General features: G+C 73.3%; 49 protein-coding genes (2 of these 49 running past the window's edge). 26 read left to right on the top strand and 23 right to left on the bottom strand.

What is annotated here, in order from left to right; genetic code table 11:
- The 4 genes from Saso_RS16485 to Saso_RS16470 form a co-directional block, all read right to left on the bottom strand.
- On the bottom strand, positions 1-1751 hold the 5' portion of the coding sequence (locus Saso_RS16485) for an acetate--CoA ligase family protein (protein WP_189921016.1). Its footprint begins 475 nt before the window's first position; only the first 1751 of its 2226 coding nucleotides appear in the window; the start codon lies at positions 1749-1751; the stop codon falls past the left edge of the window.
- 146 nt (positions 1752-1897) lie between these two features.
- Entirely contained in the window at positions 1898-3373 is a 1476-nt protein-coding gene (locus Saso_RS16480; RefSeq protein WP_189921439.1) for a flavin monoamine oxidase family protein, read from the bottom strand.
- 254 nt (positions 3374-3627) lie between these two features.
- Positions 3628-4818, bottom strand: coding sequence for a flavin-containing monooxygenase (locus Saso_RS16475; protein ID WP_189921014.1), 1191 nt, complete (start codon positions 4816-4818; stop codon positions 3628-3630).
- A gap of 292 nt (positions 4819-5110) precedes the next feature.
- On the bottom strand, positions 5111-6757 hold the full coding sequence (locus Saso_RS16470) for a subtype B tannase (protein WP_229901220.1): 1647 nt from the start codon (positions 6755-6757) through the stop codon (positions 5111-5113).
- Positions 6758-6980: 223 nt separating this feature from the next.
- On the opposite strand from Saso_RS16470, the gene Saso_RS16465 reads away from it, so the two are divergent.
- On the top strand, positions 6981-7391 hold the full coding sequence (locus Saso_RS16465) for a Zn-ribbon domain-containing OB-fold protein (protein ID WP_189921013.1): 411 nt from the start codon (positions 6981-6983) through the stop codon (positions 7389-7391).
- Between the two features lie 25 nt (positions 7392-7416).
- A complete protein-coding gene (locus Saso_RS16460; protein ID WP_189921011.1) occupies positions 7417-8046 on the top strand; it encodes a GNAT family N-acetyltransferase in 630 nt (209 codons plus the stop codon).
- A gap of 118 nt (positions 8047-8164) precedes the next feature.
- Here Saso_RS16460 and Saso_RS16455 read toward each other — a convergent pair whose 3' ends face one another.
- The 3 genes from Saso_RS16455 to Saso_RS16445 form a co-directional block, all read right to left on the bottom strand.
- On the bottom strand, positions 8165-8830 hold the full coding sequence (locus Saso_RS16455) for a pyridoxine/pyridoxamine 5'-phosphate oxidase (RefSeq protein WP_189921009.1): 666 nt from the start codon (positions 8828-8830) through the stop codon (positions 8165-8167).
- A gap of 14 nt (positions 8831-8844) precedes the next feature.
- Positions 8845-9855, bottom strand: coding sequence for an expansin EXLX1 family cellulose-binding protein (locus tag Saso_RS16450; protein WP_189921007.1), 1011 nt, complete (start codon positions 9853-9855; stop codon positions 8845-8847).
- Positions 9856-10122: 267 nt separating this feature from the next.
- The gene (locus Saso_RS16445; protein ID WP_189921005.1) at positions 10123-11322 is read right to left on the bottom strand and encodes a thiolase C-terminal domain-containing protein; all 1200 of its coding nucleotides are present in this window, start codon (positions 11320-11322) and stop codon (positions 10123-10125) included.
- Between the two features lie 113 nt (positions 11323-11435).
- Between Saso_RS16445 and Saso_RS16440 the strand changes: the two genes are divergently transcribed.
- Positions 11436-12671, top strand: coding sequence for an acyl-CoA dehydrogenase family protein (locus tag Saso_RS16440; protein ID WP_189921435.1), 1236 nt, complete (start codon positions 11436-11438; stop codon positions 12669-12671).
- Positions 12668-13141: a nitroreductase/quinone reductase family protein gene (locus Saso_RS16435; protein WP_189921003.1), complete on the top strand. Its 474-nt coding sequence runs from the start codon at positions 12668-12670 to the stop codon at positions 13139-13141. The genes Saso_RS16440 and Saso_RS16435 overlap by 4 nt, the downstream gene beginning before the upstream one ends.
- A gap of 43 nt (positions 13142-13184) precedes the next feature.
- Here Saso_RS16435 and Saso_RS16430 read toward each other — a convergent pair whose 3' ends face one another.
- Entirely contained in the window at positions 13185-13799 is a 615-nt protein-coding gene (locus Saso_RS16430) for a LysE family translocator (RefSeq protein WP_189921001.1), read from the bottom strand.
- Between the two features lie 82 nt (positions 13800-13881).
- Here Saso_RS16430 and Saso_RS16425 point away from each other — a divergent pair, with 82 nt between their 5' ends.
- The gene (locus Saso_RS16425; protein ID WP_189920999.1) at positions 13882-14334 is read left to right on the top strand and encodes an Lrp/AsnC family transcriptional regulator; all 453 of its coding nucleotides are present in this window, start codon (positions 13882-13884) and stop codon (positions 14332-14334) included.
- Positions 14335-14417: 83 nt separating this feature from the next.
- On the opposite strand, the gene Saso_RS16420 is transcribed toward Saso_RS16425, so the two are convergent.
- Positions 14418-15053 (bottom strand): TetR family transcriptional regulator, encoded by a 636-nt coding sequence (locus Saso_RS16420; RefSeq protein ID WP_189921433.1) that lies wholly within the window; start codon positions 15051-15053, stop codon positions 14418-14420.
- 134 nt (positions 15054-15187) lie between these two features.
- On the opposite strand from Saso_RS16420, the gene Saso_RS16415 reads away from it, so the two are divergent.
- The 3 genes from Saso_RS16415 to Saso_RS16405 all read left to right on the top strand — a co-directional run bounded on the left by Saso_RS16415 (position 15188) and on the right by Saso_RS16405 (position 19168).
- Positions 15188-15910, top strand: a complete 723-nt coding sequence (locus Saso_RS16415) for a VOC family protein (RefSeq protein WP_189920998.1) — start codon at positions 15188-15190, stop codon at positions 15908-15910.
- 178 nt (positions 15911-16088) lie between these two features.
- Positions 16089-18461: an outer membrane protein assembly factor BamB family protein gene (locus Saso_RS16410; protein WP_189920996.1), complete on the top strand. Its 2373-nt coding sequence runs from the start codon at positions 16089-16091 to the stop codon at positions 18459-18461.
- Positions 18462-18664: 203 nt separating this feature from the next.
- Positions 18665-19168 (top strand): hypothetical protein, encoded by a 504-nt coding sequence (locus Saso_RS16405; RefSeq protein ID WP_189920994.1) that lies wholly within the window; start codon positions 18665-18667, stop codon positions 19166-19168.
- Positions 19169-19173: 5 nt separating this feature from the next.
- Here Saso_RS16405 and Saso_RS16400 read toward each other — a convergent pair whose 3' ends face one another.
- From Saso_RS16400 to Saso_RS16390, 3 genes are all read right to left on the bottom strand, one after another.
- A complete protein-coding gene (locus tag Saso_RS16400) occupies positions 19174-19947 on the bottom strand; it encodes an enoyl-CoA hydratase/isomerase family protein (RefSeq protein ID WP_189920991.1) in 774 nt (257 codons plus the stop codon).
- Positions 19944-20360 (bottom strand): Zn-ribbon domain-containing OB-fold protein, encoded by a 417-nt coding sequence (locus tag Saso_RS16395; protein WP_189920989.1) that lies wholly within the window; start codon positions 20358-20360, stop codon positions 19944-19946. Before Saso_RS16395 ends, Saso_RS16400 begins: the two co-directional genes overlap by 4 nt.
- 84 nt (positions 20361-20444) lie before the next feature.
- Complete coding sequence (locus Saso_RS16390; RefSeq protein WP_189920987.1) at positions 20445-21602, bottom strand: lipid-transfer protein; 1158 nt, start codon at positions 21600-21602, stop codon at positions 20445-20447.
- A 106-nt stretch (positions 21603-21708) separates the two neighbouring features.
- Between Saso_RS16390 and Saso_RS16385 the strand changes: the two genes are divergently transcribed.
- Positions 21709-23289 (top strand): FadD3 family acyl-CoA ligase, encoded by a 1581-nt coding sequence (locus Saso_RS16385; RefSeq protein ID WP_307822242.1) that lies wholly within the window; start codon positions 21709-21711, stop codon positions 23287-23289.
- A gap of 87 nt (positions 23290-23376) precedes the next feature.
- Here Saso_RS16385 and Saso_RS16380 read toward each other — a convergent pair whose 3' ends face one another.
- Positions 23377-23583 (bottom strand): sigma-like protein, encoded by a 207-nt coding sequence (locus Saso_RS16380; RefSeq protein WP_189920985.1) that lies wholly within the window; start codon positions 23581-23583, stop codon positions 23377-23379.
- A gap of 200 nt (positions 23584-23783) precedes the next feature.
- Positions 23784-26765, bottom strand: a complete 2982-nt coding sequence (locus tag Saso_RS16375; RefSeq protein WP_189920983.1) for an AfsR/SARP family transcriptional regulator — start codon at positions 26763-26765, stop codon at positions 23784-23786.
- A 193-nt stretch (positions 26766-26958) separates the two neighbouring features.
- Between Saso_RS16375 and Saso_RS16370 the strand changes: the two genes are divergently transcribed.
- The 6 genes from Saso_RS16370 to Saso_RS16345 all read left to right on the top strand — a co-directional run bounded on the left by Saso_RS16370 (position 26959) and on the right by Saso_RS16345 (position 34580).
- On the top strand, positions 26959-28209 hold the full coding sequence (locus Saso_RS16370) for an amidohydrolase family protein (protein WP_189920981.1): 1251 nt from the start codon (positions 26959-26961) through the stop codon (positions 28207-28209).
- Positions 28206-29129 carry an LLM class F420-dependent oxidoreductase gene (locus Saso_RS16365; RefSeq protein WP_189920979.1) on the top strand — a complete coding sequence of 308 codons (924 nt, stop codon included), beginning with the start codon at positions 28206-28208 and terminating at the stop codon, positions 29127-29129. Before Saso_RS16370 ends, Saso_RS16365 begins: the two co-directional genes overlap by 4 nt.
- A 73-nt stretch (positions 29130-29202) precedes the next feature.
- Complete coding sequence (locus tag Saso_RS16360; RefSeq protein ID WP_189920977.1) at positions 29203-29973, top strand: SDR family NAD(P)-dependent oxidoreductase; 771 nt, start codon at positions 29203-29205, stop codon at positions 29971-29973.
- 123 nt (positions 29974-30096) lie between these two features.
- A complete protein-coding gene (locus tag Saso_RS16355; RefSeq protein ID WP_189920975.1) occupies positions 30097-31215 on the top strand; it encodes an LLM class flavin-dependent oxidoreductase in 1119 nt (372 codons plus the stop codon).
- Between the two features lie 141 nt (positions 31216-31356).
- Positions 31357-33087 carry an N-acyl-D-amino-acid deacylase family protein gene (locus Saso_RS16350; protein ID WP_189920973.1) on the top strand — a complete coding sequence of 577 codons (1731 nt, stop codon included), beginning with the start codon at positions 31357-31359 and terminating at the stop codon, positions 33085-33087.
- Positions 33084-34580: an aldehyde dehydrogenase family protein gene (locus tag Saso_RS16345; RefSeq protein WP_372442446.1), complete on the top strand. Its 1497-nt coding sequence runs from the start codon at positions 33084-33086 to the stop codon at positions 34578-34580. Before Saso_RS16350 ends, Saso_RS16345 begins: the two co-directional genes overlap by 4 nt.
- Before the next feature lie 116 nt (positions 34581-34696).
- Here the strand turns inward: Saso_RS16345 and Saso_RS16340 are convergent, their stop codons facing one another.
- Positions 34697-35092, bottom strand: coding sequence for a nitroreductase/quinone reductase family protein (locus Saso_RS16340; protein ID WP_189920971.1), 396 nt, complete (start codon positions 35090-35092; stop codon positions 34697-34699).
- 83 nt (positions 35093-35175) lie between these two features.
- On the opposite strand from Saso_RS16340, the gene Saso_RS16335 reads away from it, so the two are divergent.
- The 5 genes from Saso_RS16335 (at position 35176) to Saso_RS16315 (ending at position 41173) form a co-directional block, all read left to right on the top strand.
- A complete protein-coding gene (locus Saso_RS16335) occupies positions 35176-36045 on the top strand; it encodes an endonuclease/exonuclease/phosphatase family protein (RefSeq protein WP_189920969.1) in 870 nt (289 codons plus the stop codon).
- Positions 36046-36258: 213 nt separating this feature from the next.
- A complete protein-coding gene (locus Saso_RS16330) occupies positions 36259-36729 on the top strand; it encodes an ALF repeat-containing protein (protein ID WP_189920967.1) in 471 nt (156 codons plus the stop codon).
- Between the two features lie 230 nt (positions 36730-36959).
- Positions 36960-37826, top strand: coding sequence for an LLM class F420-dependent oxidoreductase (locus Saso_RS16325; RefSeq protein WP_189920965.1), 867 nt, complete (start codon positions 36960-36962; stop codon positions 37824-37826).
- 67 nt (positions 37827-37893) lie between these two features.
- Positions 37894-40488 (top strand): bifunctional FO biosynthesis protein CofGH, encoded by a 2595-nt coding sequence (locus Saso_RS16320; RefSeq protein ID WP_189920963.1) that lies wholly within the window; start codon positions 37894-37896, stop codon positions 40486-40488.
- A gap of 97 nt (positions 40489-40585) precedes the next feature.
- On the top strand, positions 40586-41173 hold the full coding sequence (locus Saso_RS16315; RefSeq protein WP_189920961.1) for a hypothetical protein: 588 nt from the start codon (positions 40586-40588) through the stop codon (positions 41171-41173).
- Here the strand turns inward: Saso_RS16315 and Saso_RS16310 are convergent.
- On the bottom strand, positions 41157-41714 hold the full coding sequence (locus Saso_RS16310; RefSeq protein ID WP_189920959.1) for a DUF2165 domain-containing protein: 558 nt from the start codon (positions 41712-41714) through the stop codon (positions 41157-41159). The two genes, Saso_RS16315 and Saso_RS16310, sit on opposite strands and share 17 nt — an antisense overlap.
- A gap of 259 nt (positions 41715-41973) precedes the next feature.
- Here Saso_RS16310 and Saso_RS16305 point away from each other — a divergent pair, with 259 nt between their 5' ends.
- Positions 41974-43098, top strand: a complete 1125-nt coding sequence (locus Saso_RS16305) for an ADP-ribosylglycohydrolase family protein (protein WP_189920957.1) — start codon at positions 41974-41976, stop codon at positions 43096-43098.
- 70 nt (positions 43099-43168) lie between these two features.
- On the opposite strand, the gene Saso_RS16300 is transcribed toward Saso_RS16305, so the two are convergent.
- Both Saso_RS16300 and Saso_RS16295 read right to left on the bottom strand, forming a co-directional pair.
- On the bottom strand, positions 43169-44755 hold the full coding sequence (locus tag Saso_RS16300) for a sodium:solute symporter family protein (protein ID WP_189920955.1): 1587 nt from the start codon (positions 44753-44755) through the stop codon (positions 43169-43171).
- 138 nt (positions 44756-44893) lie between these two features.
- Complete coding sequence (locus Saso_RS16295) at positions 44894-45679, bottom strand: SDR family oxidoreductase (RefSeq protein ID WP_189920953.1); 786 nt, start codon at positions 45677-45679, stop codon at positions 44894-44896.
- Between the two features lie 77 nt (positions 45680-45756).
- On the opposite strand from Saso_RS16295, the gene Saso_RS16290 reads away from it, so the two are divergent.
- On the top strand, positions 45757-46596 hold the full coding sequence (locus tag Saso_RS16290; RefSeq protein ID WP_189920951.1) for a hypothetical protein: 840 nt from the start codon (positions 45757-45759) through the stop codon (positions 46594-46596).
- A 39-nt stretch (positions 46597-46635) separates the two neighbouring features.
- Here the strand turns inward: Saso_RS16290 and Saso_RS16285 are convergent, their stop codons facing one another.
- Positions 46636-48315 (bottom strand): MFS transporter, encoded by a 1680-nt coding sequence (locus Saso_RS16285; RefSeq protein ID WP_189921427.1) that lies wholly within the window; start codon positions 48313-48315, stop codon positions 46636-46638.
- A 537-nt stretch (positions 48316-48852) separates the two neighbouring features.
- On the bottom strand, positions 48853-51765 hold the full coding sequence (locus Saso_RS16280; RefSeq protein ID WP_189920950.1) for a D-alanyl-D-alanine carboxypeptidase: 2913 nt from the start codon (positions 51763-51765) through the stop codon (positions 48853-48855).
- Positions 51766-51989: 224 nt separating this feature from the next.
- On the opposite strand from Saso_RS16280, the gene Saso_RS16275 reads away from it, so the two are divergent.
- The 3 genes from Saso_RS16275 (at position 51990) to Saso_RS16265 (ending at position 54375) form a co-directional block, all read left to right on the top strand.
- A complete protein-coding gene (locus Saso_RS16275; RefSeq protein WP_189920948.1) occupies positions 51990-52745 on the top strand; it encodes a GOLPH3/VPS74 family protein in 756 nt (251 codons plus the stop codon).
- A gap of 357 nt (positions 52746-53102) precedes the next feature.
- On the top strand, positions 53103-53969 hold the full coding sequence (locus Saso_RS16270; RefSeq protein ID WP_189920946.1) for a helix-turn-helix domain-containing protein: 867 nt from the start codon (positions 53103-53105) through the stop codon (positions 53967-53969).
- 214 nt (positions 53970-54183) lie between these two features.
- Entirely contained in the window at positions 54184-54375 is a 192-nt protein-coding gene (locus Saso_RS16265) for a DUF397 domain-containing protein (RefSeq protein WP_189920944.1), read from the top strand.
- Positions 54376-54516: 141 nt separating this feature from the next.
- Here Saso_RS16265 and Saso_RS16260 read toward each other — a convergent pair whose 3' ends face one another.
- The 3 genes from Saso_RS16260 to Saso_RS16250 form a co-directional block, all read right to left on the bottom strand.
- Positions 54517-55383 carry a MerR family transcriptional regulator gene (locus Saso_RS16260; RefSeq protein WP_189920942.1) on the bottom strand — a complete coding sequence of 289 codons (867 nt, stop codon included), beginning with the start codon at positions 55381-55383 and terminating at the stop codon, positions 54517-54519.
- A 107-nt stretch (positions 55384-55490) separates the two neighbouring features.
- Positions 55491-55994 carry a glutathione peroxidase gene (locus Saso_RS16255; RefSeq protein ID WP_229901217.1) on the bottom strand — a complete coding sequence of 168 codons (504 nt, stop codon included), beginning with the start codon at positions 55992-55994 and terminating at the stop codon, positions 55491-55493.
- Between the two features lie 10 nt (positions 55995-56004).
- Positions 56005-57081 carry an ArsR/SmtB family transcription factor gene (locus Saso_RS16250; RefSeq protein WP_189920940.1) on the bottom strand — a complete coding sequence of 359 codons (1077 nt, stop codon included), beginning with the start codon at positions 57079-57081 and terminating at the stop codon, positions 56005-56007.
- A gap of 313 nt (positions 57082-57394) precedes the next feature.
- On the opposite strand from Saso_RS16250, the gene Saso_RS16245 reads away from it, so the two are divergent.
- Positions 57395-57671: the beginning of an MFS transporter gene (locus Saso_RS16245; RefSeq protein WP_189920938.1), read on the top strand. It continues 920 nt past the right edge of the window; 277 of the gene's 1197 nt are visible here — the first part of the coding sequence; it begins with the start codon at positions 57395-57397; its stop codon lies off the right edge, out of view.

The raw sequence follows: 57671 nt of genomic DNA, 5'->3' as shown, positions 1-57671 counted from the left end.
AGGCCCAGCTCGGTCTTGTGGGCGATCTGCCCGCCGGACGCCTTCATCACCACCGGGTAGCCGACCAGCCCCGCCGCCCGCACGGCCGCCGCCGCGCTGGTCACCAGCTGCTCGCGCGGGACCCGGATGCCGTACGCCCGCAGCAGCTGCTTCGCCGCGTGCTCGCTCAGCTGCTGTCCGGGCCGCATCAGCAGCCGGGCCTTGCGGAAGGACGGCGACTGGGTGCGCGGGGCCTCGTCGAAGGGGGAGCGGTAGTCGCGGACGAAGCGGTGGTGCCCGAGGTAGGCGCGGACGGCCGAGAGGCAGTTGCCGAGAGTGCGGAAGGTCGCCACCCGGGAGGAGCCGAGGAGCACCTCGCGGTACGCCGGTTCGGTGCCCACCGGTGAGCCCCAGACCACGCACACCAGCTTGTCGGTCCGTTCCGCCGCGTCCACCAGGTCCCGCACCAGGCGGTCGCTCAACGGGGGGAAGGGGCCCGTGATCGGGCAGACGAGCACGCCGACGGCCGGATCGTCGAGGATCGCGTCGATGATCTTCCGGCCGCGCAGGTCGCCCACCGGGTGCCCGCCGTTGTCGACCGGGTTGGCCACGGACAGGTACGCGGGGATCCACCGGTGCAGCTCGGCCTGTTTGGCGGCGGACAGCGTCGGCAGGGTGAGCCCGGCCGCCGTCGCGAGGTCGGCCGCGTGGGCGCCGGTGCCGCCGGAGATGGAGTAGACGACGACCCCGTCGGCCTGCGGCGGCCTGGCCCGGGCCAGCAGGGCGGCGGTGTCCTGGAGTTCGTCGAGCCCGTCCACGCGCAGCACGCCGTACTGGCGCATGGCCGCGTCGACGACCTCGTCGGCGCCGGTCAGTTTGCCGGTGTGGGAGGCGGCGGTGCGGGCGCCGGTCTCGGTGCGGCCCACCTTGACCGCGACCACCGGCACCCCGCGCCGGGCCGCCCGGTCGGCGGCGAGGAGGAAGGACCGGCCGTCCTTCAGGCCTTCGACGTAGCAGGCGATCGCGCCGACCTCGGGGCGCTCGGCGAAGTAGGAGAGGAAGTCGGAGGTCTCCAGGTCGGCCTCGTTGCCGGTCGGCGCCCAGTGGGAGAGGCGGACGCCGTTCTCCTGGAGGGCGAAGACCGGGCGGCCCTGGTGGCCGGACTGGGTGATCAGCGCGATCGACGGGCCGGTGAGATCGTCCCGGAACCGCTCGAAGGCGTTGAGGTTGGTGTTGGGGCCGAGCAGACGCAGACCCGAGCGGGCCACCGCCGCCGCGAGCCTTTCCTGCGCGGCGGCGCCCTCCTCGCCCGTCTCGGCGAATCCGGACGCGAAGGCGACGGCGAACTTGACCTTGGTCTCGGAGAGTTGCTCGATGACCGGCAACGGGTCGGCGACCAGCAGGACGGCCAGGTCGACCTGTTCGGGCAGGTCCGCCACGGACGCCGAGCAGGGCAGGCCGAAGACCGTCCCGCGGGTGGGGTGCACGGGATGCAGCCGTGCCCCCACCCGCCCCGCCCAGTCCACCAGCTGCCGGGTGACACCGGTGTTCGGGCGTCCTTCGGCGTCCGAGGCGCCGATGACCGCGACCGACCCGGGCCGGAAGAACCGGTCCAGGTCGGGGACCTCCGCGTAGAGCGGACGGCCGCTGACGTCGAGGTCGTCCGCGTCGGCGGGCCGGCCGTGGACGGCGGGCCCCGGATGCTCGCCGCACGCGATGACCCGGGCCCGGCGGGAGTCGGTGGTGAGGGTGCCGTGGGTTGATCCAAGCATCGGTCCGCCCGCTCCTGTGTGACTGCCATGGGTGACCGTCAAGTAACTGACGCTCTGTCAGGTTACATACCTGACGGACCGTCAGGAATGGTCGTGCACGCAGAAAGGAGCGGGCGGACGGCCGGGCCGGGTGTGCCCGGGCGGTGCTACAGCGCCGCCAGCACCTCCTTCGCCACCCGCTCGCCCGACCGCACGGCGCCGTCCATGAAGCCCATCCAGTGGACGGAGGTCTCCGTCCCGGCCCAGTGGATCCCGCCGACCGGCTCGCGCAGGGCGGGACCGTACTGCGTCAGGACCCCCGGCGCGGCGATCGAGACCGGGCCGCCCCGGGTGTAGGCCTCGTTGTTCCAGCGTTGCAGGACGAACGACGTGGGGGAGGCGGCTTTCTCGCCGAAGTACGTCACGTAGTCCTTCAGCACCGCCGCCCTGACCTCGGCCTCGCCCGCCGCGTCGAGCTTGCGTGCCTCGTCGGCCTCGATGAACCCCATCAGCGCGCCGTAGGAGGCGTCCGGCGGGGAGTTGTCGAAGGTGGAGCTGATCACCCCGGTGTCGCTGACGACCTGGCCGTTGAGGCCGTCGGCCCGCCAGAAGGGGGTGTCGTAGATCGCGATCGCCTTGCCCACCGAGGCCATCGGCAGGCGCTGGGTGAGCTGGTCGCGGGCGGCGGGCAGCAGCGGGTCGTAGGTGATGCGGGCGGCGAGCGGCGGGGGCACGGCGACCACGACCCGCCGGGCGGTGACCGTGACGCCGTCCGCCGTGACGGCGTACCGGCCGCCGGACCGGGTGATCGTGCGCACCGGGGCGTTCAGCACCACCCGGTCGCCGAGCGTGGCGGCGAGCTTCTGCGGCACCAGCTGGGAGCCTCCGACGAAGCGCAGCTCCTGGGCGCCGCCGGCGGTCTCGGTGAGGCGTTCCAGGGTGCCGGGGGTCGACTCGTTGCCGGCGGCGGCGATGTAGAAGAGGACGAAGAGCAGCGACAGTTCGCGCGGCTCGGCGGAGAAGATCGAGGTGCAGGCCACGTCCAGCAGGAACTTCGCCGACGGGACGACCGCGTTGGCGTTGAGCCAGCTCTCGAAGGTCTGCTTGTCCCACTCCGCGGCCTTGGCGGCGGTCCAGGGCGCGTCGACGGGCACCTGCTTGGCCATGTCGTCCAGCGAGGCCTGCACGATCGCCGCGTTGGCGAGTCCCGCCACGTCGACCGGCGGGACGGAGCCGAGGAGGCCGTCGGTGGCGTACGGGGTCTTCTTCCCGTCCTTGTAGAGCAGGTTCTTGCCCGTGTTGTAGGTGGCGAAGGTGGCCACGCCCAGGGAGTCCGCGAGCGCCTTGATGCGGTCCTGGGTGGGGCCGATGAACTCGCCGCCGCCCTCGGTGACGCCGCCGCCCGCCAGGGGCAGGTTGACGACCCGGCCGCCGACCCGGCCGCGGGCCTCCAGGACGGCGACCGTCCGGCCGGCCGCCACGAGGTCGCGGGCCGCGGTCAGGCCGGCGAGCCCGCCGCCGACGATCGCGACGTCCACGTCCCGGGTCGTGGCCGCGGCGGCGGGGCCGGCGGTGGTCGCGGTCAGGGCGGTGGCGCCCGCGGCCGCGGCGGCGGTGCGGCCGAGCAGGGCGCGGCGGGACATGCCGGGGGAGTGCTGTCTTTCACTTGCCACGTGCGTCCTCCGTCGAGCTTCGGGAGCGGGAGAGCGAGAGGTGCGGAACCAAAAGATGAACAGGGCTCACATTCTGGCTCCGCGACCGGGCACGGGACAACGCCCTCGTCGCTTTCGACACAGGTGTAACGGGCAGCGAAACAGCGGAAGTTGACGGCTCGCGGTGTGTTCCGGAGCCGGGTCGGCGGGGATGGGGGCAGGGGCGGTCCGGCAGGGCCCGCCGGTCAGCGCAGGTGGCGGCGGACGGCCTTGGCGATCTTCTGCGCGTCGATCGCCAGCTCGCGGAGCGTGCCGCTGATGGGGGTCGTGAAGCCGGTGAAGTAGAGGCCGGGGGCGTCCTTCGGGGCACGGGCGCCGTGCGCCACGGGTGCGCCGCGGTCGTCCAGCACCCCGAGGTGACCGACCAGGTCCTCCAGGGCGCGCGCGTACCCGGTGGCCGCGACGACGGCGTCCGGGGCGATCCGGGAGCCGTCGGCGAGGACGACCTTCCCGTCGTCCTCGAAGCCCTCCACGGCGGCCACGATCTCCACCCGGCCCCTGCGCACGGCGTCGATCAGGCCGACGTCCTGCACCGGGATGGCGCCCTGCCGGGCCCGGGTGTAGAGCCCGGTGCCGGGGCGCGGCAGCCCCTGCGCGGACAGGTCGGGGATGCTCGCCTTCGCCAGCACCCGGCAGATCCGGTCGACGAGGCCGACCGGGAGGCGGCGGACCAGGATGCCGCTGTACTGGGCGGGCCAGCCGGCGGTCGAGCGGCGCACCAGGTGCGGGACCGTGCGCACCGCGAGCCGCACCCGCCCGGCGCCGCTCTCCACCAGGTCGACGGCGATCTCCGCGCCGGTGTTGCCCACGCCGACGACGAGGACGTCCCGGCCCGCGTACTCCTTGCCGCTGCGGTAGCCGCAGGCGTGCGCCAGGTCGCCGGTGAACGTGTCCAGGCCGGGCCACCGCGGCAGGTGCGGGGTGTGGTTGTAGCCGGTGGCGACGACCACCGCGGAGCCGACGAGTTCGCGCCCTCCGGTGGCGTGCAGCACCCAGCCGGTGCCGTCCGCGGTGCGCTCGACGCGGGACACCTCGACGCCGGTGACGATCTCCAGCTCATGGACCTCGGCGTACTTCTCGAGGTAGCGCACCATGTCGTCGCGGGAGACCCACCGTCCGAACCTGCGCGGTATCGCGAGCCCGGGCAGCGCCGACCGCCGCCGGGTGGTGTGCAGATGCAGCCGGTCGTAGTGGCGCCGCCAGGACGCGCCCACCCCGTCGGCCTTCTCCACGACGACGGCACGTACGCCCTGGGCACGCAGCGCGTACGCGGTGGCGAGCCCGCCGGGTCCGCCGCCGATGACGTACACGGGGCGGTCGGCCGGGTTCGCGGTGGTGATCGCCTGGGGGGCCGGGCGCGGTGCGGAGTCTTCCATGAGCGCGAGCGTAATCACGCACACCGTTGATGGGTCTCGGTCAAGACCGGAATTGGTTGCGGATCGATCACGCGTGGGGGAAGAGCGGGTGGGACCGGTGACGTAGGCCACTCGGTCGTGGGCGCGCGGGGCGGACCGGTGCGGATCCGGTGGTGGACCGGCGGGAGGAGAGGCGACGCCCGGCCCAGGTGCGCTCGGGCCGGGCGTCGTGTGCGGACGGCGTCGATGTCTATGACGGGAAACCGGCGCCACCGCGTCCGGGGGCCTCCCGGGCGGGCCGGGAGGCGGGGGGCTACTTGCCGCCGGCCTTGCCCCGGCGGCCCGTGACCTCGGCGATCCACGCGATGAAGTCGCCCGGGTCGGTGTTGGCGCCGTGGCCCTGGTCCCAGTAGTAGAGGTGGTCGACCCGGTCGCCGAGGCCGTCCGCGGCGGCGGCGAGGTTGGCGGAGACGGTCAGCGAGGTGTCGGAGTCCTTGGTGCCCAGGCGGATCCACCAGTGCCTGCTGCGGCCCGCGTTGGGCTTGCCGGTGAGGAAGTGCATCGGGTTCATCAGCCGCAGCAGCTCGGGGATGTCGCCGTCGAGGCGCTTGGCGGTGAGCCCGGTGGTGTCGTTGTCGAGGCCGTACTGCGTGAAGTGGCGGGCCGCGGTCGTGCCCGTGCCGAACTCGTTGTTCTCGCCCGTCGACAGGTCGAAGGCGTCGAACGCCGGGGCGGTCTTCTTGCGGGCGCCGACATGGGTGAGGAAGTCGGCCCACGAGAAGGACGCCTTGCCGTTCTCCCAGGTGATGAAGGTGTTGGCGGCGAGGTACGTCGCGCGGGCGGTGTCGGAGAGGGCCGCGAGGTAGGTGGTGGCCGACGGCTCCAGGTACTGCCGGACCAGGTAGGCGTCGTAGTTGCGGGCGTTGAGCGGGCCGAAGCCGTTCAGGCCCTTCAGCTTCAGCCCGGCCTGGTACTGCGCGAACTGCGCCGTGAGCGCCTTCGACACCGCCGCGTCGACCTGCTTGCCGGTGGTGAGGGCGTTGGCCCCCCAGTTCCACTCGTAGGCGCCGTCGGCGTGCTCGAGGTCGGTGATCGGGCACCACGCGCCGGCCGCGAAGACGGCGTCGGAGGCGTCGGCCGCGCCGAGCTCCTCCAGGTACCGGTCGTAGAGGGGGCTGTCGCCGGAGGCGCCGAGCAGGGCGGACACGGCGCCGCCCGCGCTGGTGCCGGCGGACACGATCCGGTCGGTGTCGCCCGGGATGCGGCCCTTGTTGGCCCGGATGTACCGCACGGCGGCCTTGAGGTCGACGATCACGGTGGGCGCGACGCCGTAGTACTCACCGGCGGAGTTCACCAGGGTGCGGCCGCGGGCGCCGGGCTCGACGACGACGTAGCCGGCGCCCAGGGCCAGGTACTGGTTGGTGTTCAGGGCCCCGCCGTTGGCGTTGGTGTTGCCGTTGGCGCCGGGCGCGGAGGCCGAGGCGCTCGGCGCGGGCCCGGTGGAGGCGGTGCCGCCGCCCGCGCCGCCCCCGCCGCCGACGGGGCCGCCGGACGCGCCGACACCGGTGGCCTCCGTGACCGTGGACGGCATGTAGCCGCCGACGGTGTTCGCGAGCAGGATCGGCGCGTCGCTCGCGTCCACCGCCACGCCGTCGATCTCGACCGGCACGCTGACGTTCAGGCTCTGGTACTTCGCGTCGACCGGCTTGGCGACGTAGGTGATCGCCTTCCAGAAGTGGTACGTGACCTGGTGCTCGGTGCCGGCCGTGTCGGTGACGGTCGTCGTCAGCTCCGTGTAGCCGTCCGGGTCGAACACCAGGGAGCCGGAGGCGGACGACGGGGATGCCTGCGTACGGCCGGCCGCCCGGGCGCTCAGGGCGAGGCCGCCCGCCGCCGCGACGCCCGCGGTGGCGCCGAGTCCCAGGACGACCGACCTGCGCTTGACTGCCCTGTGCTTCACGATGCTGCCTCTCCAGGAGCCGGGTGGGGGAGGGTCACCGACGGGACGGTGACCGTGTGCTGTCCGGGCTTGCGAAGGCGAACGTAGGACGCGGCCGACAAAATCGTCAACAATCTGCCGGACATTCAGGGGGGACGCACAGCTTCACGGCCGGGTCACAGGATCTCCGCGCCGGGCGGGCGCGGGGTTCCCGGGAACAGCTGCCTGACGTACCGTCAGATCCATGGAACCGGGCAACCGTCACGACGTCCCCGAGGCCGACTCCTTCACGCGCGCGTACTGGGACGCGGCCGCCGCGGGCAGGCTGCTGATCCGGCGCTGCGGGGCCTGCGCGCGGGCCCACCACTACCCCAGGGAGTTCTGCCCGCACTGCTGGAGCGAGGACGTCACCTGGGAGGAGGCGAGCGGCCTGGCCACCCTGTACACGTGGTCCGTCGTCCACCGCAACGACCTGCCGCCCTTCGGGGAGCGCACCCCCTACGTCGCCGCGGTGGTGGACCTGGCGGAGGGGCCGCGGATGTCCACCGAGTTCGTGGGGGAGGGCGAGCCGGCCAGGGGAATGGAGCTGGCGGTGGCCTTCCGGGACGGGGTGCCGGTGTTCCGCGCGGTCAGGACGTCCCGGCCCGCGCCCTGAAAGAACGGCGGTGTTCAATGGCCGGATGACCGACATGCGCGAGCCCCGCCCGGCCCCCCTCGCCACCGGTCTCCACGGCCACGGACTGACCCTGCGGGCCTGGGACCCCGACTCCGCCGCCGACGTGGACGCCTGGCTGCGCGGGTACCTGGACCCGGAGTTCCGGCGCTGGAACACCCCCCTGCGGGCGATCACTGACACCGCGGGCGCCCGGGTGTCCCTGGAGGGCAGGCGCGAGGACGCGGCCGCGGGGCGCGCCGTGGCGTTCTGTGTCACGGACGCGGCCGACGGCACCGTGCTCGGCCAGGTCGGCGTCAACATGATCGACCGCGTGCTGAGCTTCGCCAGGGTGGGCTACTGGATCCTGCCCGAGGCGCGGGGCCGGCACGTCGCCACCCGCTCGCTGCTGCTCGCCTCCCGGTGGGCGTTCGACGAGGTGGGTCTGCACCGGCTGGAGCTGGGCCACGCGCTCGGCCACGACGCCTCCTGCCGGATCGCCGAGCGCTGCGGGTTCCGCTACGAGGGGACGCTGCGCGGGGCGATGTGGGAGGCGGACCGCCGTGACGCCTTCCGGGACGTCCACCTGCACGCCCGCCTCGCGACGGATCCGGAGCCGGCCCCCGACCCGCGGTGGTCCCGGGCGCGCCCGGACTAGGGGGCGGCGGACCCGGGCCGCATCCCGGGCTGACGGCGGACACCCCGCCGCCCGCCCCGGCCCGCGTCCACCGCCCCGCGTGCGCCGGCCTGCGCGCACCGCCCCGCTGCGCGGGACCTCAGGGCCAGAGCTGTTCCCTGGTCCAGTCGCCGTCCGCGCGGCTGTACCGCAGCCGTACGTGGCGGCGGGCGCCGTCCCCCTGGAAGAACTCCACCTCGTCCGGGCGCAGCCGGTACAGCGTCCAGGTCGCGGACCTGGCCGTCGGGTCGCGGCGGGCCTGCTCCCAGGAGGCCTCGGACACCCGCGCCAGCTCCTCGGCCGAGTCCAGGACCTCGCTCTGCCGCCCGGTCAGCGCGGCCGCCAGGGCGCCCGTCGAGCGGGCGTGCAGATCGGCCTGGGCCTCCTCGGAGGGCGCAGACGTGACCGGGCCGCGCACCCGGACCTGCCGGCCCAGGACCGGCCAGTAGAAGGTCAGGGCCGCGTACGGGCGGGCGGCGAGCTGGCGTCCCTTCCGGCTGGTGGCGTGCGTCGCGAAGGCCCAGCCGTCGGCGTCGGCGCCGTGCAGCATCACGACGCGGGCGTCCGGGAGGCCGTCCTCGCCGGCGGTGGCGAGGGTCATCGTGTGCGGCTCCCGCTCGCCCGCCGCCACCACCTCCGCGAACCAGCCGGTGAACAGGGACAGCGGGTCGGCGGGCGCCGAACCGGCGGTGAACGGCGGCAGCGCGGTCACCGCCGGGTCCCACACCCGCAGCGACCTCAGCAGTTCATGAAGATCCGTGGTCATGCGGCGAGTATGGGTCAGTGCCGGGCGAACTGGACCGTCGTCCCCTGGACCGCGTTCGCCCGGACGGCGATCCCCTCGACCGTGAGCCGCTCCCCGTAGATGTCGGTGAGCCGGATCGGGCCGCCGCAGCCGGCGCCCTGCTCGGAGAGGAAGTAGTTGTATCCGGTGCGGGCCAGCCGGGTCCAGCCCGCGCTCGTGCGGACCTCCAGCAGGGCCAGCGGGTTGCGGTGCCCGATCGCCTGGATCCCGCACCAGTACTGGGTGGAGCCGGTCTTGTAGCGGATCGAGACCGTGTCGGACGTGCTCGGGCTCAGCAGGCTCCAGGTGACCGGGATCCGGCCCGCCGAGAGGGCGGCGAGCCGGGCGAAGGCCTGCCTGCTGAGGTCGAGCTGACCCGCCTCGCAGGGCGCCGGGCACTCGTTGGTGATGCGGACCGTGACCGAGGCGCCGTTCCCGGCCCGCACGAGCACGTAGGCGCCGCACGCCTTGGCCGTCTCGTAGTCGGCGGTGTTCATCGCCGCCGTCATGACGTCCGAGGTCGGGCCGTACGAGCAGGCGCCGTCGCCGTCGCCGATGTCGTAGGAGGTGGCGACCCCCTGATAGGCCGTGCCGGGCCGGATCCGCCCGGCCGCCGGTGCCGGCCCGGACGCGGCCCGCGCGACGGGCGCGGCCCGACGGCCGCCGGGTGAAGCCGCCGCGGCGCCCGCGCCGGCGGCCGTGGTGGCCGTTTCGCGGGCCGTCGCGCCCGGGGACGCAGTGGAGGGCTTCGGCGAGGGCGAGAGCGACGGCGTCGCGGACGGCCCCGTGGTCGCGCTCGCCGCCGGCGAAGCGCTCGCTCCGGCCCCGGCGACGGGTGCGACCGCGGCCGCCCCGCCCTCGGCCCCGGTGCGGGCTCCGCCGTCCGGGCGGAAGGCCATGACCAGGGACACGACGAGGGCGACGGCCGCCACGGCGACCACCGTGACGACGGGGACGCGGCGGGAGCCCCGCTCGGGGCGGGACCGGCGGTGCGAAGAGGTTGCCACGGCGGGATCCTTCTGCGGTTCGGTGAGCACGTCCTGCGAAGCTGTCGACCGGTCAGTGGCCGCCGGAGCGGAAAAGGTTGCCGCCGTCGGCAGGGATCCGCCCGCGCCCGCCCACCTGTACGTACGGCGCGCCGCGTCCGTTCGCCGCGAGGCCCGGCGGGAAGCCCGCCCGCCGGGACGGCCCGCCCGGCCCGTAGAGGACGCCGCCGTCGGCGAGGCGGACGGAACCGCCGTCGGCAGGCCTTCCGCCCGAAGGGGCGGGACGGTTCACTCCCGTCCCAGCACCACCGTGCCCGAGGAGCAGAACCAGCCGCCGGTCCCGGAGGCGACGCCCAGGCGGGGCAGGTCCCCGTCCGCTCGGCGCACCTGTCGTGGTCCGGCCTCGCCCCGCAGCTGGCGCACCGCCTCCACCAGCAGGAACAGCCCGCGCATCCCGGGATGCTGGGCCGACAGGCCGCCGCCGTCCGTGTTCACGGGCAGCGCCCCCGACAGCGTCAGCCGCCCCTTCTCCACGAACGCGCCGCCCTCGCCCTTCGCACAGAAACCCAGGTCCTCCAGGGTCACCAGCGTCATGTAGGTGAAGGCGTCGTAGATCTGGGCGAAGTCCATCTCCCGCGGATCCAGCCCCGCCCGCGCGAACGCCAGCCTGCCGCTGACCGCCGCCGGGGAGACCGTGAAGTCGTCCCACCCGGACAGCGCCGCGTGCGAGACGTGCTCCCCCGTCCCGAGGATCCACACCGGCGCCGTACGGCAGTCCCGCGCGTACTCCTCGGCCGCGAGGAGCACCGCCGCGCCGCCGTCGGAGCGCAGACAGCAGTGCAGTCTGGTGAACGGGTCGGCGATCATCGGGCCGGACAGGACGTCGTCCACGGTCACCGGGTCGCGGAACACCGCCTCGGGGTTCAGGGCCGCGTTCGCCCGTGCCTGGACCGCCACCTCGGCGAGCTGCTCGATCGTCGTGCCGTACTGGAGCATGTGCCGGCGGGCGGCCATCGCGTACTTGGCGATCAGGGTGTGGCCGTAGGGGACCTCGAACTGGAGCGGGCCCCCGCCGCCGAAGGCGAAGGTGCCGGAGCGCCGGCCGGCCCGGATGTCCGCCCGGGGCGTGGCGCCGTACGCCAGCAGGACGGCGTTCGCGTGCCCGGCGGCGATCGCGTCGGCCGCGTGCGCCGCCATGACTTCCCAGGTCGCGCCGCCTACGGAGGTGGAGTCGACCCAGTCGGGCCGCAGACCCAGGTGGTCCGCCACCTCGACGGGGGCCAGGGTGCCGAGCCCGGCGGAGGCGAATCCGTCCACCCGCGACCGGTCGAGCCCGGCGTCCGCCAGGGCCCGTCGTGCCGCCTGGGCGTGCAGGGCGTAGGGGGTGACGTCGTCCACCCGCCCGCAGTCGGAGAGGGCGACGCCGACCACGGCCACTTTGCGGCGACCGGACGGGGACGCGGAAGCGGAGACGGACGCGGCTGCCATGGATCTGACGGTACATCAGATTCTGCCCCTCCGGACAGGTGCCGCCGCTCTGGGCATCCCGGCCCCCCCGCCCTAATATGACGGACCGTCAGATCAGGATGAGAGGGGTGGCCATGGACCCCGGCTTCACCGCCGAGCAGGACGGGATCCGCCGCACGTTGCGCGAACTGCTCCACAAACGCTGCGGCCCCGAGGAGCTCCGCGCCGCCCTGGACCTTCCCGGCGGCCACGACCGCACCCTGTGGACCGCCCTCGCCGAGCAGCTCGGGCTGCCCGGCCTCGCGCTCCCCGAGGAGTACGGCGGTGTCGGCTGCTCGCCCACCGACCTCGCCCTCGCCGCCGAGGAGAGCGGCCGGGCGCTCGCCCCCTCCCCGCTCCTCGCGACCTCGGTCCTCGCCGCGCCGCTGGTCCTCGCCCTCGGCACCGGCGCCCAGCGCTCCGCCCTGCTGCCCCGGATCTGCGACGGCGCCCTGACCGCCGCCCTCGCCGTCCCCGGCCCCGCCCTCGCCACCGCCCTCGCCCTCACCGGCCCGCCGGACGGCGACTGGGCCGGCGGAGGACGCGCGGGCGGGGTCCAGGCCCGGCGGGTCCAGGGTGACTGGCGGCTCTACGGGGAGGTGGTCCAGGTGCTCGACGGGCACAGCGCCGGTGTGCTGGTCGTGCCCGCGCACACCGGCGGGTACGTGCGGTCGCGCACCCTGCTGTTCCTCGTGGCGGGGGGTGCCACCGGACTCGTCAGGACCCGGCAGACCTCCCTGGACGCGACCCGTGCGCAGGCCCGGCTCCAGCTGCGGGACGTGCGGGCCGAGCTGCTCGGGGGCGGGGGCGGCAGTGACGGCGAGGAAGCGGACGTCCCGGCGGCACTCGCCCGCGTCGGCGAGTGCGCCGCGGCCTTCCTCGCCTGCGAGGCGGTCGGCGCCGGCGACCGCGCGCTGGAGCGGACCGTCGAGTACCTGGGGCAGCGGCGGCAGTTCGGGCGGCTGATCGGATCCTTCCAGGCGGTCCAGCACCGGCTGGCCGACGTCTACGTACGCCTTCAGGCGGCCCGCTCCGCCGCGTACTACGCCGCCTGGACGGCGGGCGGCCCGGGCGGCGGCGCCGATGCCCCGGACCGTCCCCGCGAGCGGGCCGGCGGGCTCGCGCTCGCCCAGGCGCTCCAGGCGCTGCGGTGCGCCGCCGCCGAGGGCATCCAGCTGCACGGCGGCATCGGCTTCACCTGGGAGCACGAGGCCCACCTGTACTTCAAGCGGGCCGCGGGCGACGAGCTGCTCTTCGGGCCCGTGCACCGGCTGCGGGCCCACGCGGCCGGGGAGGCCCGCCTCTTCGAGCGGACGGAGGTGCCGGCGTGATCGGTGTCCGGCTGGTGCAGAAGGTGTCCTCGACCCGGGCTTTCGCGAAGGTCGCGCCGCATGTGATCCCCGCTCTCGACCGGGCCGTCCACCGCCTCACCCGGGGGAAGGTACTGCTCAGCGCCCAGATGCTGCCGGGCGTGATCCTGACGTCCACCGGCGCCAGGAGCGGGCTGCCGCGCCGTGCGCCGCTGGCCTGCATGCCCGAGGAGGGCGGCGGCAGCTGGATCCTGGTCGGCTCCAACTTCGGCCGTACCGGTCATCCCGCCTGGACCGGCAACCTTCTCGCCCGGCCCGACGCCGAGATCAGCTGGAAGGGCCGGGACGTCCCGGTGACGGCCGTGCTGCTGACCGGGGAGGAGCGGGCGGCCGTCTGGAAGGCGCTGCTGGCGTTCTGGCCGCCGTACGCGACCTATCAGGACCGGGTGGAACGGCAGATCCGGCTGTTCCGGCTCACTCCCCGGAGCTGACGGGCACCGGGTTTGCGGGGTCGGCCGGGGCGCGCGGGAGAGGTCAGAACGCGTGCTGGAGCAGCAGGAAGGCGCCGATGCCCAGCATTGCCGCGCCGGACGTGCGGGAGACCGCGCGGGCCGCCGCCGGGCGGGCGCCCAGCAGCCTGCGGGCCAGGACGCCCACCGCCAGGTAGACGGCGGCGCAGCACGCCATGTGCAGCAGGCCGAGCACGGTCGTCTGCGCCGCCACGGGCAGCCGGTCGGCTCCCCGGTCCAGGAACTGCGGCAGGACCGAGAGGTAGAGCAGCAGCCCCTTGGGGTTCAGGCCGCTGATCGCCGCCCCGCGCAGGAACACCCGCGCGCCGCCCCCGGTGATCTCCTCGCCCGCGCCGGGTGTCCCCGGCCGCCGCAGCACCGCCCAGCCCAGCCACACCAGGTACGCGGCGCCCGCCACCGTCAGCCCGGTCAGCAGCGCCGGTGAGCCCGCGACCAGCACCGCCAGGCCCGCCGCGGCCAGCGCCGTGTGCAGGGCGTACCCGCTCACCAGGCCGCCGACCGCCGCGCCCACCGAACGGCCGCGCAGCCCGGCGGAGATCACGTACGCCCAGTCGGCGCCCGGCACGCAGACCAGCAGCAGGTCCACGGCGAGGAAAGAAATCAGCGTTCCCGAGTCCATACCGGGGACATTAGGCGCGTTGCGGCCGAAAGTGTTCCCGAAGTTTTCGCGATATGCGCCGATCCGGGGGAAGATCCACCCCATGGACGACATGGACCGGAAGATTCTTGCCGAGTTGCAGCAGGACGGGCGGCTGACCGTCACCGAGCTGGCCGCACGGGTGCGGCTGAGCGTCTCGCCCTGCCACCGGCGGCTGCGTGAGCTGGAGCGGTCCGGGGCGATCAGCGGCTACCGGGCGGTCGTCGAGCCGGCCGCCGTCGGGCTGAACTTCGAGGCACTGGTCTTCGTCTCGATGCGGCAGGAGGACCGGGACACGGTCGCCGGGTTCGAGCGGGCGGTGGGCGAGGTGGAGCACGTCCTGGACGCCCAGCGGCTCTTCGGGGAGCCCGACTACCTGCTGCGGGTGGCCACCGCCGACCTCGCGGCCTTCCAGCGGCTGTACGACGAGCGCCTCGCGACCCTGCCGGGGGTGCAGCGGCTGACGTCGACGCTGGTGATGAAGCACGTGGTGAAGGACCGTGCGCTGCCCGCGTGAGGCCGACAGCGCGGCAGGCGGCAGCTCACGGGTGAGCTGCCGCCTGACAGACAGGACTTGGCCGTAAGGGCACGGGGGCCGGGCTACTTCGTCGGCTTCTTGCCGGTGATGCCCAGGTGTACCAACAGTGCCAGGTTCGGCTTGAGTTCAGCCTGCTTGACGCCCCACGTCTGGAATCCCTTCTGGTGCGAGGCGACCGCCGCGAGCATCGCGACGAGCGCGCCGGCGACCGCGGCCGGGTTCACGTCCTTGTCGACCCGCCCCTTGGACTGCAACTCCGCGACCGCGTCCGACAGGGAGTTGTTCACCGAGTTGAGGATCTTCATGCGGAGTTTGTAGAAGCGCTTGTCCCCCTCCGCCGCGCCGAGGTCGACCACCCGCAGGATCGCGTCGTTCTTCCGCCAGAACTCCAGGAAGCCGTCGACGAGTTCCTGCGCCGTCTGCCAGCCCGCCTTGCCGACCCAGGACCGTCCGGCGACCAGACCGGTCAACTCGGCGCCCTCGGCTGCCATTTGCTCGGCGATCTCCAGTACCGCGCCCTCGACGTCCGGGAAGTACTGGTAGAAGGTCGCGGGCGAAGTGCCCGCCTTCCGGGCGACATCGATGACCTTGACGTCCCGGTAAGGAGAGGAGCTGAGCATCTCGCTGAGGCAGTCGAGCAGCTTCTGCCGCGTCGCCTGCCCGCGCCGACCGGCCACGCGGCCGTCGACGGTACGCACTTGTCCTGTCATGCCGTCAGCTTACCGAGGGGTGATCGGAGCGCTATTCGGCCGACTGCAAATGGGGTGCGTGGGGGTGCGGAGGCGGGTGTGCCTGGTCTGCGGCTTGCGTGAACCGCCGTTACGTTGGCTGCATGGCCGAAAACAGGGCATCGGTGTACGCAGAGGGCGTCCCCTGCTGGGTGGACGCCCAGCTTCCTGACGTGGACGCGGGCAAGCGGTTCTACGGTGAGCTCTTCGGGTGGGACTTCGAGGCGGCGTACGGCTCCTCCGTATGGGCCCGGCTGGCGGGGGCGCCGGTGGCGGCGCTGGCCCACAAGACGGACGGCCGGATGCCCACCGTGTGGACGGTGTACTTCGCGACCCCGGACGCGCAGACCACCGCCCGCCGTATCCAGCGGGCGGGCGGACAGGTGGTGATGGCGCCGCTGCCGGTGGACGGGGCGGGCACCGCGGCCCTGGCCGCCGATCCCGAGGGCGCGGTCTTCGGTCTGTGGCAGCCGGCCGGCCATCCCGGTTTCGGCGTACGGCACGAGCCCGGCGCCTTCGCCTGGGCGCAGCTCTACGCCCGCGACACCGAGGCCGCCAACACCTTCTACGGCCATCTCTTCCACGAGGCGCTGTTCGGGCCCGGCGCCGAGCCCGACTTCGGCCGGGCCCCGGTCGGGGACGTCTTCCCGGACGTCATGCCGCCGCACTTCCTCGTCCACTTCGGGGTGGCGGACTGCGAGAGCGCGCTCGGCTCGGTGAGCCGGCTCGGGGGCCGGGTGCAGGCGGGTCCGTTCACCGCGTCGTACGGAACTGTGGCCGTCGTCACGGACAATCAAGGGGCGTCGTTCGCGCTTCTCGAGCGCTGAGCAGGGCTTTATACGCGGATATGAGATGAGACACCCCGATTGCCCCCGGGTTCGCAACCGGCCGCCCGGCCAGGAAGAATCAGGGTGCGTGCCGCCATGGCGGTGCGGTGGGTGAGACGCTGCACGGGGCCGTGTACACAAGTGGGTGACGCGGTTCGTACGGGGAGGTGGCAGGCAAGTGGTGGATCAGCTGACGCAGCACGATCCGCGGCGGATCGGGCCGTTCGAGGTGCTGGGACGGCTGGGTGCCGGCGGCATGGGGCTGGTCTACCTGGCCCGCTCGGCCTCGGGTCGGCGCGTGGCGATCAAGACGGTCCGGACCGAGCTCGCCGAGGACCAGCTCTTCCGGGTGCGTTTCACGCGCGAGGTGGAGGCGGCCCGCGCGGTCTCCGGCTTCTACACGGCCGCCGTCGTCGACGCCGATCCCCGTGCCGCCGTGCCCTGGCTGGCCACCGCCTACGTGCCCGCGCCCTCCCTCGAGGAAATAGTGAACGACTGCGGGCCCATGCCGGCCCAGGCCGTGCGCTGGCTCGCGGCGGGTGTCGCCGAGGCGCTCCAGTCGATCCACGGCGCCGGGCTGGTCCACCGTGACCTGAAGCCGTCCAACGTGCTCGTCGTCGAGGACGGGCCCCGGGTGATCGACTTCGGTATCGCCTCCGGTGTTTCGAACACCCGTCTGACGATGACCAACGTGGCCGTCGGCACTCCCGCCTACATGTCCCCCGAGCAGGCCAAGGACTCACGCAGCGTGACCGGCGCGAGCGACGTCTTCTCGCTCGGCTCGATGCTCGTCTTCGCCGCCACCGGCCATCCCCCCTTCCACGGCGCCAACCCGGTCGAGACGGTCTTCATGCTGCTGCGCGAGGGCCCGGACCTGGAGGGTCTGCCCGACGAGCTGCGCCCGCTCATCGAGTCCTGTATGCAGATGGAGGCCACGGCCCGCCCGAACCCGGCCGACCTCCAGGCCCAGCTCGCCCCCCACCTCTTCGGCTCCGGCTCCGACGACAGCGGAACGGCGTCGGCCTGGCTGCCCGAGAAGGCGGTCACCCTCATCGAGACCCGCCGCGGCGGCCGCCCGGCGAAACCGGCTCCGCCGAGCCCCCGCAGCGGCGGCGGTGGCGTGGGCATGGCCCGTCCCGCCGTACCGGCCGTTCCGCCCCCGCCGTCGCACGCCCCCGTGGTGCTCACCCGGCCGGCCCCGATCGCCGTCGGCGCCCCCGACACCGGTCCGGTCCGGCTGGCGGGCGCGGCCGTGCCGATCGGGCCCGGCCCGCGCGTCGCCGACGTCCGCGCCACGGCCGCCGTGAAGGCGCCGGTGGCCGAGCCCGGCCTGGTCGCCAGCTGGTCCCGCCCGACCCCCGGCGTCAACGGCGCCGACACCGCCCTGCCGGCCACCCAGAGCGGCCCCCCGGACACCCCGGCGGGCTGGCGGCCCTGGCGTTTTCGCATGTCGAACGATGTGTGGGGTACGCCGTCCGTTGCCGGGGACCTCGTCTACGTCACCTCCTTCGAGGTGCACGCCCTGGACGTGGCCACCGGCCGGCGCCGCTTCAAGACGCGGGACGTGGCCTGGTCGATGGCGGTCGCGGACGGCCGGGTGCACGCCTCCGACGGCCCCACCCTGTTCGCCCTGGACGCCCGCGAGGGCGCCGACCTGTGGCGGCTGTCCACGGACGCCTGGGTCTACGCGCTGAAGGCGGACCGGGGCACGGTCGTCACCGCCACGCGCGGCGGCGGCGTCCAGGCCTGGGAGGCCTCGACCGGGCAGAAGCTGTGGGAGATCAGCGGCTGCCAGACCGACTTCGAGTCCCCGGAGGCCGGACCCGCCCTGCACGAGGGCACGGTCTTCGTGTGGCAGGACGCCCGGCTCAGAGCCCTGGACGCCCGCACGGGCGAGGAGCGCTGGTCGTACCCGATCGGCGACACGGCCTCCTGCGGCGGCGTCCCGGTCCGTGTCACCCCCGCCTCCGACGGCTACGTCTACCTCGCCGCCGGCACCCGGGTCCTCGCCGTCGACATCGCGAGCGGCATGGTGCGCTGGCACTTCGAGGCGCCGGCGGTGTTCCTGTCCCCGCCGGCCTTCGTCCCCGGCCCCGCGGTGACCGGCGGTGGCGTCTACCTCGCCGACTACCTCGGCACCGTGTACGCCATCGACGCCACCGACGGGCGCGACCGCTGGCGCATCGCCACGGAGGCCCGCTCCTCCGTCGACCCGGTGCTGGTGGCGGCCGGGCATGTGCACGTGGGCAGCGGCAAGGGGCTCTACACCCTGGACGCGGTCACCGGCACGCCGAAGTGGCGCTTCCAGGCGGGTGGCGACATCGTGGGCGCCCCGGCGGTCGCCGAGGGGCGTATCCACTTCGGTTCGACGGACCACCTGCTGTACACGCTGAAGGCCGACGACGGCAGGCTGCGCTGGAAGCTGGCGACCGGCGGCGAGATCACCGGCTCCCCGCTGGTCCGCGACGGTGTGGTGTACGCGTCCAGCAAGGACCGCTGTGTCTACGCGCTGGACGCGGAGAAGGGCACGGGCACGGCGAGAACGGCCTGATCCGTGCCGCCGATCCGGCGGCCGTGCGGCTGACGGCCCGGGACGGCCGTCGTGCCGGGTGCACGGAAGGGAGCCGGACGGCGGCCGTCACCGCAGACGCTACGCCGGGGACCGGCCGGTCGCCACGCGGTGACATGGTCGTGACAGGTCGTGCCTAGGGTGTCGGTATGGATCGACGGGGGCACACACTCAAATTCACGGCCGTGACCGTGTTCGTCGCGCTGGCGCTGACCGGTTTCTCGACGAGCAGGGGCCACGGCAGCCGTCACAGCGGTGGCGGAGGCGGGTGCAGCAGCTCGGGCCAGGACCACGACAGCTCGTCGTCGTCGGGTTCGACGTCCGGCGGCTCGTCGGGGAGCACCTACCACGACTACGACGACGATGACGACGTGACGGGGGGCACCTCCGGCGGCGGCTCCTCGAGCACGTCCACCACGCGGCGGGACGCCTCGGTGGAGCTGATCACCTGCGCGACGCCGGGCGAGGCGTACGCCACGGTGGAGGTCACCAATCCCGGCCCGGCCGGCGCCTACTTCACCGTCACGGTCGACTTCCTCGACGCCGGTTCCCGCACGGTGGAGCGGCGGAGCACGGACGAATACGTCGGCGGCAACGACACGGCGACCGTACAGGTGGCCCTCTCCGGCCCGGCCGCCGCGGCGAAGGCCGACCACTGCGACCCCGAGCCCTACGCCCCGGCCACCTGAACGGCTCAGCGCACGCGGGGCCGGGCGGCCGATCGGGTGGTGAACAGCCGGGTCTGCTCCTCGCTCGGCAGGTTGCCCAGGGAGATGAGGTGCGGGGCCTGGGCGAAGCCCATCGTGCGGGCCGCCTCCTTCGCCGACCACAGCGCCCGCACGGTGCCCTGGACACCGGCCGGGGGATACCCGGCGATCACGGTGGCGCAGGCGACGGCGGCGGACAGGGCCGCGCCGGTGTCGGTGAGCTCGGAGACGAACCCGACCTCGTGGGCGCGGCGCGCGGAGATCCGTTCCGCCGTGCCCATCAGCATCAGCCGCGCGGCCTCCCCGTACGGCATCCGCTGCGCCAGCAGCACCGACTCGTAGGCGCTGACCATCCCGTAGGCGGTGTGCGGGTCGAAGAACACGGCGTCGGCGCCGGCCACGATGAACTCGCACTCCCCGAGGAGGTAGAAGGCGCCCCCGCACGCCATCCCCTCCACGGCGGCGACGACCGGCTTCCACAGGTCGTTCGCCTTCGGCCCGACGGTGAGCAGCGGATCGTCCTGCATGAAGGGGGACCCGGGCTGCGGCACGACGGCGTCCCGGTCGAGGCCGGTGCTGAACGCCCGCTGTCCGGACCCGGTGAGGACGACGGCCCGCACGTCGTCGTCGAAGCGCAACTGCCGCCAGGTGTCCTTCAGGTCACGCACCGTCTCCAGGTCGATGGCGTTGAGCCGGGCCGGCCGGTCGAGGGTGACGACGGCGACGCCGGTGTCCTTGTCGGTGCCGAGGCCTACGCTCACGGCCGCTCCAGGACCCACTGCACGAGCCCGTCGCCGGTGAACACGGCCCGCACGCGCGCGCCGATCCGGATCCGGTCGGGGGGAAAGGAGTCCAGGGCCGCGCCCGGCGCGCTCACCAGGTTGCCGACCAGCCGGATGCGGGGCGCCTCGGCGAGCTCGACGAGGATCACGTTGTAAGGGGCCAGCGCCGCGTAGTCGGGGAGCAGGGGCGGGTGCGGGACGACCCAGGACCAGATCCGGCCCTGCCCCGACATCAGCCGCCACTCGGAGGCGAAGGACCGGCAGTGCGGGCAGCACGGGCGGGGCGGGAAGCGGGGTTCGCCGCACGCGCCGCAGGCCTGGACGCGGAGTTCGCCCCGGGCGGCGTAGCGCCAGAAGGGCGCGCCGTCGGAGTCGGTGACGGGAGTGAGCATCGCGGATCGGCTCCTCGCTCTCGGGCTGTGGTCTCTTCGCGCGGTCTCTTCGTGCGGTCTCTTCGGGCCCCGGTGCCGGGGCTTTCAGTTCCTGAGCAGCAGGGCGGAGGTGGGGACACCCTCACCGGCGGTGACCAGGCAGGTCGCGGCGCCCGGTACCTGGGCGGTGCTGGTCCCGCGCAGCTGCTTCACGCCCTCGTTGATCAGGTTGAAGCCATGGACGTAGGCCTCGCTGAGGCCGCCGCCGCCGGTGTTCAGGGGCAGCCGTCCGCCGGTCTCCAGGGCGCCGCCCTCGGTGAACGCGCCTCCCTCGCCCCGGGCGCAGAACCCGTACCCCTCCAGGGACAGCGGCACCAGCGGCGTGAAGGCGTCGTAGATCTGCGCGACGTCGACATCGGGCGGTGTGAAGTCGGCGTGCTTCCACAGGTGCCGGGCGGCCGTCCAGGCGGGCCCGGTCAGCGGGTCGTCGTTCCAGTAGTTGACCATGCCGTGGTGCTGGGCCGGCAGACCCTGCGCGGCGGAGTGGACGTAGACGGGCCTGCGGCGGCAGTCCCGGGCCCGCTCGGCGCTCACCACCACGCACGCCAGCGCCCCGTCCGTCTCCAGGCAGTTGTCGTACAGGCACAGGGGTTCGCTGATCCACCGGGACGACATGTACATCTCGCGGGTGAGGGGGCGTTCGTACATCACGGCGGCGGGGTTCTGGTTGGCTCGGTTGCGGCAGGCGAGGGCGACGTTGAACAGGTGGTCGCGGGTCGCGCCGTACTCGTGGAGCCAGCGGCGGGCGAGCATGGCTATCTCGTCGGCGGGCCGCAGCAGTCCGAACGGCCGGGTCCACTGGGCCGGAGTGGGCAGCTGTACGGCCGTGTTGGTCCAGGGGCGCGGCCCCGAGCCCCGCTTGCGCGACCGCCAGGCGACGCCCACAGTGGCCTGCCCGCAGGCGATGGCGGAGGCGAGGTGGGCGACGGTGGCGCAGGAACCGCCGCCACCGAAACCGATCTTGCTGAAGAACGTCAGGTCCCCGAAGCCGACCGCCTTGGCGAGCTCGACCTCGTCCGTCTCCTCCATGGTGTAGGAGGCGAGGGCGTCGACCTCGCCGGGGGCGATCCCGGCGTCGTCGAGGGCGGCGATCACGGCCCGGCAGGCGAGGGTCCGTTCGTCCTCGGGGAGGTGTCTGGCGAAGGGCGTCTGGCCGATGCCGACGATGGCGGTGGCGTCCTTGAGTCCGGTCCCTGCGGGCATGCTGCACGCACCTCCACACGGCGACTGCGCTGCTGACAGTGCGTCAGGTTACCGCTAATCTGACGGGTAGTCAGCTACTGGGATGACTGCCGGTGGGGAGCTGGTCATGCGCGGTGACATGGAGTGGGGGACGATCCCCGGTCTGGTCCGACGGTCGGCCGAGCGGTACGCGGCGACCGAGGCCGTGGTGGAGGGCCGCACCCGGATCTCGTACGCGGAACTGGGCGCCCGGGTCGAACGCGCCACGGCGGCCTGTCTGGGGCACGGGGTCCGGGCCGGCGACCGCGTGGCGATCTGGGCCCCCAACTCGCTGGACTGGATGGTCGCGGCCCTGGGCGCGGTCGGGGCGGGAGCGGTGCTCGTCCCCCTGAACACCCGCTTCAAGGGCGCCGAGGCGGCGGACGTCCTGCGCCGCAGCGGGGCCCGGCTGCTCTTCGTCACCGGCACGTTCCTGGGGACGTCGTACGTGGCGTCGCTGCGGCGGGCGGCGGCCCGGGGCGCCGGGACCGGCCCGCTGCCGGGGCTCCCCGCGCTGGAGCGGGTCGTGGTGCTCTCCGACGACGCCCCGGCGGACTTCCGCACCTGGAAGGAGTTCCTGGCGGGCGGCGACGGCGTCGGGGCCGCGCAGGTTCGGGCACGGGAGGACGAGGTGGCGGGGGAGTGGCCCTCGGACATCGTCTTCACCTCGGGCACGACGGGCCGGCCCAAGGGCGCGGTGATCACCCACGCGCAGACCCTGCGGGCGTACGAGGTGTGGTCCGACCTCGCGGGCCTGCGAAAGGGCGACCGCTATCTGATCGTGAACCCCTTCTTCCACACCTTCGGCTACAAGGCGGGCGTGATCGCCTGTCTGATGCGGGGCGCGACGATGATCCCCCAGCCGGTGTTCAACGTGGACACGGTCCTCGCGAACGTGGCGTCGGAACGGGTGTCGGTGCTGCCCGGGCCGCCGACGCTGCACCAGTCGCTGCTGGACCACGCGGCACGGGACAAGCACGACCTGTCGGCCCTGCGGCTGGTGGTGACCGGCGCGGCGGTCGTGCCGCTGCGGCTCGTCGAGCGGCTGCGGGGCGAACTGGGCGTGGAGACCGTCCTGACGGCGTACGGCCTCTCGGAGGCCAGCGGCGTCGTCACGATGTGCCGGCGCGGGGACGACCCGTCGGTCATCGCCTCGACGTCGGGACGGGCGATCCCCGGCACCGAGGTGCGGGTGGACGCGGAGCCGGGCGAACCCGGGGAGATCCTGGTCCGGGGCTTCAACGTCATGCGCGGCTACTACGAGGACGAGGCGGCCACCGCACGGGCGCTCACCCCGGACGGCTGGCTGCGCACGGGTGACGTGGGTGTCCTGGACGCCGCCGGCAACCTGCGGATCACCGACCGGCTGAAGGACATGTTCATCGTCGGCGGCTTCAACGCCTACCCGGCGGAGATAGAGCAGCGCCTGGGCCTGCACCCGGACGTGGCCGACGTGGCGGTGATCGGCGTCCCCGATCCCCGGCTGGGAGAGGTGGGCAAGGCGTACGTGGTGCGCAGGCCGGGCGCGCTGTCCACGGCCGACGACCTGATCGCCTGGGCCCGCCGCGAGATGGCCAACTACAAGGTGCCCAGGGCCGTGGAGTTCGTGACGGAACTCCCGCGCAACGCGAGCGGCAAGGTGGTGAAGGGCGCACTCCGGTCCCGCTGACCGGGCGGCCCCGGACGCAGCACGGCCGCGGCGGCTCCCCTCGTGCCGCCGCGGCCGGTCCCCGCGGGAGTGGTGCAGGTGCTGTGCCTACTTGCCGCCGCCCAGGCCCAGCGCGGGCGGGGCCGGCGAGTGGTTCTCCAGCGTGGTGATCTCGTCGTCGGCGGGAGCGGCCGGCGTGGTGGACGTGGCCGGCGTCGTGGGCCCCTGCGTCACCGTGTCCTTGAGGACCGGCGGTACGGGCGAGTGGTTCTCCAGCGTGGTGATGTCCGGCGACTGCTTCTCGGTGCTGCTCATGTTCACGCTTCCCCTGTGATGGTGTTCAAGTGAATGAGACGCCTCTGACCGGCGATTCCCCCGAGTATCGCCGGACAGAGGCGTGAACCGGAGCCCACCCCCATGGACTCCACGGCCCGCATGCCCCCCGACGCGACGGACCGTTGGGTCGATTCTGGCGGCCGGTCATAAACGTTTGCTGAACGCCCGTGACGGCGGCCTCACGACGCGTCCGCGGGGGCCAGCAGCAGGCGCACCTCGGCGGCCTCGGGAGCGCCCGTATTCTCCAGCAGCAGCAGGGCCTCGTGCCAGCAGGCGCGCGCCCGGTCGGACTGACCCAGTTCGCGCAGGCTCTTGCCCAGGGTGTTCAGGACGCTGCCCCGGATCAGGTCACCGCCGATGACCCCGATGGCGAGCGACTGCTCCGCGTGCCGGGCGGCCTGCGCGGGCCGGCGGGCCGCCAGGTGCAGCTGGGCGATCCGCAGATGGGTCGTGCCCTCCCAGAGCCGCTGCCGGTTGGCCGCGAAGATCATCATGGCGTCGGTGAGCTGGGCCAGGCCCTCCGCGAGACGGTCGGCGCGGGTGAGCGCCACACCGAGGGAGTACCGGCCGTTGGCGAGACGCAGGCTGAGACCGAGCTGCTGGAAGATCTCGACGCCCTGCTGCGCCAGCGAGACCGCGCTCTCGGCCCGGTTCATGCGCTGGTGCAACTGGGCGAGGTTGCAGAGCGCGCTGGCCTCTCCCGGCCGGTTGCCGTCGGCCCGGTAGCCGTCCCGCGCCGTGGTCAGGAGCCGCTCCGCCTCCTCGTAGCGCCCCTGGTTGAGGGCGATGATCCCCCGGTCCGTCGCCGCCCAGCTGACCGGCGTCGCGTCCTGTGCCGCCGTGGCGAGTTCGATCGCGCGCCGGGCCTCCTCGTCCGCCTCGGCGTAACGCCCCGCCGCCAGATGGACGTTGGACAGCGCCGTGCGGGCCCGGCTCTCCGCCCGGACGTCGGCGGCGGCCTGCGCCGCGTCCCGCAGGGTCGTGGCGGCCTGTTCGTACTGTTTGGCGTTGGCTCCCGACTCCGCCAGATCCTTGGCGGCCCACAGGAGATCGACGGCCCGCCGCAGCCCGCTGCCCGCCTGCTGCTGCCGGGCGCACGCCAGCAGGCACTGGGCCTCCGCGAAGAGCCAGTCGAGGGCCTGCGTCCGCTCGCCGAAGGACAGACCCCGGTACGAGGTGGGCTCCAGGTGGACCACGGTCCGGTCCCCCGGGCGCTCGATCGCGTACACCCCCGCCGCCGTGGCCAGGTAGAAGTCCAGCAGCCGGGACAGCGCCGCCCCGCGCTCGCTGGGCGGCGCCTCGTCCCGGTCGGCGCATGCACGCGCGTAGAGCCGGACCAGGTCGTGGAACCGGTAGCGGCCGGGGGCGGCGGACTCCAGCAGGGAGGTGTCCACGAGGGACTCCAGCAGGTCCTCGGTGTCGTCCGCCGGCAGGTCCAGGACCGCCGCGGCCGCCGCCAGGGAGATGTCCGGGCCGTCCGCCAGGCCCAGCAGCCGGAACGCACGGGCCTGGGCCGGCTCCAGGGCGCCGTAGCCGAGCTCGAACGTGGCCTTCACCGCCAGGTCACCGGCCTGGAGCTCGTCCAGCCTGCGCCGTTCGTCCGCGAGCTTGGCGGCGAGGACGGAGACCGTCCACGTGCGGCGCGCGGCGAGCCGGGAGGCGGCGATACGGATGGCCAGGGGCAGGAACCCGCACGCGGCGACCACGTCCAGCGCCGCCTCGCGCTCCGCCGCCACCCGCTCCTCGCCGACGATCCGGGTGAACAGGGCGAGGGCCTCCTCGGGGGACATCACGTCGAGGTCGACGAGATGCGCGCCCGCCAGGTCCACCATCCGCACCCGCGAGGTGACCAGCGCCGCGCAGCCCTCGGTGCCCGGCAGCAGGGGCCGGATCTGGGCCGCGTCCTTGGCGTTGTCCAGCAGCACGAGGACCCGGCGGCCGTCCAGCACCGAGCGGTACAGCGCCGCCCGCTCCTCCAGGGAGTCGGGGATCGCCGAGTCCGCGGTGCCCAGGGCGCGCAGGAACGAGCCGAGGACCGTCTCCGGCTCCGCCGACCGCGGTCCCGCGCCCTGGAGGTCGACGTACAGCTGACCGTCGGGGAAGGCGGGCCGTGCCTGGTGCGCCACGTGCACGGCGAGGGTCGTCTTGCCCACGCCCCCGATGCCCGCCAGCGCGGACACGGCCATCACCCGGCCGCCCGCGCAGACTCCGTCGCCGGCTCCCGCCAACACCTCGCCCAGCTCCCGCACGAACGCGGACCGGCCGGTGAAGTCGGGCACTGTGGCGGGCAGTTGCGCGGGGCGCACCCGCACCATCGCGGGTTCCGCGGCGGGCGCCGACGGCTCCGCCAGCTCCGGGTCGGCCTGGAGGATGCGGTGCTGGAGGCTGCGCAGTCCGGCCCGCGGGTCGACCCCCAGCTCCTCGGCGAGCAGCCGCCGGGTGTCCGCGTACACGGCGAGCGCCTCCGCCTGCCGGCCGCTGCGGTACAGCGCCAGCATCAGCAGTTCGCGCAGCCGCTCGCGCAGCGGGTAGGCCGCGGTGAGCGCGGTGAGTTCGGAGACCGCCTCCGCGTGGCAGCCCTGCTCCAGGTCCATGTCCAGCCGGGATTCCAGCAGCCCGAGCCGCCACTCCTCCAGCCGGACGCGCTGCGCCTCCGCGTACGGTCCGGGGACGCCGGCCAGGGCCTCCCCGTCCCACAGCGCCAGCGTGCGGTTCAGCACCTCGCGGGCCCGGGACAGGTCCCCGGCGCCGCGTGCCTTCTCCGCCTGCGCCGCCCACTCCTGCGCCACGGCCAGGTCCAGGGCGCCGTCGTCCGGCACCCGCACCGCGTAGCCGCCCGACTCGCTCACCAGGACACCCGGGTCCAGCACCTTGCGCAGCCGGGAGGCGTAGGTCCGCACCGCGGCCAGTGCCTGCGAAGGGGGTTCGTCGCCCCACAGGGCGTCGATCAGCTCGGCGGCGGTCGCCGTACGGCCCTCGCGCAGCAACAGGGCCGCCAGCAGGGCGCGTTGCTGCGGCGAACCGGTGGCCAGCCGTTCGTCGCCGCGACATGCGCGCACCGGCCCGAGCACGTCGAAGCGCAACGTCGCCGGCTCCTCGGGGGAGCCGGGGCGTCTCTGCTCCGGCACGCGGGGCGCGTGGTGTCCTGCCCGGTCGTCCATCAGGGCTCCCTTTAGGCATCCGATTCCGAGCCCAGTTTGCCCTGTCCATGCCGGAACCGTCAGCCTGCCCCGGCGGTGCGGGGGAGTCCACACGTCGCGCCCATGCGATCCGCACAGATCCGCACAGACCAGATCAGGGTCCGTCCCCCGCCCAATAGCTGACGATCTGTCAGATCGGCGCTACCGTGCCCCCATGGACAACGCACTGGAGACCGCCGAGGCCACGGAGAGCCTCCCGCTGATCATCTCCGTCGACGACCACACCGTGGAGCCGGCCACCGTCTGGCAGGACCGCCTCCCGAAGAAGCACCTCGACACCGGCCCCCGGGTCGTCCGCGCCCCGCTGAAGGAGATGTCCTTCCTCGGCGGCCGCTTCAAGCCCGTCATGGGCGAACCCGGCGACGAGGGGCCCGTCGGCGACTGGTGGGTCTACGAGGACCTGCGGCGCCCCCTCACCCGCCTGGACACCGCCGTCGGCTTCAGCCGGGACGAGATCAAGCTGGAGGTCATCACCTACGAGCAGATGCGCCCCGGCTCCTACGACGTCCCGTCCCGCCTCGCGGACATGGACGTCAACCACGTCCAGTCCGCCGTCTGCTTCCCCACCTTCCCGCGCTTTTGCGGCCAGACCTTCACCGAGGCGGCCGACCGTGAACTGGGCCTGCTGTGCGTGCGCGCCTACAACGACTGGACGGTGGAGGAGTGGTGCGGCCCCGAAGCCCGCGGCCGGCTGATCCCCCTCACCCTCATCCCCCTGTGGGACGCCGAGCTGGCGGCGCAGGAGGTCCGGCGCAACGCGGCCCGCGGGGTGCGCGCGGTCGCCTTCTCCGAGATACCCCCGCACCTGGGCCTGCCCTCCGTCCACACCGACTACTGGGACCCCTTCCTCGCCGCCTGCGACGAGACCGGCACGGTGGTCGCCATGCACATCGGCTCCAGCAGCCGGATGCCCTCCACCTCCGCCGACGCCCCGCCCGCGGTCGGATCGACGATCACCTTCGCCAACTGCTGCTTCTCGATGGTCGACTGGCTGATGAGCGGCAAGTTCGAGCGCTTCCCGAACCTGAAGGTGATGTACGCGGAGGGCCAGATCGGCTGGATCCCGTACATCCTGGAGCGCGCCGACGTGGTCTGGGAGGAGAACCGCGGGTGGGGCGGCGTCGCGGACAAGGTCCACCGGCCGCCGTCCGAGCTGTTCGCCGGTCACGTCTACGGCTGCTTCTTCGACGACGCCTTCGGTCTGCGCAACCTGGACTCCGTCGGCGTCGGGAACGTCCTCTACGAGACCGACTACCCCCACTCCGACTCCACCTGGCCGAAGTCGCGGGAGGTCGGCGAGGCGCAGATGGGTCACCTGGCGCCGGACGTGGTGGAGCGGATCGTACGGGGCAACGCCATCGAGCTGCTGGGGCTGACCCCGGACGGCCTGTGGAGCCCGCGGTGAGCCTCGACTACGGCATCCAGCTCCCGGTGCAGTCCCAGTCCACGATCTACGCCGAGCCCTGGGAGGCGGACGCGGGGCCCGCCGACCTGGTGGAGGTGGCGCGCGCCGCCGACCGCGCCGGGTTCGCCTATGTCGCCGCCTGCGACCACGTGGCGATCCCGCGGCGGCTGGCGGACGCCATGAGCACGGTCTGGTACGACCCGGTGGCCACCCTCGCCCACCTCGCCGCGGTGACCGAGCGCGTCCGGCTGCTCGCCCACGTCGCCGTCGTCGGTCTGCGCCACCCCCTGCTCACCGCCAAGCAGTACGCCACCCTCGACCACCTCAGCGGCGGCCGGCTGATCCTCGGGGTCGGCGCCGGGCACGTCCGCGAGGAGTTCGAGACGCTCGGGGTGGACTTCGAGCGGCGCGGGGCGGTCCTGGACGAGACGCTCGACGCGCTGCGGGCCGCGCTGGGCCCCGACGAGTACCCCGCCCACCACGGCAAGTCCTTCGACTTCGAGGGACTCGGACAGCGGCCCAGACCGGCCCAGGAGCGGGTTCCGCTGTGGGTCGGCGGGTCCTCGCCGGCCGCTGTGCGCCGCGCCGCGCTCAAGGGGGACGGCTGGCTGCCCCAGGGAGACCCGAGGGACCGGCTGCCCGGGCAGATCGAGACCCTGCGGCGGCTGCGCGGTGACGGCGCACCCCTCACCGTCGGCGCCATCACCGAGCCGCTGTACGTCGGGGCGCCCGGCTGGGAGGTCGGCCGCCGCACCCTCACGGGGCCGCCGGAGGTCCTCGCCGAGTCGCTGCGCGCCTACGCGGCGATGGGCGTCGACCAGATCCAGGTGCGCTTCCGGTGCCGTGACCGCGGCGAACTCATCGATCAGATCGGCCTGTTCGGAACCGAGGTGGGACCCCTGCTGGACGGCGGTTCCTGACCCCGCACGCATCTGACGATCCGTCAGAAACAGCGCTACGATGCCGGTCCCATGGATCGCCAGGGAGGTCGGTATGGGCAAGCTCGACGGACGGGTCGTCCTCGTCACCGGGGCAGCGCGGGGCCAGGGCGAGCAGGAGGCGCGGCTGTTCCGGGAGGAGGGCGCCGAGGTCGTCGTGGCCGATGTGCTCGACGAGCAGGGGCGGGCCGTCGCCGAGGAGATCGGCGCGCTCTACGTCCACCTGGACGTCGGGGCGGAGGAGGACTGGACCGAGGCCGTCCGCGTCGCCCGGCGGGAGCACGGGCATCTCGACGGCCTCGTCAACAACGCCGGCATCCTGCGCTTCAACGCCCTCGTCGACACCGCCCTCGACGAGTTCATGCAGGTCGTGCGGGTCAACCAGGTCGGCTGTTTCCTGGGGATCCGCACCGTCGCGCCCCAGCTGTCCGACGGCGGCACGATCGTGAACACCGCCTCCTACACCGGGCTCACCGGCATGGCGGCGGTCGGTGCCTACGCGGCGACCAAGCACGCCGTACTCGGTCTCACCCGTGTCGCCGCCCTGGAGCTGGCCCCCCGCCGTATCCGGGTCAACGCGGTGTGCCCCGGCGCCATCGACACCGCGATGTCCAATCCGGCCCGGCTGGACCCGGACACCGACCCCGAGGAGACGACGCGCGCCCTCGACTCCCTGTACCGCAAGCTCGTCCCGCTGGGCCGCATCGGCCGCGCGGACGAGGTGGCCCGGCTCGCCCTCTTCCTCACCTCGCAGGACTCCTCCTACATCACCGGGCAGCCCTTCGTGATCGACGGGGGCTGGCTGGCGGGCGTCTCGGTCATCTGACCCGCATCTGATGGACCGTCAGCTATTGACCATCGTGGGACCCGGTGCCACAGTCGGCGGCATCCGCTCAACCTGACGGTCCGTCAGTTACAAGCGATCCAGGAACCGGGACGGTGAACCTCCGTGGAATTCGGGCTCTTTGTACAGGGATACGTGGGCAAGCGCGGCGAGACCGACCCGCTCGCCGAGCACAAGGCGCTGATGGAGGAGACCGAGTACGTCATCCAGGCGGACAAGTCCGGCTTCAAGTACGCCTGGGCCTCCGAGCACCACTTCCTGGAGGAGTACTCGCACCTCTCCGCCAACGACGTCTTCCTCGGCTACCTCGCCCACGCGACCGACCGCATCCACCTCGGCTCGGGCATCTTCAACCCGCTCGCCCAGGTCAATCATCCGGTCAAGGTCGCCGAGAAGGTCGCCATGCTCGACCACCTCACCGAGAACCGCTTCGAGTTCGGCAGCGGGCGCGGCGCGGGCTCGCACGAGATCCTCGGCTTCCTCCCCGGCATCACCGACATGAACTTCACGAAGGAGATCTGGGAGGAGACCATCGCGGAGTTCCCGAAGATGTGGCTCCAGGACGAGTACGCCGGCTTCCAGGGAAAGCACTGGCAGCTGCCGCCGCGCAAGGTCCTGCCGAAGCCGTACGGGAAGTCCCACCCGGCGATGTGGTACGCGGCCGGGTCGCCGCCCTCGTACGCGATGGCCGCCCGCAAGGGCCTCGGGGTGCTCGGCTTCAGCATCCAGAAGGTGTCCGACATGGAGTGGGTGCTGGAGCAGTACAAGACGGCGGTCGTGAACGCCGAGCCGATCGGCGACTTCGTCAACGACAACGTCATGGTGACCACGACCGCGATCTGCGCGCCGACCCACGACGAGGCCATCCGGATCGCCGTCGAGGGCGGCCTGCACTACCTGCCGTCGCTGGTGTTCCGCTACCACGACACCTTCCCGCGGCCCGAGGGCTTCCCGGTCTGGCCGGAGACGCTGCCCGAGTACAACGCCGAGTTCGTCGAACTCCTCGTCGAGGAGGAGCTGCTGATCTGCGGGGACCCGGACGAGGTGACGCGCCAGTGCAAGCGGTGGGAGCAGGCGGGGGCCGACCAGCTGTCCTTCGGACTGCCCGTCGGGGTGCCGAAGGAGGAGACGCTCCAGACGATCCGGCTGATCGGTGAGCACGTGATCCCGAAGATCGACACGGACCCCGTCCACCGGACGACACGGTTCCGCCAGGGCGCGTAGCCGCTGCCGCGGACCCGCGTACGCGTGATCGCCGCAGAGGTGCGGGCCGCCCGGCGACCGCGGGTCCGCCGTGGCCCGTCGCGCAGTTCCCCGCGCCCCCCCCGGGGGGCGCCACCCCATCGGAGCCGAGGAGGGGCCCTCATGCTCGATCACGTCATCAGAAGGGCGACCGTCGTGGACGGGACCGGCGCGCCCGCCTTCACCGCCGACGTCGGGATCCGGGACGGGCGGATCGCCGTCGTCGGGACCGTCACCGAGGAGCCGCGGACCGCCGAGGACGCGCACGGGCTGGTCCTCGCCCCCGGGTTCGTCGACCCGCACACGCACTACGACGCCCAGCTGTTCTGGGACCCCTACGCCACGCCGTCGCTGAACCACGGCGTGACGACGGTCACGGGCGGCAACTGCGGGTTCACGCTCGCGCCGCTGAACCCGGACCGTCCCGGGGACGCCGACTACACCCGCCGCATGATGTCCAAGGTGGAGGGGATGTCCCTGGTCGCCCTGGAGGAGGGGGCGCCCTGGACCTGGCACGGGTTCGGCGAGTACCTCGACGCGCTGGAGGGCCGGATCGCCGTCAACGCGGGCTTCATGGTGGGCCACTGCGCGCTGCGGCGGTACGTGATGGGACCGGACGCGGTGGGCGGACAGCCCGACGAGGAGCAGCTGGCCGCCATCGTCCGGCTGCTGCACGAGGCCATGGACGCGGGCGCCTGGGGCTTCTCCACCACCCAGTCGTCGACCCACTCCGACGGCGACGGACAGCCGGTCGCCTCCCGGCACGCCCTCCCGCAAGAGCTGCTCGCGCTGTCCCGGGCCGTCGGCGAGCACGAGGGCACCCAGATCGAGGCGATCGTGGCCGGCTGCCTGGACCAGTTCAGCGACGCCGAGATCGACCTGTTCGCGGAGATGAGCGCGGCCGCCGGACGCCCCCTGAACTGGAACGTCCTCACCATCGACGCGGCCGTCCCGGAGCGCGTGCCCCGCCAGCTCCTGGCGAGCGAGCGGGCCCGCAAGGCCGGCGGCCGGGTCGTCGCCCTCACCATGCCGATCCTCACGCCGATGAACATGTCCCTGGGCACGTTCTGCGCCCTGAACCTCATCCCGGGGTGGGGGCCGGTCCTCGGCCTGCCGGTGGGGGAACGGATCGAACGGCTGCGGGACCCGCAGGTGCGGGCGGAGCTGCTCGCGCACGCGCACTCCAAGGAGGCGGGCGTCTTCCGGCGGCTGACGAACTTCGGGCGCTACGTCGTCGGCGACACCTACAGCGCCGCGAACGAGGGCCTCACCGGGCGGGTCGTCCGGGACATCGCCGCCGAACGGGGCCTGGACCCCTTCGCCTGTCTGGTCGAGATCTGCGCGGCGGACGGGCTGCGTACGGTCCTGTGGCCGATGCCGACCGACAACGACCCGGCGTCCTGGGCCCTGCGGGCACAGACCTGGACCCACGAGGACGTCCTGCTCGGCGGCTCCGACGCCGGCGCGCACCTGGACCGGATGTGCGGAGCGCCGTACACCACGCGCTTCCTCGGCGACTGCCTGCGCGGCCGGAAGCTGGCGGGCCTGGAGCAGGCCGTGAAGATGCTGACGGACGACCCGGCGCGGCTGTTCGGCCTGCGCGAACGGGGCCGGATCCAGCAGGGCTGGCACGCGGACCTGGTGCTCTTCGACCCCGAGCGGATCGACGCGGGCAAGGCCACCCTGGTGCACGACCTGCCCGGTGACAGTCCACGGCTGGACTCCCGGGCGATCGGGGTGCGGGCGGTCTGGGTCAACGGGGTGGCGGCCATCCGCGACGACCGGGTCACGGGCGCCGTCCCGGGCCGGGTGCTGCGCTCGGGGCGGGACACCCGGACGGTGAGCACCCGGTGACCGGCCCGACGGCCGGGGGCGCCGCAGGTGCCGTCGGCGCCGGCGCCGAGGGACAGCGGCTGTTCGTCGGCGGCGACTGGGTCGAGCCCGGGGGCGGCCACTACGAGGTCGTCGACCCGGCGACCGAGGGGACCGTCGGCTGGGCTCCGGAGGCCTCCCGGGAGCAGGTGCGCGCGGCCTGCGCGGCGGCCCGGGAGGCCTTCGGTCCCTGGTCGCGCACCGCTCCGGAGGAACGGGCGGCGATCCTGGGCCGGGCGGCCGACGTCATGCGCGCCCGGCTGCTGCCGTACGCCGAACTGGCCCAGGCGGAGACCGGCGCCACGACCGGTACCGCGCGCGGGATGCAGGTCGGGGTGGGCGTGGCCCGCTTCCGCCGCTACGCGCGCGTGGAGCCCGCCGAGTGGCCGATCGCCCCGCAGGTCAACGAGGCAGGGCCGATGGGGCGGGCGGGCGTGATGGGCGCGATCGCCGTCCGCCAGCCGGTCGGTGTCGTCACCTGCGTCACCTCGTACAACAACCCGTGGGCGAACCCGGCCGGAAAGGTCGCCCCCGCCCTCGCCATGGGCAACACCGTGGTGGTGAAGCCGGCCCCGCAGGACCCCCTCTCCGTCTACCGGATGGCGCAGGCGCTGGAGGAGGCGGGCGTGCCGCGCGGGGTGGTGAACGTCGTCTCGGGACGCGCCGTCGGGATCGGCGAGGCCGCGGTGTCGTCGCCGGACGTCGACATGGTGAGCTTCACCGGCTCGACCGCGGTCGGGCAGCGCATCGGCGAGGTGTGCGGCCGGGACATGCGCCGGCAGCTGATGGAGCTGGGCGGCAAGGGCGCGGCGCTCGTGTTCGACGACGCCGACCTCGCCTCGGCGGTGGCCGGTATCGGCACCACGTTCTCCTTCTACAGCGGCCAGATCTGCACGGCCCCGACCCGCGTGCTGGCGCAGCGCGGCATCCACGACCGGCTGGTGGAACAACTGGCCGCCTACGCGTGCCGGTTGAAGGTGGGTGATCCGCGCGCGCCGCAGACCGTGGTCGGGCCGGTGATCTCGGCTGCCCACCGGGACCGGGTGGAGTCGTACGTCGAACTCGGCCGCAAGGAAGGGGCGACCGTGGTCACGGGCGGCGAACGCCCGCCCCTGGAAAGGGGCTTCTACGTCGCCCCCACCCTGCTCGCCGACTGCACGAACGACATGCGCGTGACACGCGAGGAGATCTTCGGCCCCGTCGTGACGGTCGTCCCCTTCGACGACGAGGAGGAGGGGATCGCCCTCGCCGACGACAGCGACTACGGCCTGATCGACTACGTGTGGTCGGCGGACGTGGCGAGGGCGTTCCGGGTGGCACGGCGGCTGCGGGCCGGCGGGGTCGGCGTCAACACCGTCGGCCGCAACATGGAGGCGCCGTTCGGCGGGTTCCGCAAGAGCGGCGTGGGCCGGGACGTCGGCTCGTACGCACTGCACGCGTACAGCGAGACCCAAACGATCGTCTGGCCCGGCTGACGGGCCCGTCAGCCGGGCCCGGAGTACCGGACACCCCCTAGGCCTCCTCCCGGCTCCCCCGGCCTCCCGGCCTCGCGCAGTGGACGTCGTCGTCTGCGGTGTGGGGTGGCCGGGTGTCAGTCGGTCAGTTCCACTCGTACCGTGAGCAGCCCGGTGCCCAGGGCCCGTACCGCCGCGCTGTTGCCGCGGGGCAGGCTGCGCAGGCGGGCCACCGGGTCGTCGTCCGGCATCAGGTGGGCCGTACCGGAGTGCCAGCGTCCGCCGATCCGCACTCGCACCCGCGGGTCCGCCCGGATGTTGCGGACGTACTGCGACCGTTCGCCGAACTCCGAGACCAGCCAGAACGTGTCGCCGACCCGGCGGCCGCCCAGCGGGGTGCGCCGGGGCAGGCCGGAGACGCGGCCGGTGGTCTCCAGGAGGGTGTGGAAGGGCAGGCGGCGCGTCAACGGGTTGGCGAGGTACCGCTGGAAGGCGGTGGTCGCGCGGAAGCGGAGGTCGCGGGAACGGGTCATGATCCGTGGGACTCCTTCGCACACAGGTTTGTTGCTTCAATGGTCCCCGACGCCGTCGGCACGACGAGAGCGGGTGGCTGCACGTGCGCGTGGTGACCTGGAACCTGTGGTGGCGGTTCGGCCCCTGGCGGGAACGTCAGAAGGCCGTCCTGGCGGTGCTGCGCGAGCTCGCCCCCGACGTGGTCGGCCTCCAGGAGGTGTGGGCGGCCGGCGCCGAGAACCTCGCCGAGTGGCTGGCCGGCGAACTGGGCCTGTACTGCGCGTGGGCCCCCTCGCCCGAGCCCGGACGCTGGCGGGAACGGATCGCTGACCCGGCCGGCCCCGGCGCGGACCCGGTCGACATCGGCAACGCGGTGCTCAGCCGCTGGCCGGTGGTGGAACAGGAGACGCTGCTGCTGCCCGCGCCCGCCGACCTGGCCGACGGCCGCGCCGCCCTCTACGCCCGGGTCGCCGCCCCCGCCTTCGACATCCCCTTCTTCACCACCCACCTCACCTCGCGCCCCCACGCCTCGGCGGTGCGCCGCGCGCAGGTCGGCGCCCTGGTGGAACTCGTCGCCCGGCACCGCGACGGCACCGCCTTCCCGCCCGTGGTCACCGGTGACTTCAACGCCGGGCCGGACTCCGCCGAGCTCCGCCTCCTCGGCGGGACGCACGGCACACCCGCCGTCCCCGGCCCGGTCCTGCACGACGCCTGGGCCCACGCGGCTCCGAACGCCCCCGCGGCCACCTGGAGCGCCGAGAACCCCTACGTGACGGGTCCGCCGGGAGTGGCGGCCCGCATCGACCACATCCACGTGGGCCCGCCCGGCCCGGCCGGCGAGGGCCGCGTGCACGGCGTCCGCCGCGCGGGCCACGGCCCCGTCGACGGTGTCTGGCCCTCCGACCACGCCGCGCTCGTGGCGGACCTCCTGGAGGGGGACGCGCCGCCCTTCCGAGCAGGCCGTGACCTCTGAGAACGACCGGTCCGACGTGCCTCTTCCAGCAGTTAATTCCCGTGCAAAGAGCGGCAGTTGAGGTAAAATTGGGGTATCGGCCGACAGCCCGGACAGGCACGGGTGCGGCGACGAGAGCCGACGGAAGACGACCGGCGTCCGGCAGCGGGATCCGTGGCGCACAGCGTCGCGGACCGCTGCAACGACTGTCACACCACGGAGGAAGATCACCCCATGCGACAGCATCGCGCTGCCCTGATCATCGCGGCCGGAGCCCTGGCCCCGGCCCTGCTCCTGACCACCCCGGCGTTCGCCACCGGCGCGGCGGGGGCGACCACGGCGGCGCCCGCGGCGACCGTGACGAACACGACGACGACCACGACCGACATCCCCGTCGACGAGATGTCCGAGGACGACCTCCGCATAGCGGTCCTGCGCATCCTCGCGGACGCCCGCAGCGGCAAGGCGGTGGTGCGCGAAGCGAACAGGGCCCTGGACGCGGGCACCGCGGACGCCCTGCGCGCCTTCCTGAAGACCGGCCTGCGTCTCGCGCAGGCGGAGGACGACCGGGTGGCCGTCGCCCGCATCCTGGCCGACCCGACGATCAGCAGCGCCCTGCGCAAGGCCGCGGAGAAGGCCATCGAGGGCACCCCCGAGGAACTGCGGTACTTCCTGGAGACCGGCCGCTACGAGGTGGACGCCTAGGGCGTGTTTCGAAAGTCCCGTCTGCCAGGCGTCGCCGGGCAGACGGGACTTTCGAAACACGCCCTAGCCGCTCCCGGGGTGTCCGGCGGCCGTCCGCCGGACACCCCGGGCGGGTTGCGGGGACAGTGCCGACCAGTCGGTATGGACACCTGTCCCTTCTCCCGGTACAGATGGGGGCGTCACCCGCGACCACGCCGTCGACGGAGCCGTACGCAGCGAAAGGGCCGCCCATGCGCATCGCCGTCACGATCTTCCTCACCGACGAGACGATCACCCCCACCCGCCTCGCCCGTGAGCTGGAGCAGCGCGGGTTCGCCGGCCTCTACCTGCCCGAGCACACGCACATCCCCGTCGAACGGACCAGCCCCTACCCCGCCGGCGGCGACCTGCCCCGCGAGTACGGGCGCACCCTGGACCCCTTCGTGGCGCTCGGACAGGCGGCGGCGGTGACGCGGACCCTGGGCCTGGGCACCGGCATCACGCTCGTCGCCCAGCACGACCCGATCGACCTCGCCAAGCAGATCGCCACCGTCGACCACCTGTCGGGCGGCCGCCTCACCCTCGGTCTCGGCTACGGCTGGAACGTGGAGGAGGCCGCCGACCACGGCGTCGAGTGGCGCACCCGCCGCGAGCTGGTCCGCGACCGCATGCGGCTGATGCGGGCCCTGTGGGCGGACGAGCCGACCGTCTACGAGGGCGAGTTCGGCAGTGTGCGGGCCAGCACCGCGTACCCCAAGCCCGTGCAGAAGCCGCGCGGCCCGGTGTCCGGCCCCCGCACGCTCGTCGGCGGTGCCGCCGGACCGAAGCTGTTCGCGCACATCTGCGAGTACGCGGACGGCTGGCTGCCGATCGGCGGCCGCGGTCTCACCGAGGCGCTCCCCGTGCTGCGCACCGCGTGGGCGGACGCCGGCCGCGAGCCCGACGCCCTCCAGGTCGTGCCGTACGCCGTCCAGCCGTCCCCCGGCAAGCTCGCGCACTACGCCGACCTGGGCATCGAGGAGGTCGTGGTGCAGCTGCCGCCGGCCGGCGAGGCGGAGGTGCTGGGCCTGCTCGACGGCTACGCCGCGTACCTGACCGGCGCGGGCGACGCCGGGTGACCCTCCCGCGGGAGGGACGGACCGGGCGTCCCGTCGGCCGTGATCAGCCCGAACGTATGCTCAAAGGATGACGACCTCCGGAACCGGCCCCGGCCCGATCCCCGGCCCCACCGAGAACTCCCTGCGGCGCGCTCTCAAACGGGCCCGTGACGGCGTCGCCCTGGACGTCGCGGAGGCCGCGGTGCTGCTCCAGGCGCGCGGCGAGGCGCTCGAGGACCTCGCCGCCTCCGCGGCCCGGGTGCGGGACGCCGGCCTGGAGGCGGCCGGCCGGCCCGGTGTCATCACCTACTCGAAGAGCGTCTTCATCCCGCTCACCCGGCTGTGCCGGGACAAGTGCCACTACTGCACCTTCGTCACGGTCCCCGGCAAGCTGCGCCGGGCCGGGCACGGAATGTTCATGTCGCCCGACGAGGTGCTCGACGTCGCGCGGCGCGGTGCCGCCCTCGGCTGCAAGGAAGCCCTCATCACCCTCGGCGACAAGCCCGAGGAGCGGTGGCCCGAGGCCCGGGAATGGCTCGACGCGCACGGCTACGACGACACCATCGCCTACGTCCGCGCGATCTCGGTCCGCATCCTGGAGGAGACGGGGCTGCTCCCGCACCTCAACCCGGGCGTGATGTCCTGGACGGACTTCCAGCGGCTCAAGCCCGTCGCGCCCTCGATGGGCATGATGCTGGAGACCACCGCGACCCGGCTGTGGTCCGAGCCCGGCGGACCCCACCACGGCTCCCCGGACAAGGAGCCCGCCGTCCGGCTGCGCGTCCTGGAGGACGCCGGCCGTTCCTCCGTGCCCTTCACGTCCGGGATCCTGATCGGCATCGGCGAGACGTACGAGGAGCGTGCGCAGTCGCTGTTCGCGCTGCGCAAGGTCTCCCGCGCCTACCACGGCATCCAGGAACTGATCATCCAGAACTTCCGTGCCAAGCCGGACACCGCGATGCGCGGGATGCCGGACGCGGAACTCGACGAACTCGTCGCGACCGTGGCCGTCGCCCGCCACATCATGGGCCCCTCGGCCTGCCTCCAGGCCCCGCCCAACCTGGTCGACAGCGAGTACGGGCGGCTGATCGGCGCCGGGGTCGACGACTGGGGCGGGGTGTCCCCGCTCACCATCGACCACGTCAACCCCGAGCGCCCCTGGCCGCAGATCGACGAGCTCGCCGAGAAGTCCGCCGCGGCCGGCTTCGAGCTGCGCGAACGGCTCTGCGTGTACCCGGAGTTCGTGGGGCGCGGCGAGCCCTGGCTCGACCCGCGGCTGCTCCCGCACGTGCGCGCGCTCGCCGACCCGCAGACGGGACTGGCCGTGCCGGACGCCGTCGTCGAGGGCCACCCCTGGCAGGAGCCGGAGGAGGTCTTCGTGCCGTCCGGGCGGACCGATCTGCACCGCACCATCGACACCGAGGGCCGCACCTCGGACCGCCGCGACGACTTCGACGAGGTGTACGGCGACTGGGCCGCGCTGCGGGAGGCGGCCGCCCCCGGCATGGTGCCGGAGCGCATCGACACGGACGTCCGCCAGGCCCTCGCGACGGCCGCGGACGACCCGACGAAGCTCACCGACGGCGAGGCCCTCGCCCTGCTGCACGCCGACGGCCCGGCCCTGGACGCCCTGACCCGCATCGCCGACGACGTCCGCCGCTCGGCCGTCGGCGACGACGTCACGTACATCGTCACCCGGAACATCAACTTCACCAACGTCTGCTACACGGGCTGCCGGTTCTGCGCCTTCGCCCAGCGCCGCACCGACGCCGACGCGTACACGCTCTCCCTCGACCAGGTCGCCGACCGCGCCCAGCAGGCGTGGGAGCTCGGCGCGGTGGAGGTCTGCATGCAGGGCGGCATCCACCCGGACCTGCCCGGCACGGCCTACTTCGACATCGCGAAGGCGGTGAAGGAGCGCGTGCCCGGCATGCACGTGCACGCCTTCTCGCCGATGGAGGTGGTCAACGGCGCGACCCGCACCGGCCTGTCGATCCGCGAGTGGCTGACGGCGGCGAAGGAGGCGGGGCTCGACTCCATCCCCGGCACGGCGGCCGAGATCCTGGACGACGAGGTCCGCTGGGTCCTCACCAAGGGCAAGCTGCCGGCGGCGACCTGGATCGAGGTCGTCACGACGGCGCACGAGCTCGGGATCCGGTCGTCCTCGACGATGATGTACGGCCATGTCGACCAGCCCCGCCACTGGCTGGGCCACCTGCGCACCCTGGCCGGCATCCAGCAGCGCACCGGCGGCTTCACGGAGTTCGTCACCCTCCCCTTCATCCACACCAACGCCCCGGTGTACCTGGCGGGGATCTCCCGTCCCGGCCCGACCGTGCGGGACAACCGGGCGGTGACGGCGATGGCCCGGCTGCTGCTGCACCCGTACATCCCCAACATCCAGACCAGCTGGGTGAAGCTGGGCACCGAGGGCGCCGCGGAGATGCTCCGCTCCGGGGCCAACGACCTGGGCGGCACCCTCATGGAGGAGACGATCTCGCGGATGGCGGGCTCGTCGTACGGCTCCTACAAGTCGGTCAAGGACCTCGTCGCGGTCGCGGACGCGGCGGGCCGCCCGGCCAGGCCGCGTACGACGCTGTACGGCGAGGTGCCCGAGGAGCGGCAGCGGGCGGCCGCGGAGTCGGACGGCCACCTGCCGCAGCTGCTGCCGGTGCTGGACTGACGACCGCCGCCGGAGGCCATGGGGGGACCGAGCGGCGGGCGCCTCACAGTACGATGATCGGGCCCCGACCGGAGGGGTCCCGTAGCTGAGGAGATGCGTGCCCGTGCCTGCCCGACGGCTTCCCTCCTGGGTCTGGGTCACAAGCCTGACGGCCGGCGCGATCGCCGCGGTCGTCTTCCTGACCGTGCGGGCCGAGCAGGGCCCGCACCCGACGGCGTCGGCCGCGCACCGGCCGAGCGCCTCGGCGTCCGCGGGGACCCGCCCCTCCGCCTCGCCGAAACCGTCGCAGACCCCCAAGGCGGCGCAGGTGCCGGACAGTTCGGGCACCGGCCGGCGGATCGTGTACTCCCTGGGACAGCACCGGGTCTGGCTGGTCGACGCGGACGACACCGCCCGCCGCACCTTCACGGTCTGGCCGGGGACGGTGAACCCGGCCGTCGGCAGCTTCACGGTGTCGCTCCGCAAGGACGCCACCACGGGCTCCGACGGCGTGGCGATCGAGCACATCGTCTACTTCTCCGCCACGTCGGGCGTCAACATCGCCTTCTCCAACGCCGTGGACGGCGCCTCGCCGCCCCCGGCCGCCGCCGGCACGCAGACCGGCGGCATCCGGATGGCGAAGGCGGACGGCACCGCGCTGTGGGCCTTCGGCGAGACGGGGACGAAGGTCAGGGTCGTCGAGTAGCCGCGGGCCGGCCGTCCGTCAGGTCCGCGTCCGCGGGCCGCCCGGACGGCAGATGGTTGACGATCAGCACCACCCCGCCGAACAGGAACGCCCGGGTCGCCGCGTCCAGCCCGTTCCAGTTCTCCGACTGCCACATCGAGAACCACTCCCCGCCGATCGCGATGAACCCGGCGCCGAAGAGCAGCATCAGCATCACCAGCCCGTACGTGGACAGCGCCCGGCCGCGTATGTGCTCCCCGCGCGCCCAGCACCAGGTCCCGGCGGCGAGCACCAGCCCCGTGACCGTCTCCCACGCGATGATCGCCACGTAGGCGGTGTCCTGGAGCCCCTTGTTCGTCACCGCCCGCCACATCACGTCGTCGTCCTTGAACGTGGTGTCCATCGCGAGCACATGCCGCACGAACTGCTGGTTGGTGCCGAAGTCGGTGATGTTCCCGAAGGCGACGAGAAGCATGTAGAGCGCGACCGTGCCGGTGAGCAGGGCCGCGGTGAGGGGAAGCACGCGTGAGGCGTGGGGGAACGATGAGTTGGGGGTGGTCATGCCGGTGTCCTTACCCCGCCGACCGCTCGGGTTCCCCTCAGGATCCGGCCGTTGTGACGACGGCCGGGTCCCGGCCGCCCCGCCCCGGGTCTGCACGGGCTCTCCATCACCCCTTCACCGCGGAGCCGGGGCACAGAGCGGGTGCAGCCCGGGCATATGCCCCGCCCGGCCGGCCGCTCCGCGCGCCAGGCCCCTGTCCCGTCGCGTCTGTTCGATTACAGTGACGAACGTCGTGCGTACGGACGGTACGGGAGGACTGGTGGGTGCGACTGCCGGGCCCGTCTGGGGCCGCGCCGAACAACAGGACTTCCGCGGTCGCGTGCGGGGCACGCTGCTGGGCGCGGCCATCGGGGACGCGCTCGGGGCGCCCGTCGACCTCCTCGGGATCGAGGAGATCCGGCAGACGCACGGGCCCGAGGGGGTCGTGGACCTGGTTCCCGCCCACGGACGGCGCGGCGCGGTCACCCACCTCACCCAGCTGACCCTGTTCACCGTGGACGGGCTGATCCGCGCCCAGGTCCGGCGGGACACCGGCGCCTGGCACCCGCCGACCGATCTGCACCGGGCGTATCTGCGCTGGGCCGCCACCCAGCGCGACTGGGGACCCGACCTGCGCCGCAAGGACGACGGCTGGCTGGCCCGGGAGGAGTGGCTGTACGCCCGGCGCGATCCGACGCGGACGCTGCTGCTCGGACTCGGCGACGAGGTGATGGGCACGCTGGACTCGCCCAAGAGCCCCGGCGCGGCCGGACCCGAGGCGGTCGCGCGCTCCGTGCCCATCGGGCTGCTCGTCGGCTGGGAGCCGCACCTGGTCGCCCAGCTCGCCGTCGAGTGCGCCGTCCAGACCCACGGTCATCCCACGGCGTACCTCTCGGCGGGCGCCTGTGCCGTCATCGTGCACGCGCTGGCCTGCGGGGACAGCCTGGACGGCGCGGTGCAGCGGGCGCTGGCCCTGCTGGCCGCGCGGCCGGGGCACGAGCCGGTGTCGGAGGCGTTGCAGCGGGCGCTCGGCGCGGTACGGCAGGGGCTGCCGGGCCCGGCCCGGGTGGAGGAACTCGCGGGGGCGGGCACCGCGGAGGCGGTGCTGTCGGGCGCCGTCTACTGCGCGTTCGTCGCGGAGGACGTCCGGCACGGGCTGCGGCTCGCGGTGAACCACGGCGCGCCCTCGGGGGCGGCCGGCGCCCTCACCGGCGGTCTGCTCGGCGCCCTGCACGGCGAGACGGCCCTCCCGCCGGCCTGGCTGGCCGAGCTGGAGGGCCGTCCCACGATCCTGGAACTGGCCGACGACTTCGCCATGGAGATGACCCAGGGGCCGGCCCTGCACGGGCCTGCCGGGGCCTCACCGGGGTGGATGGCCCGGTATCCCCGGGGGCTGCCGGGATGACGCGGGGCCCCGGGGGCGGCTGCCCCCGGGGCCCTTCGGCTCCGGTCGCTCCGGGTCCGCGTCCGTGTCGTCAGACGCCCCCGGACGAGCCGATGGGTGTCCCCTCGGCCGTGTCCCGCGGCTCCGGGACCGCCGCGGCCGCCGAGCCCGCGTCGCCGTCCCCGTCCGTGTTGATCCGCTCGATGATCGCGAGGCGCTCCGGGGTGTCCTCGGGCTTGAGGAAGCCGATGAGGATGTAGAGGACCAGCGACACCGCCAGCGGGATGGACACCTGGTACTGGAGCGGCACCCCGCCGTCGACGTTCCAGTTGATCGGGTAGTTGACCAGCCAGAAGGCCAGCAGGCCCATCGCCCAGCTGGTGAGCGCGGCCGTCGGGCCGGAGCGGCGGAACGGGCGCAGCAGACCCAGCATCATCGGGATCGCCATCGGCCCCATCAGACCGGCCACCCACTTGATGACGACGGTGATGATGTCCTTGAACGCGGGGGAGTTGACCTGGGTGGCCGCCGCCATGGACAGGCCGAGGAAGACGACGGTCGTCACACGCGCCGCGATCAGCCCCGACCGCTGGTTCCACGCCCGTGCCCGGGACCAGATCACGGGCGCGCAGTCCCGGGTGAAGACGGAGGCGATGGCGTTGGCGTCCGAGGAGCACATGGCCATCGTGTGGGAGAAGAAGCCGACGATGACCAGGCCCAGCAGGCCGTGCGGCAGCAGCTGTTCGGTCATCAGGGCGTAGGAGTCGGAGCCGTCCGGCTTGTTCGACGTCACCAGCAGCGGCGACATCCACATCGGGAAGAACAGCACGACGGGCCAGACCAGCCACAGCACCGCCGACAGCCGCGCCGACCGCTCGGCCTCCTTCGGGGTGGCGGTGGCCATGTACCGCTGGGCCTGGTTGAGCATGCCGCCGTTGTACTCGAAGAGCTTGATGAAGAGGAACGCGAGGAGGAACACCGTGCCGTACTGCGCCACCAGGGGCTTGTCGTGGCCTTCGAGCGCCGGCTGGTCCCAGGCGTCGAGGAACCCGATGCCCTTGTCGTTCAGTTTCAGCACGACGGCGACGAACATCGCGACACCGGCCAGCAACTGGATGACGAACTGGCCGAGTTCGGTCAGCGCGTCGGCCCACAGACCGCCGATGGTGCAGTAGACGGCCGTGATCGCGCCGGTGATCAGGATGCCCTGGTTGAGGGAGAGCCCGGTGAAGACCGACAACAGGGTGGCGATGGCGGCCCACTTGGCGCCGACGTCGACGATCTTCAGCAGCATCCCGGACCAGGCGAGCGCCTGCTGTGTCTTGAGGTCGTAGCGGTTCTTCAGGTACTCCAGCGGCGAGGCGACGTGCAGTCGCGACCGCAGCCGGTTGATGCGCGGCGCGAACAGCTTGGAGCCGATCGCGATCCCCAGCGCGATGGGGAAGGACCACGTGATGAACGAGGTCACGCCGTAGGTGTAGGCGATGCCCGCGTACCCGGTGAACATCACCGCGCTGTAGCCCGACATGTGGTGCGAGATGCCCGACAGCCACCACGGCATCTTGCCGCCGGCGGTGAAGAAGTCGCTCACGTCGTCGACGCGCTTGTGCGACCAGACACCGATGGCGACCATCACGCCGAAATAGCCGATGAGCACGGCCCAGTCGAGACCGTTCATGTGCGCCCTCCCTTGGTTCATCCCGGCGTTCAGCCCGGCGCTCATCGTGGGCGCTGCCGCGTGAACACGACAAGTAACCGTAAGGTCAAGGGAAGGTAAAGGAATTCGGTATGGTGGTCCGCGTTCACCCATGTGAACTCAGTGCATCAGCTCCCCCGCGTTGACCAGCAGCGATTGTCCGGTGATCGCCCGGGCCCGGTCCGACGCAAGGAACACCGCGGCGTCCGCCACGTCCGCGTCCGTCGCCAGCCGGGGCAGCGCCATCCGCCCGGCGAGCCGTCCCAGCACCTCCTCCTGCGACACCCCTTCCGTCTGCGCCGTGAACTGGACGTACGCCTGTACCGGCGGCCCCCACATCCAGCCCGGGAGCACGGTGTTGACCCTGATCCCGTGCGGCCCCCACTCCCTGGCCAGCGAGTACATGGCGCTGGTCAGCGCCCCCTTGGAGGCCGCGTACGCCGCCTGCCGCACCTGCGAGGGCGCCGCCACGGCGGACTGGGTCCCGATGAACACCACCGACCCGGCGCTCGCCTTCAGCCCGGCCAGGCACGCACGCGTCATCCGCAGCGTCCCCAGCAGGTTCACGTCGATCACCGACTGCCAGGTCGTGAAGTCGGCGTCCTCCACCCCGCCGAAGCAGGAGTCCCAGGCCGCCACGTTCACCACCGCGTCGATCCCCCCGAACCGCTCGCGCGCCAGCCCCGCGAGCGCCTCGCAGCTCCGCTCGTCGGTGATGTCGGTGACCCGGTACGCCGTGCGCGTCCCCTCCGGATCGATCCCGGCCGCGCTCTTCGCCAGGTTCGCCTCGGTCCGCGCCCCCAGCACGGCGTTCCCGCCGTCCCGTACGACCGCGGCGGCGACCTGGTGACCCAGACCGGCACCGACTCCCGAGACGACGACGGTCCTGCCCTCGAGCAGTGACATCCGGGGCCCCCTTGCCTCTGGCGCATTATCTGACGGAGCGTCAGAGTATGGGCCAGTCGACCAGGATGGGGAAGAGCATGAGCGAGGAGACGCACAGCCGGACCTACGCCGAACTGGCCGCCGTCGGCCCCTACGGGGTGCACCCCGGCCACGCCCTGATCACCATGGTCGAACCGCACCCCGGCCACGAGTACGCGTACAACCGCTGGTACGAGGACGACCACTACTACGCCGGCGCGATGGCCATGCCCTGGATGTACGCCGGCCGCCGATGGGTGGCGACCCGCGACCTCCAGCTTCTGCGCACCCCGGAGAAGTCCGCGGTCGCCCGGCCCGTCACCGCCGGCTGCTACCTCTCCACCTACTGGATCACCGCCGGGCGCTACGACGACCACATGAAATGGACGGTCGCCATCAACAAGCGCCTCAACCGCGACGCCCGCGTCTACCGCGAGCGCACCCACGTCTTCACGGCGTTCCAGGACCACGAGAGCACCGTGTACCGCGACGGCGCCGCCGGCCCGCGCGACTTCCACGCCCTGGACCACCCGTACGCCGGGCTGGTCACCGAGGTCATCGACACCGACTCCGCGGACCAGCGGGCCGAACTGCTGGCGTGGCTGGGCGCCCGCCACCTCCCCGAGCGGGTGGCCGGCTCGCCGACGGCCATGGTCACCGTCTTCCGCCCCACACCCCTGCCCGGCGACCGCATGACCTACGTCAAGCAGGTCGAGGGCGTGGACACCCGCCTGACCCTGCTCTGGTTCCTGGAGAGCGACCCCGCCGACTGCTGGGAACGGCACTTCGCGGGCCTCGGGGAAGCGGTGGCCGAAGCCGGCCTGGGACGCGTGGAACTGCTCGCGCCGTTCATCCCCACGGTCCCCGGCACGAACCGGTACGTCGACCGGCTCCGCTGACCGCGGCCGCCCCCCGGCCCGGACGAGGCGGCCCCGCGCTCACGGCTGCTGCTTCAGCTCGTCCGGGCACGGCGTACCCCGGGGCAGCTGGTAGGGCGCCGCCAGCCGGTACGTCCCCGCCTTCGGCGCGAGCAGCACCGTCCACTTGTCGCCCTCGGTGTCCTCCTCCGTCTCGAACAGGCACCCGTTGACGTTCTCGTACGTCTTCGGCTCCCCCTCGGACCGGTCCTTGGACGCCTGCGTCTCCTGCGGCGGCTTCAGGCTCTTGCCCTCGGCGTCGACGACGCTCAGCCACGGCGAGTACGGGATCCGGATCAGGATCCGGCCCGCCCTGCGCACGTCGATCGTCATCTCGCCCTGCTCGGCGCGCTGCACCACCGCGTTCGGCTCGGCGAGCGAGGCCGGGTCGGTGACCTTGAACAGCTGCCAGTTGGCGTCGCCCCAGATCTGCTCCAGGTACGGCAGCCCGCGCTGCACCAGCTGCCGCTCCCGCTCGCCCCCGTCGCCGTCCAGCGCCTCCTTCGGCACGACCACGAAGTGCACGGCCCACCGCTGAAGCCACTCGTGGTAGTTGGCCGAGTTGAGGGTGTCGTCGTAGAAGAGCGGGTTGCGCTCCATGTCGGCCTGGCGGTTCCAGCCCCGGGCGAGGTTGACGTACGGCGCGAGCGCGGACGCCTCGCGGTGCGAGCGGGCCGGGACGACCTCCACCCGGCCCTTCTCCGCGCCGACCCCCTGGAGCTCGTTGACCAGCGGCGCCAGCTCGCGCGCCCAGGAGGCCGCCGGAGTCGTACGCACCACGTCGTCGACCGACTTGAAACCGATCCAGCCCACGAACCCGACGAACGCCAGGACGGTCACGTACCACCGGCGGCTGCGCGGCACGGCGAACGGCAGCGCGGCCATCAGCACCACACCCGTGAACAGCATCGCGAGCCGCGTGATGTTCGACCCGATCTGCGAGCTGATCAGCCACACCAGCAGCACGCCGAGCCCGTACACGGCCGACGTGATCCGCACCGTCCTCCAGTCGCGCGGGACGACCGCGAAGACGGCCACCGCGCACAGCAGCGGCAGCGACGCCGAGCCGAAGGACATCGGCTGGGTCCCGGAGAAGGGGAACAGCCAGGCGGACAGGGCGACCACGGCCGTCGGCGCGAGCCCGAGCGCCCAGGCGCCCGGCCGCCGCTTCTGAAGGAACAGCGCGGCGGCCACCAGCCCCACGAAGAGCCCGGCCACCGGTGAGCCCATCGTGGCGAGCGCGGCCAGCGGCGCGGCGCACAGGGCCTTGGCCCACCGCTTGTAGCGCCAGCGGTACGGCCAGCAGAACACGACGGCGACCGCGCCCAGCGCGAACATGTTGCCGAGGCCGAACGTCACCCGCCCCGAGGCCGCGTTGCACAGCAGCGCGAAGACCCCCGCCAGCGCCGGCCACAGCGGGTTCTTCACCGGACGGCAGCGCAGCAGGATCAGGGTGAGCAGGCCCGCCGAGAGCGTCCCGGCGATCATCATCGTCGTCCGGACGCCGAGCAGGGACATCAGGTACGGCGACACCATGCTGTACGACACCGGGTGCATGCCGCCGTACCAGGCGAGGTTGTACGCGGAGTCGGGGTGCCGGCCGACGAACTCGGCCCAGGCGTCCTGCGCCGCGAGATCGCCACCGCTGTTCGCGAACGTGAAGAACCAGACGAGGTGCAGGAGGCCGGACAGCGCCGTCATGGACACCACCGGATGACGGCGGACCCATCCGCCCAGCCCGGTCCACGCGGACCGCACCCCGGAGTCCCCGCGCGCGGGGACGGCGGGATCCGGCCCCGCCGCGGCGCTCTCCGGGGCAGGGGCCTGCGGGGCAGGGGTCTGCGGGGCGGGCGGCTCCGCGGCGGGCCCGCGTTCGAGGTCCGTCACGGCGTCCCGGCCGTCCTGGCCGTCACGCCCGTCGCCGCCGTCACGCGCGTCGCCGTCCGCACGGTGGTCACCGCCGGCACGGTCGTGGTCGCCCGACTGGGGGGGCGGGCACCCTCGGACGCGGGCCGGCGTCCGGGCCCGGACCGGTGTCGTCGGCGCGTGTCGGCTCCGCAGTGGCCACCTGAAGGCACTCCCCGTGTCCCGTCTTCTGCTCTTGGCCGCGTGCCGTTCGCGTCCGCTTCACGGCTGCGTCCCTGCGCCCGGCGACCTGTCCCGTTTCGTGACGCTAGCACGCACCCCGCCGGGCGGCTGCCCGGCGGGGTGACGGAGGCGTACGAGCGGGTGCGCGGGTCAGCCGATGCGTGTCAGCTTGTCCGAGAAGCCCGGCTCGGCCAGATCGGACTGGAGGGCGACCGGCACCTTCACGGCACTGCTGGAGCCGTCCCCGACGGTGAGCGTGCCCACCTGGGTGCCGGCCTTCGCGGTGTGCGGCACCTCACCGGCGGTGAAGGACAGCTTCACCGTCATGCCGGCCCAGCCGACCGCCGAGACGTCCTGGGTGATGACCACGGGCGTGTGGCCGCCCAGCTTGTCGTCCACGTACCCGACGACGTCGCCCTTCTTCAGGATCTTCGCCGAGGTGACCGCGTCCTCGGCGGCGAGCAGCGCCGTCTTGCTGACGGCGTTGACCGTCTCCAGGATCTTCGGCTTGTGCTGGCCGAGGACCGCGCCGACGAGGGTCACCGACTTGCCGTCGACCTTCTTGCGGGAGGCGAAGAGCAGGTTGCCGCCGGCCGCGGTGGTGCTGCCGGTCTTGATGCCGATCGCCCCGATGTCGTACGGCAGCTCGTTGTAGTTGTTCCAGTACTTGCCGGACGGGTCGGTCCAGCTGGCCGCGCCGGAGATGGAGACCAGGGCCGGGACCTTCACGAACGCCCGGCCGAGCTTCACCTGGTCCTCGGCGGTCGAGACGGTCGTCTCCTTCAGGCCCGAGGGGTCGGTGTACGTGGTGTTCGTCATCCCCAGTTCCTTGGCGGTGTCGTTCATCTTCTTCACGAACGCCGCCTCCGAACCCGCGTCCCAGCGCGCGAGCAGCCGCGCGATGTTGTTGGCGGAGGGGATCAGCACGGCCGACAGGGCCTGCTTCTCGGTGAGCCGGTCGCCGGCCTTGACGGTGTTGAGCGTCGACTCGTCGCCGGTGACGTCGTAGCCGCCCTCCTTCTCCGCCGTCGCGTCGACCTCGATCTCCGGGCCTTCCTCGCCCGCCTTCATCGGGTGGTTCTTGAGGATGATGTACGCCGTCATGGTCTTGGCGACGGAGCCGATGGCCACGGGCGTCTGCTTGCCGAAGCTGCCCATCGTGCCGACGCCGTCGGCGTCCATCCAGCCCTGTCCCTCGCCCGGCCAGGGCAGCTGCGTCTTGCCGCCGTCGAAGGTGTACGTGTCCTTCGCGGTCAGGGTGAGAGCGGCCGCCGGCAGCGGACGGACGGCCTGCGCGATCGCAAACGCGACCAGGAGCAGGATGACCAGCGGCGTCCAGATCTTGAGCCGCCGTCCCAGCGTGCGCAGCGGGGTCGGCGGGGGCGGCGGCGTGTTCGTCAGCTCCGCCAGCAGGTCCAGCGGCGGCTTCGGCGGCAGCGGCTGCTGCGTGGTCCGCTCGGGACCGACCTGCGGGACGAGCGCGGTGACCTCGGGCGTCGCCTTCAGCGGACGGGGCTCGTCGAGCGGCTTCAGCGCGACGAACTTGCTGGTCCGCTCGGCGGGCGCGTCGGCCTTCCGCTCGTCGGTCTTCTCGTCGGCCTTCCCGGCGGCCTTCGCCTCGGCCGCGTCCTCGTCCCGCACGGGCTCGGCGGCGCCGCCGAGCTTCAGCATGGTGGTCGGCTGGTCGACGGCGGGCTTCGGGCGGGGTGCCTTGAAGACGGCGGTGGGCTGGTCGACGGGCGAGGCGTCGGGCTTCTCGGTGTCCGCGTCCGCGTCCGTGTCCGCACCGCTGCCCGAGGCCCACTTCGGCGCGGGCTTGGAGGCGTCGTCCCCGGCCCGGTTCCCGGAACGTTCCTCCGCCCCGGCCCCACGGCCCCGCCCCGACTCCGACACACCGGAGGACGCGTCGCCGGAGGCCCGGCCGCCCGAGGGCTCGTCGTCGGCGGAGGGCCTGGCGTCGGCGGGCACCGCGTCCGCGGGCTCGTCGACCGCGGGCTTCCCGGCCGAGGCCGGACCGGCCGGCTTCGCGCCGGAGGGCCGCGCGTCCGAAGGCTCGTCGGCGGCGGACTCGGCGTCCGCGGGCCCGGCGGAGCGCTCGGCGTCCGTGGGCTCCTCGTCGGAGGGCCTGGCGTCGGCCGTCGTGGCGTCGGAGGTCGCTTCGTCCGTGCGCTTCGCGCCGGAGGGCTTCGCCGCCGAGGGCTCGTCGGTCGTGGACCGCTCGGCGTCCCCGGGCTTCCCGGCCGAGGCCGGACCGGCCGGCTTCGCGCCGGAGGGCCGCGCGTGCGAAGGCTCGTCGGCGGCGGACTCGGCGTCCGCGGGCCCGGCGGAGCGCTCGGCGTCCGTGGGCTCCTCGTCGGAAGGCCTCGCGTCGGCGGGCGCCGCGTCCGCGGACCTCGCGTCGGCGGGCACCGCGTCCGATGGTTCCGCGGACGCGGACCTCGCGTCCGCGGGCTCGGTGTCGGAGACGTTCGCGGGGGAGGAGCCCTCGTCGGTCTCCTCGGCCGTCGCGGACGCCTTCGTGGGGCTCTCGGGGTCGGCCGAGGCCACCCACTGGGCCACGGCCTCCCGCAGACGCTCGTCACCGCCCTCGGAGGCCTCTCCGGCGTCCCGGGAGGCGCTGTCGCCCGCCCCGGCGCCCTCGTCGGCGTCCCGTGCGGCCCCGGAGGCGCTGTCGCCCTCGTCGCCGTCGCCGGTGTCCCCGGCGTCCTCGCCGCCGCGGCCGGCGGATCCGGCGCCGGCGTTCCCGTCGCCCGGGGCGGCCCCGGACGCCGACGCCCCGTCACCGGAGCTCTCCGCGGCCGCGGCTCCGTCGGACCCGCCGTCCTCTCCGGAGGACTCCGTGGTCTTCACGTCCCGCACGGAGAACACCCGCGTCGCCGTGTCCACGCCGCCCCGCGCCGCGGACGGCCCCGCGTCGCGGGCCACCGCGATCCGCGGATCGAGCGAGTCGCGGGACTCACGTGCCTCGGGAACCGTGCCCCCGCTCCCCGACGTCGGTTCTGCCGACGACTCGCGCTGCTTCGACCTGTCGGGGGACTCGCCCGCCACCGATGCCTCCTCCATGTGCCGCACGCCCACCGCGCGCTCGTGCCGAACCGTGAACCGCCCGCCCGGGACCCGCCGCACGGCGTGTCCGAACCATGTACCAGTGTCCTGTGTAGAGGGCTTGGCTCCTGCGGTAGACGAGAACGACATACCTACTGGTTCCACTACAAACAGGTCACGCACCCTCGACAGACCAATGTGAGAGGGGTCACCCTGTCATTCATCCACGCGGGGAGGCATGGATGGGCAGGAGCCGCAGAACAATTCCGGAAGAGCTTTTGTTGCTGGCGCTGGACCCGACCACGGGTACCACCGCACAGCCGCAGTCGCTCGACCTCGGTCTGGCCGGAGCACAGCTAGTGGAGCTGGCGCTGGCCGGACGGATAGCCCCTGACGGGGATCGTATCGCCGTGGTGTCCCCACGGCCGACTGGAGACCCAACGCTGGACTGCGCGTTGGAGTTGCTGCGAAGGCGTGGCGCTCCCGTACGGGCTGTCCACTGGATCGGCGGGCCGCGTCTCGGGCTGCGCCAGACCTACCTCTCGCATCTGGAACGGTGCGGCATGGTGCATGCCGTCGCGGGCCAGATGTGCGGAGTGCTGCCGACGACTCGCTACCAGGCGACGGACACCGACATCAGCCGGGAGATCAAGGCCCGGCTGGACTCCGCGATCCGCACCGGCGTACCGCCGGACCCGCGGACCGCGGCGCTCGCCGCACTGGCGCACGCGGTCGGCCTCGGCAAGCACCTGTACCCGGGCAACGAGGGACGCTCGTCCCGCTCCCGGTTGCGGGACCTGATCAGGCACGACCCCATGGGCGGTCTCGTGGCGCACGCCGTGATGGACGTCCAGAACGGCGCGGTGGCACAGCCGCGCCGCAACCAGGCACCACCCGGCCGCCAGGCCGGACCCGGTGCCAGGCCCGCTCCGGAGCCCGCCCGTGGCGTTCCGGCGCAGCCGCACCGAGGTTCCATGGCGCGTGTCGTGGCCCACTGAGCCGCAGTCCCACGACACCGCGCCGACCGGGCCGGGAACCGAAGTACGCAGGACGCGCGGTGCGTGACGCCGGGCGTGAGAGCAGTACCCGTTGCACTGCTGGACGGTTCGACCCGTCGGATCCGTAAGTCCCCCGGGACACACGGCGTTCGGGAGCCGCCGCGGCCGCGCGGGGTGGCAGGGATGCGCACGACCCGCCGCCCCGCGCGGACGTATGTCGGGGTACCGACCCGAACGGGCGGGCGGCCGCCGCATATCCACCGTTTTCCAGCGGTAGAAAGCACCTTGGTGGCAGTCTGCTCAACAGCAGATACGCAAAGTGTCAATCGCAGACACGCAGCCGGAGGTGCACGTCCAGTGGCGTCCAATGTCAATCCGACCGTCAGGCGACGCCGGCTCGGGCAGGAGCTGCGTCGGCTCCGCGAACTCAAGGGCATGACGGCCGAAGAGGTCGCCGAGCGCCTGCTGGTGTCCCAGTCGAAGATCAGCCGGCTGGAGAACGGCCGGCGCAGCATCAGCCAGCGCGACGTCCGCGACCTGTGCGGGGTGTACGAGGTCGAGGACCAGCGGATGGTGGACTCGCTGATGGAGATGGCCAAGGACTCCCGCCAGCAGGGCTGGTGGCACGCCTTCGGCGATGTCCCGTACAGCGTCTACATCGGTCTGGAGACCGACGCGGCGAGCCTGCGCGTGTACGACCCCCAGGTCGTCCCGGGGCTGCTCCAGACCCGCCAGTACGCGGAGGCGCTGATCTCGGGCGCGCTGCCGGAGGCGCCGCCGGCGGACATCGACAAGCGGATCCAGGTGCGTCTGCGCCGCCAGGAGCGCATCTCCACCACCGACAACCCGCTGCGCCTGTGGGCGGTCCTGGACGAGGCGGCGCTGCGCCGCGAGGTCGGCAACCGGCAGGTGATGATCGAGCAGCTGGACTACCTGCTGGAGATGTCCCAGCTGCCGCACGTGACCGTGCAGTTGATCCCGTTCACGATGGGCGCGCACCCGGGGGTGAGCGGCCAGTACGCGATCCTCGAGTTCCCGGACGCCGCCGACTCCAGCGTGGTCTACATCGAGGGCGTCACCAGCGACCTGTACCTCGAGAAGCCGCAGGACGTGCAGAAGTACAGCGTGATGTACGAGCATCTGCGGGCCCAGGCGCTGAACGCCGACCAGACCCGGGAGTTCATCGCGAAGGTGGCGAAGGACTATGCCAGGGAAAGCGCTTGATGAAGGGCCGCAAGGTACACCTTGGGCCTGGCCGGGGGGAAGTCCCCGGGGAATATGCCATCCGGACGGGTGAATAGTCGCTCCGCATGACGATGTTGGCGAGTAGCGTCGATCACGCCATCGAGCAACAAAGGTGGCGCAAACCGTTCCGTGCAGACGGAGACCGGCGCACGCGACGGTGACAGCAACTCGGCAACTGACTACCGGAGTGAACATGGCAATGCAGCAGGGCGCCGCGAACGAGTGGGTCAAGTCCTCCTACTCGCAGGGCAACGGCGCGTGCGTCGAGATCAAGTCCCCCGTCCGCGCGGCCATGGCCGTCCGTGACTCCAAGGTCACCGAGGGCCCGACCCTGGCCTTCCCCGCCGACGCGTGGAACACCTTCGTGGCATCGGTCAAGGCGTAAGGGGCGATCCCCTGAGACAGCCCGACCGGTACCACCAGCACCAACAGCAGGACCCTGAAGCCCCCTCGACCAGATCGCCGTCCTAGCCGAGGGGGCTCGGCACGTCCAGGGCGTCGGCCCCGCGCCCGCCGTCCGGCGCCGCTAGCCCCGCTTCACCGGGAACGCCACGTCGCACACCTCGTCCTCGGCCCCGGCCGCGTCCCAGTCGGCGAAGTAGACCTCCCGGCACGGCCCGTCGTACTCCCAGCCCTCCCGCCTCATCCATGCCTCCACCGCCTCGTACGGGGCGAGGATCTGAGGGTGCGCCACCTGGGCCTTGGTGATCCTCGTGTACGCGAGCCGCCGGGCCGGTTCGGTCCGGACCCGGAAACGGCTCGCCCCGGTCCGCACGGCGGCCGCCCAGGCCCGGGCCGCGGCCTCGTCGGCCACGGGCACGCACGACTCGACCGGCCCGTCGCTCTCCATGGTCACCGCGGAGTGGTACAGGACGTACGGCGCGCCCGCCACGCCCCCGCACGCCCCGGCCGCCTCCTCGAGACGCCCCAGCGAGGCGGGGATCCACGTGGGCAGTTCGTCCGCGAGGGTGTGCCGCGTCTCGGTGACGACCACGTGCCCGGGCACGTCGACCAACTGGACCTCGAACTTCTCGTACATCTCGGAGCTCCTCCCCGACAGCCGTGCACGGAGGTAGGCGGCGAGGGTGCGCTGGGCGGCGAACCGGGTCTCGACATCGCCCCAGTAGGCGGCGAGCAGGTCCCCGGAACCGGGTCCGTCGGCGCTCTCCAGCACCTCGGCCACGCGCGCCAGCGGCATGTCCAGCTGGCGCAGCATGGCCACGAGCCGGGCGCGTTCCACCTGCCCGGCGCGGTAGTAGCGGTATCCGCTGGCCTCGTCGATGTGCGCCGGGGCGAGCAGCCCGAGCCGGTCGTACAGCCGCAGGGCCTTGGCCGTCAGGCGGGCCCGCGCGGCGAACGCGCCGATGGTGAGCAGCTCGCCCTCGTCCCCCATGCCCACCGCGCTCTCGTCGTCCTCCGTCGCCGGGCGGCCTTTCCGCCCGGCGCCGAGGAGGCTCCGCCCTGCCCCAGGGGCAAGGTCAAGCGGACGGACCCGTCCGGCTAGCCCAGCTGGCCCTCGATGGCCGCGACGACCTCCGCGGACTCGGGCTCGGTCTGCGGGGAGAAACGGGCGACGACCGTCCCGTCCCGTCCGATCAGGAACTTCTCGAAGTTCCAGCGGATGTCGCCGTCGTGGCCCTCGCCGTCCGCGAATCCGACGAGCCGCTCGTACAGCGGGTGCCGGCCCGCACCGTTGACCTCGACCTTCTCGGTCAGCGGGAAGGACACGCCGTACGTGGCCGAGCAGAACTCGGCGATCTCCTCGGCGGTGCCGGGCTCCTGCCCGAGGAACTGGTTGCAGGGCACGCCGAGCACCGTGAAGCCCTGGTCGGCGTAGCGCTCCTGGAGCTTCTCCAGGCCCGTGTACTGCGGGGTCAGGCCGCACTTGGACGCCACGTTCACCACGAGCACGGCCTTGCCCGTGTACTGCGAGAGCTCCGCGGAACCGCCCTTGAGGGCGTCGATCTGGACGTTGAGGGGAGAGGCACCGGCATCAGTAGTCATGCTCCGGATGCTAGCCCCGGCCGGTGAACCCACCCCTTCCGGGGCGACCCCCCGTTTCCGCCCCGGCCCCGCCCCTGCCCCCGGCCCCGCCCGCGCCGGTCACGACCTCGCCCGCCGCGGTCCGCGAGTACAGCACCGACCGTCCCGCCCGTCGCCGCTCCACCAGGCCCGCGTCGAGCAGGACGCGCAGATGGCGGCCGACCGTCCCGAGGCCCTGGCCGGTCAGCGCGACCAGCTGGGTGGTGCTCAACGGGCTGGAGAGCAGGATCAGCACGGTCGCCCGGCCGGGTCCCAGCAGGGCGCCCAGCGCGGCCGGCACGGCACGGGCCCGACCGCGGTGGTCCTCGGCGAGCGCGCCGGCGCACGGATAGACGACGGCGTACCGCTCCCGCCCCTCCCAGGCCACCCACCCGGCCTTCGGGGTGACCGGCACGAACACCAGCTCGGCGCCGGAGATCTCCCGGGGCGGGTACTCGTGCAGGTTCACCTGGAACCGGCTCTCACCGAGCCACCGCGTCCCCGGCCGCAGCGAGTCGAGGGCGGCGGCCCAGCCGCCCCGGCTGACCTGCGCCGTCCGGGCGACGACATCGGCCTCCAGGACCCGCCGTCGCCGCTCCCACTGCGGTCGCACACCCGTCTCCCACACGTACTCCAGCAGCGCGGCCGCACGCTGCGGCAGGTCGTCCCGCTCCAGGGCGGCGGGGAGCGGGCCGGCCAGGGACGTCCGCAGATGGGCGCGGGCCTGCGCCGGGTGGGCCGCCCGCACCCGGGCCACGCCCTCCTCGAAGCTCTCGCCGTCCCTCGGCGTCGGCGTGAGGAAGTCGGCGATCCATCCCCCACGCTCGGACGCGCTCGCGAGGGGGGATCCCCCTCGCCCGAGCCCGGCCCGCACCAGCAGCGCGGTCACGGGGTCGGCCGCCAGGAGGGCGCGGTAGTCGGGCAGCCGTTCGTGCAGCCAGCCGCTCTCGCCGGGATGCGCGCCCACGCCCGCGTGCAGCAGCTTCAGACTCGCGAAGGTCTCGGCGAGCGGAGAGAGCACGAACCGGCTGCGGGCAAGGGTGTCCGCGTTCACCTGCCACCAGCCCAAACCCCACACCCCTTTCCCGGACGACCACCCCGCCTCCGCGGAAGCACGTCACACCCCACCTCACGCCGGTACGGCCCGACCGGCGGCGCTACGACAGGCCCGCGGGGCGTGCCCCGTGACCCGGGCTGCGCGCGCCGCCGGACGGCCTGCGCCCGGTGCCGCCGCGGCACGACCGGCTCACCGGCGTCGAGCCGAACCGGACGGCCGAACCGTACGGCCGAGCAGGACGGCCGGCCCCGTGCGCGCCCCGTGACGTTTCGCGCTCGCGCGAAACAATAACCACCCCCGCGCGGCCCGCCGCAGACTCCCGCCCATGACCGGCCACACGTACCGCCAGCTCTTCCGCGTCCCCGAGTTCACCCCTCTCTTCCTCTCCGCCGCCGCCCACACCGCCGCCGGGACGGTCGCGGGCCTCGCCCTCGGCACGCTCGTCTACCGGGCCACCGGCTCCCCGCTGCTGTCGGCGGTCAGCATGTTCGGCCCGTCGCTCGCGCAGGTCCTGGGCGCGACCTTCTTCCTGTCGGGTGCCGACCGGCTGCCCCCGAGGTCGGCGCTGACCGGCCTCTTGCTCGCCTTCGCCGCCGCGACGG

It is taken from the genome of Streptomyces asoensis, from assembly GCF_016860545.1.
In the GTDB taxonomy this organism is placed as follows: Bacteria; Actinomycetota; Actinomycetes; order Streptomycetales; family Streptomycetaceae; genus Streptomyces; species Streptomyces asoensis.
Note: the sequence above shows the minus strand (reverse complement) of the source record. Positions and strands in the feature narration are given on the sequence as shown.

Excerpts from the sequence above, each read along its gene's own strand:
- Saso_RS16480 (WP_189921439.1), bottom strand. The coding sequence starts at position 3,373 with ATGTCCCGCCGCGCCCTGCTCGGCCGCACCGCCGCCGCGGCCGCGGGC.
- Saso_RS16475 (WP_189921014.1), bottom strand. The coding sequence starts at position 4,818 with ATGGAAGACTCCGCACCGCGCCCGGCCCCCCAGGCGATCACCACCGCG.
- Saso_RS16465 (WP_189921013.1), top strand. The coding sequence starts at position 6,981 with ATGGAACCGGGCAACCGTCACGACGTCCCCGAGGCCGACTCCTTCACG.
- Saso_RS16460 (WP_189921011.1), top strand. The coding sequence starts at position 7,417 with ATGACCGACATGCGCGAGCCCCGCCCGGCCCCCCTCGCCACCGGTCTC.
- Saso_RS16455 (WP_189921009.1), bottom strand. The coding sequence starts at position 8,830 with ATGACCACGGATCTTCATGAACTGCTGAGGTCGCTGCGGGTGTGGGAC.
- Saso_RS16445 (WP_189921005.1), bottom strand. The coding sequence starts at position 11,322 with ATGGCAGCCGCGTCCGTCTCCGCTTCCGCGTCCCCGTCCGGTCGCCGC.
- Saso_RS16440 (WP_189921435.1), top strand. The coding sequence starts at position 11,436 with ATGGACCCCGGCTTCACCGCCGAGCAGGACGGGATCCGCCGCACGTTG.
- Saso_RS16430 (WP_189921001.1), bottom strand. The coding sequence starts at position 13,799 with ATGGACTCGGGAACGCTGATTTCTTTCCTCGCCGTGGACCTGCTGCTG.
- Saso_RS16425 (WP_189920999.1), top strand. The coding sequence starts at position 13,882 with ATGGACGACATGGACCGGAAGATTCTTGCCGAGTTGCAGCAGGACGGG.
- Saso_RS16415 (WP_189920998.1), top strand. The coding sequence starts at position 15,188 with ATGGCCGAAAACAGGGCATCGGTGTACGCAGAGGGCGTCCCCTGCTGG.
- Saso_RS16395 (WP_189920989.1), bottom strand. The coding sequence starts at position 20,360 with ATGCTCACTCCCGTCACCGACTCCGACGGCGCGCCCTTCTGGCGCTAC.
- Saso_RS16390 (WP_189920987.1), bottom strand. The coding sequence starts at position 21,602 with ATGCCCGCAGGGACCGGACTCAAGGACGCCACCGCCATCGTCGGCATC.
- Saso_RS16385 (WP_307822242.1), top strand. The coding sequence starts at position 21,709 with ATGCGCGGTGACATGGAGTGGGGGACGATCCCCGGTCTGGTCCGACGG.
- Saso_RS16380 (WP_189920985.1), bottom strand. The coding sequence starts at position 23,583 with ATGAGCAGCACCGAGAAGCAGTCGCCGGACATCACCACGCTGGAGAAC.
- Saso_RS16375 (WP_189920983.1), bottom strand. The coding sequence starts at position 26,765 with ATGGACGACCGGGCAGGACACCACGCGCCCCGCGTGCCGGAGCAGAGA.
- Saso_RS16370 (WP_189920981.1), top strand. The coding sequence starts at position 26,959 with ATGGACAACGCACTGGAGACCGCCGAGGCCACGGAGAGCCTCCCGCTG.
- Saso_RS16360 (WP_189920977.1), top strand. The coding sequence starts at position 29,203 with ATGGGCAAGCTCGACGGACGGGTCGTCCTCGTCACCGGGGCAGCGCGG.
- Saso_RS16350 (WP_189920973.1), top strand. The coding sequence starts at position 31,357 with ATGCTCGATCACGTCATCAGAAGGGCGACCGTCGTGGACGGGACCGGC.
- Saso_RS16340 (WP_189920971.1), bottom strand. The coding sequence starts at position 35,092 with ATGACCCGTTCCCGCGACCTCCGCTTCCGCGCGACCACCGCCTTCCAG.
- Saso_RS16330 (WP_189920967.1), top strand. The coding sequence starts at position 36,259 with ATGCGACAGCATCGCGCTGCCCTGATCATCGCGGCCGGAGCCCTGGCC.
- Saso_RS16325 (WP_189920965.1), top strand. The coding sequence starts at position 36,960 with ATGCGCATCGCCGTCACGATCTTCCTCACCGACGAGACGATCACCCCC.
- Saso_RS16320 (WP_189920963.1), top strand. The coding sequence starts at position 37,894 with ATGACGACCTCCGGAACCGGCCCCGGCCCGATCCCCGGCCCCACCGAG.
- Saso_RS16310 (WP_189920959.1), bottom strand. The coding sequence starts at position 41,714 with ATGACCACCCCCAACTCATCGTTCCCCCACGCCTCACGCGTGCTTCCC.
- Saso_RS16300 (WP_189920955.1), bottom strand. The coding sequence starts at position 44,755 with ATGAACGGTCTCGACTGGGCCGTGCTCATCGGCTATTTCGGCGTGATG.
- Saso_RS16295 (WP_189920953.1), bottom strand. The coding sequence starts at position 45,679 with ATGTCACTGCTCGAGGGCAGGACCGTCGTCGTCTCGGGAGTCGGTGCC.
- Saso_RS16290 (WP_189920951.1), top strand. The coding sequence starts at position 45,757 with ATGAGCGAGGAGACGCACAGCCGGACCTACGCCGAACTGGCCGCCGTC.
- Saso_RS16285 (WP_189921427.1), bottom strand. The coding sequence starts at position 48,315 with ATGACGGCGCTGTCCGGCCTCCTGCACCTCGTCTGGTTCTTCACGTTC.
- Saso_RS16280 (WP_189920950.1), bottom strand. The coding sequence starts at position 51,765 with ATGGAGGAGGCATCGGTGGCGGGCGAGTCCCCCGACAGGTCGAAGCAG.
- Saso_RS16275 (WP_189920948.1), top strand. The coding sequence starts at position 51,990 with ATGGGCAGGAGCCGCAGAACAATTCCGGAAGAGCTTTTGTTGCTGGCG.
- Saso_RS16265 (WP_189920944.1), top strand. The coding sequence starts at position 54,184 with ATGGCAATGCAGCAGGGCGCCGCGAACGAGTGGGTCAAGTCCTCCTAC.
- Saso_RS16260 (WP_189920942.1), bottom strand. The coding sequence starts at position 55,383 with ATGGGGGACGAGGGCGAGCTGCTCACCATCGGCGCGTTCGCCGCGCGG.
- Saso_RS16255 (WP_229901217.1), bottom strand. The coding sequence starts at position 55,994 with ATGACTACTGATGCCGGTGCCTCTCCCCTCAACGTCCAGATCGACGCC.